The sequence below is a fragment of the Paractinoplanes durhamensis genome, assembly GCF_016862175.1.
Classification (GTDB): Bacteria; Actinomycetota; Actinomycetes; order Mycobacteriales; family Micromonosporaceae; genus Actinoplanes; species Actinoplanes durhamensis.
In genome coordinates, this window is sequence record NZ_BOML01000038.1 from 1 (window position 1) to 57671 (window position 57671).

Annotated in this window: 51 protein-coding genes and 1 tRNA gene (1 of these 52 running past the window's edge); 37 read left to right on the top strand and 15 right to left on the bottom strand. The window is 69.9% G+C overall.

Annotation, left to right across the window (positions count from 1 at the left end; all coding sequences use genetic code 11):
* The coding region (locus Adu01nite_RS23425; protein WP_203729239.1) for a CHAT domain-containing protein at positions 1-2848 on the bottom strand (2848 nt) is incomplete at its 3' end.
* Between the two features lie 625 nt (positions 2849-3473).
* Here Adu01nite_RS23425 and Adu01nite_RS23430 point away from each other — a divergent pair.
* Positions 3474-4421, top strand: coding sequence for an endonuclease/exonuclease/phosphatase family protein (locus tag Adu01nite_RS23430; RefSeq protein WP_203729241.1), 948 nt, complete (start codon positions 3474-3476; stop codon positions 4419-4421).
* A gap of 439 nt (positions 4422-4860) precedes the next feature.
* Positions 4861-6210, top strand: a complete 1350-nt coding sequence (locus Adu01nite_RS23435; RefSeq protein ID WP_203729243.1) for a DNA polymerase IV — start codon at positions 4861-4863, stop codon at positions 6208-6210.
* A 396-nt stretch (positions 6211-6606) separates the two neighbouring features.
* Here Adu01nite_RS23435 and Adu01nite_RS23440 read toward each other — a convergent pair whose 3' ends face one another.
* Positions 6607-7494, bottom strand: coding sequence for an LLM class F420-dependent oxidoreductase (locus Adu01nite_RS23440; protein ID WP_203729245.1), 888 nt, complete (start codon positions 7492-7494; stop codon positions 6607-6609).
* Entirely contained in the window at positions 7491-8963 is a 1473-nt protein-coding gene (locus Adu01nite_RS23445) for an NsdA family TPR-like regulatory protein (protein ID WP_498371277.1), read from the bottom strand. The genes Adu01nite_RS23440 and Adu01nite_RS23445 overlap by 4 nt, the downstream gene beginning before the upstream one ends.
* 354 nt (positions 8964-9317) lie before the next feature.
* Here Adu01nite_RS23445 and Adu01nite_RS23450 point away from each other — a divergent pair, with 354 nt between their 5' ends.
* From Adu01nite_RS23450 to Adu01nite_RS23490, 9 genes are all read left to right on the top strand, one after another.
* The gene (locus tag Adu01nite_RS23450; RefSeq protein ID WP_203729247.1) at positions 9318-10124 is read left to right on the top strand and encodes a GPP34 family phosphoprotein; all 807 of its coding nucleotides are present in this window, start codon (positions 9318-9320) and stop codon (positions 10122-10124) included.
* 10 nt (positions 10125-10134) lie between these two features.
* Positions 10135-10314 carry a hypothetical protein gene (locus tag Adu01nite_RS23455; protein WP_203729248.1) on the top strand — a complete coding sequence of 60 codons (180 nt, stop codon included), beginning with the start codon at positions 10135-10137 and terminating at the stop codon, positions 10312-10314.
* Positions 10315-10807: 493 nt separating this feature from the next.
* Positions 10808-11458 carry a hypothetical protein gene (locus tag Adu01nite_RS23460; RefSeq protein WP_203729249.1) on the top strand — a complete coding sequence of 217 codons (651 nt, stop codon included), beginning with the start codon at positions 10808-10810 and terminating at the stop codon, positions 11456-11458.
* Entirely contained in the window at positions 11455-12273 is an 819-nt protein-coding gene (locus Adu01nite_RS23465; protein WP_203729250.1) for an SAM-dependent methyltransferase, read from the top strand. The genes Adu01nite_RS23460 and Adu01nite_RS23465 overlap by 4 nt, the downstream gene beginning before the upstream one ends.
* A 300-nt stretch (positions 12274-12573) precedes the next feature.
* On the top strand, positions 12574-12813 hold the full coding sequence (locus Adu01nite_RS23470; protein ID WP_203729251.1) for a DUF397 domain-containing protein: 240 nt from the start codon (positions 12574-12576) through the stop codon (positions 12811-12813).
* Between the two features lie 77 nt (positions 12814-12890).
* Positions 12891-13328 (top strand): hypothetical protein, encoded by a 438-nt coding sequence (locus tag Adu01nite_RS23475; RefSeq protein WP_203729253.1) that lies wholly within the window; start codon positions 12891-12893, stop codon positions 13326-13328.
* Positions 13329-13353: 25 nt separating this feature from the next.
* The gene (locus Adu01nite_RS23480; protein WP_203729255.1) at positions 13354-14262 is read left to right on the top strand and encodes a JmjC domain-containing protein; all 909 of its coding nucleotides are present in this window, start codon (positions 13354-13356) and stop codon (positions 14260-14262) included.
* A 302-nt stretch (positions 14263-14564) separates the two neighbouring features.
* The gene (locus Adu01nite_RS23485) at positions 14565-15392 is read left to right on the top strand and encodes a hypothetical protein (protein WP_203729257.1); all 828 of its coding nucleotides are present in this window, start codon (positions 14565-14567) and stop codon (positions 15390-15392) included.
* A gap of 40 nt (positions 15393-15432) precedes the next feature.
* Positions 15433-15588 carry a hypothetical protein gene (locus Adu01nite_RS23490; RefSeq protein ID WP_203729259.1) on the top strand — a complete coding sequence of 52 codons (156 nt, stop codon included), beginning with the start codon at positions 15433-15435 and terminating at the stop codon, positions 15586-15588.
* Positions 15589-15799: 211 nt separating this feature from the next.
* Here Adu01nite_RS23490 and Adu01nite_RS48535 read toward each other — a convergent pair whose 3' ends face one another.
* The gene (locus Adu01nite_RS48535; protein ID WP_275414689.1) at positions 15800-15925 is read right to left on the bottom strand and encodes a hypothetical protein; all 126 of its coding nucleotides are present in this window, start codon (positions 15923-15925) and stop codon (positions 15800-15802) included.
* 61 nt (positions 15926-15986) lie between these two features.
* Positions 15987-16835 (bottom strand): helix-turn-helix domain-containing protein, encoded by an 849-nt coding sequence (locus Adu01nite_RS23495; RefSeq protein ID WP_275414690.1) that lies wholly within the window; start codon positions 16833-16835, stop codon positions 15987-15989.
* 284 nt (positions 16836-17119) lie between these two features.
* On the opposite strand from Adu01nite_RS23495, the gene Adu01nite_RS23500 reads away from it, so the two are divergent.
* From Adu01nite_RS23500 to Adu01nite_RS23510, 3 genes are all read left to right on the top strand, one after another.
* Positions 17120-17362 (top strand): hypothetical protein, encoded by a 243-nt coding sequence (locus tag Adu01nite_RS23500; RefSeq protein ID WP_203729263.1) that lies wholly within the window; start codon positions 17120-17122, stop codon positions 17360-17362.
* A gap of 77 nt (positions 17363-17439) precedes the next feature.
* Complete coding sequence (locus Adu01nite_RS23505; protein WP_203729265.1) at positions 17440-17655, top strand: hypothetical protein; 216 nt, start codon at positions 17440-17442, stop codon at positions 17653-17655.
* Positions 17656-17930: 275 nt separating this feature from the next.
* Positions 17931-18002, top strand: a tRNA-Lys gene (locus tag Adu01nite_RS23510).
* A 340-nt stretch (positions 18003-18342) separates the two neighbouring features.
* On the opposite strand, the gene Adu01nite_RS23515 is transcribed toward Adu01nite_RS23510, so the two are convergent.
* The 7 genes from Adu01nite_RS23515 to Adu01nite_RS23545 all read right to left on the bottom strand — a co-directional run bounded on the left by Adu01nite_RS23515 (position 18343) and on the right by Adu01nite_RS23545 (position 23911).
* A complete protein-coding gene (locus Adu01nite_RS23515) occupies positions 18343-19815 on the bottom strand; it encodes a site-specific integrase (protein ID WP_203729267.1) in 1473 nt (490 codons plus the stop codon).
* 49 nt (positions 19816-19864) lie between these two features.
* Entirely contained in the window at positions 19865-20191 is a 327-nt protein-coding gene (locus tag Adu01nite_RS23520) for a helix-turn-helix domain-containing protein (RefSeq protein WP_203729268.1), read from the bottom strand.
* Positions 20192-20550: 359 nt separating this feature from the next.
* On the bottom strand, positions 20551-21234 hold the full coding sequence (locus Adu01nite_RS23525) for a hypothetical protein (protein WP_239132641.1): 684 nt from the start codon (positions 21232-21234) through the stop codon (positions 20551-20553).
* Positions 21209-21775 carry a DNA cytosine methyltransferase gene (locus Adu01nite_RS23530; RefSeq protein ID WP_239132642.1) on the bottom strand — a complete coding sequence of 189 codons (567 nt, stop codon included), beginning with the start codon at positions 21773-21775 and terminating at the stop codon, positions 21209-21211. Before Adu01nite_RS23530 ends, Adu01nite_RS23525 begins: the two co-directional genes overlap by 26 nt.
* Positions 21768-22040 (bottom strand): hypothetical protein, encoded by a 273-nt coding sequence (locus Adu01nite_RS23535; protein WP_203729270.1) that lies wholly within the window; start codon positions 22038-22040, stop codon positions 21768-21770. The genes Adu01nite_RS23530 and Adu01nite_RS23535 overlap by 8 nt, the downstream gene beginning before the upstream one ends.
* Before the next feature lie 4 nt (positions 22041-22044).
* Positions 22045-22989 (bottom strand): TRM11 family SAM-dependent methyltransferase, encoded by a 945-nt coding sequence (locus Adu01nite_RS23540; protein ID WP_203729272.1) that lies wholly within the window; start codon positions 22987-22989, stop codon positions 22045-22047.
* A complete protein-coding gene (locus tag Adu01nite_RS23545) occupies positions 22982-23911 on the bottom strand; it encodes a hypothetical protein (protein ID WP_203729274.1) in 930 nt (309 codons plus the stop codon). The genes Adu01nite_RS23540 and Adu01nite_RS23545 overlap by 8 nt, the downstream gene beginning before the upstream one ends.
* Before the next feature lie 492 nt (positions 23912-24403).
* On the opposite strand from Adu01nite_RS23545, the gene Adu01nite_RS23550 reads away from it, so the two are divergent.
* The 22 genes from Adu01nite_RS23550 (at position 24404) to Adu01nite_RS23655 (ending at position 50046) form a co-directional block, all read left to right on the top strand.
* Positions 24404-25264, top strand: a complete 861-nt coding sequence (locus tag Adu01nite_RS23550; protein ID WP_203729277.1) for a hypothetical protein — start codon at positions 24404-24406, stop codon at positions 25262-25264.
* Between the two features lie 784 nt (positions 25265-26048).
* Positions 26049-26447, top strand: coding sequence for a pilin (locus Adu01nite_RS23555; RefSeq protein WP_203729279.1), 399 nt, complete (start codon positions 26049-26051; stop codon positions 26445-26447).
* Between the two features lie 2 nt (positions 26448-26449).
* Positions 26450-27334 (top strand): TrbL/VirB6 family protein, encoded by an 885-nt coding sequence (locus Adu01nite_RS23560; protein ID WP_203729281.1) that lies wholly within the window; start codon positions 26450-26452, stop codon positions 27332-27334.
* Positions 27335-27366: 32 nt separating this feature from the next.
* Positions 27367-28281 carry a PrgI family protein gene (locus Adu01nite_RS23565; RefSeq protein ID WP_203729678.1) on the top strand — a complete coding sequence of 305 codons (915 nt, stop codon included), beginning with the start codon at positions 27367-27369 and terminating at the stop codon, positions 28279-28281.
* The gene (locus Adu01nite_RS23570; protein ID WP_203729283.1) at positions 28278-30080 is read left to right on the top strand and encodes a VirB4 family type IV secretion system protein; all 1803 of its coding nucleotides are present in this window, start codon (positions 28278-28280) and stop codon (positions 30078-30080) included. The genes Adu01nite_RS23565 and Adu01nite_RS23570 overlap by 4 nt, the downstream gene beginning before the upstream one ends.
* Positions 30077-32593 (top strand): type IV secretory system conjugative DNA transfer family protein, encoded by a 2517-nt coding sequence (locus Adu01nite_RS23575; protein ID WP_438871091.1) that lies wholly within the window; start codon positions 30077-30079, stop codon positions 32591-32593. Before Adu01nite_RS23570 ends, Adu01nite_RS23575 begins: the two co-directional genes overlap by 4 nt.
* Before the next feature lie 350 nt (positions 32594-32943).
* On the top strand, positions 32944-33828 hold the full coding sequence (locus Adu01nite_RS23580; protein WP_379138271.1) for a replication-relaxation family protein: 885 nt from the start codon (positions 32944-32946) through the stop codon (positions 33826-33828).
* Between the two features lie 369 nt (positions 33829-34197).
* Positions 34198-34980 carry a hypothetical protein gene (locus Adu01nite_RS23585; protein WP_239132644.1) on the top strand — a complete coding sequence of 261 codons (783 nt, stop codon included), beginning with the start codon at positions 34198-34200 and terminating at the stop codon, positions 34978-34980.
* A 357-nt stretch (positions 34981-35337) separates the two neighbouring features.
* Entirely contained in the window at positions 35338-36168 is an 831-nt protein-coding gene (locus Adu01nite_RS23590) for an aldo-keto reductase family protein (RefSeq protein ID WP_203729286.1), read from the top strand.
* Entirely contained in the window at positions 36158-36433 is a 276-nt protein-coding gene (locus Adu01nite_RS23595) for a hypothetical protein (protein WP_203729288.1), read from the top strand. Before Adu01nite_RS23590 ends, Adu01nite_RS23595 begins: the two co-directional genes overlap by 11 nt.
* Before the next feature lie 2 nt (positions 36434-36435).
* Positions 36436-36690, top strand: a complete 255-nt coding sequence (locus Adu01nite_RS23600) for a hypothetical protein (RefSeq protein ID WP_203729290.1) — start codon at positions 36436-36438, stop codon at positions 36688-36690.
* Positions 36691-36892: 202 nt separating this feature from the next.
* Positions 36893-37243 carry a histone-like nucleoid-structuring protein Lsr2 gene (locus Adu01nite_RS23605; protein WP_203729292.1) on the top strand — a complete coding sequence of 117 codons (351 nt, stop codon included), beginning with the start codon at positions 36893-36895 and terminating at the stop codon, positions 37241-37243.
* Positions 37244-37445: 202 nt separating this feature from the next.
* Entirely contained in the window at positions 37446-38219 is a 774-nt protein-coding gene (locus tag Adu01nite_RS23610; protein ID WP_203729294.1) for a MarR family transcriptional regulator, read from the top strand.
* 90 nt (positions 38220-38309) lie between these two features.
* A complete protein-coding gene (locus Adu01nite_RS23615; protein ID WP_203729295.1) occupies positions 38310-38948 on the top strand; it encodes a GGDEF domain-containing protein in 639 nt (212 codons plus the stop codon).
* Between the two features lie 152 nt (positions 38949-39100).
* The gene (locus tag Adu01nite_RS23620; RefSeq protein ID WP_203729297.1) at positions 39101-39544 is read left to right on the top strand and encodes a hypothetical protein; all 444 of its coding nucleotides are present in this window, start codon (positions 39101-39103) and stop codon (positions 39542-39544) included.
* A 97-nt stretch (positions 39545-39641) separates the two neighbouring features.
* Positions 39642-40727, top strand: a complete 1086-nt coding sequence (locus Adu01nite_RS23625) for a peptidoglycan DD-metalloendopeptidase family protein (protein WP_239132645.1) — start codon at positions 39642-39644, stop codon at positions 40725-40727.
* A gap of 204 nt (positions 40728-40931) precedes the next feature.
* Complete coding sequence (locus tag Adu01nite_RS23630) at positions 40932-42983, top strand: ATP-binding protein (RefSeq protein ID WP_203729300.1); 2052 nt, start codon at positions 40932-40934, stop codon at positions 42981-42983.
* A gap of 309 nt (positions 42984-43292) precedes the next feature.
* Positions 43293-44897, top strand: a complete 1605-nt coding sequence (locus Adu01nite_RS23635; protein ID WP_203729302.1) for a hypothetical protein — start codon at positions 43293-43295, stop codon at positions 44895-44897.
* A gap of 324 nt (positions 44898-45221) precedes the next feature.
* Complete coding sequence (locus Adu01nite_RS23640; RefSeq protein WP_203729304.1) at positions 45222-46568, top strand: hypothetical protein; 1347 nt, start codon at positions 45222-45224, stop codon at positions 46566-46568.
* A 191-nt stretch (positions 46569-46759) separates the two neighbouring features.
* Complete coding sequence (locus tag Adu01nite_RS23645) at positions 46760-47035, top strand: hypothetical protein (RefSeq protein ID WP_239132646.1); 276 nt, start codon at positions 46760-46762, stop codon at positions 47033-47035.
* A 268-nt stretch (positions 47036-47303) separates the two neighbouring features.
* Positions 47304-48419 (top strand): AAA family ATPase, encoded by a 1116-nt coding sequence (locus Adu01nite_RS23650; RefSeq protein WP_203729308.1) that lies wholly within the window; start codon positions 47304-47306, stop codon positions 48417-48419.
* Positions 48420-48444: 25 nt separating this feature from the next.
* Positions 48445-50046 carry a vWA domain-containing protein gene (locus tag Adu01nite_RS23655; protein WP_203729310.1) on the top strand — a complete coding sequence of 534 codons (1602 nt, stop codon included), beginning with the start codon at positions 48445-48447 and terminating at the stop codon, positions 50044-50046.
* Between the two features lie 340 nt (positions 50047-50386).
* Here Adu01nite_RS23655 and Adu01nite_RS23660 read toward each other — a convergent pair whose 3' ends face one another.
* The 3 genes from Adu01nite_RS23660 to Adu01nite_RS23670 all read right to left on the bottom strand — a co-directional run bounded on the left by Adu01nite_RS23660 (position 50387) and on the right by Adu01nite_RS23670 (position 55485).
* On the bottom strand, positions 50387-51007 hold the full coding sequence (locus Adu01nite_RS23660) for a hypothetical protein (protein WP_203729312.1): 621 nt from the start codon (positions 51005-51007) through the stop codon (positions 50387-50389).
* On the bottom strand, positions 51004-52125 hold the full coding sequence (locus Adu01nite_RS23665; protein WP_203729314.1) for a hypothetical protein: 1122 nt from the start codon (positions 52123-52125) through the stop codon (positions 51004-51006). The genes Adu01nite_RS23660 and Adu01nite_RS23665 overlap by 4 nt, the downstream gene beginning before the upstream one ends.
* 102 nt (positions 52126-52227) lie before the next feature.
* The gene (locus Adu01nite_RS23670) at positions 52228-55485 is read right to left on the bottom strand and encodes an AfsR/SARP family transcriptional regulator (protein ID WP_239132647.1); all 3258 of its coding nucleotides are present in this window, start codon (positions 55483-55485) and stop codon (positions 52228-52230) included.
* Between the two features lie 436 nt (positions 55486-55921).
* Between Adu01nite_RS23670 and Adu01nite_RS23675 the strand changes: the two genes are divergently transcribed.
* Positions 55922-57671 carry the 5' portion of an Hsp70 family protein gene (locus Adu01nite_RS23675; protein WP_203729316.1) on the top strand. Its footprint extends 98 nt past the window's final position, so the window shows 1750 of its 1848 coding nt (coding positions 1-1750); the start codon lies at positions 55922-55924; its stop codon lies off the right edge, out of view.

Below are 57671 nucleotides of genomic sequence, written 5' to 3' on the forward strand. Positions count from 1 at the left end.
CTTCGTCGTAGTCACCACGCTGGTACAGGATGTCGGCGAGGGCTCCCTGGCAGGAAGCGGCCTCCGACTCGGAGCCGGCGGCCGTGAACAGCTGGTGGGCTTGGTGCAGGAGTTGTTCGGCTTGGGCTGGTTCGCCGCGGTCGATCAGGTGGGTGGCGTGCTCGGCGATCGCCCGGGCGTGATCGAGGGGGTCGGTGTGGTCGGTGCCGTCGGTTTGTGCGCGGCTGACGGCGCGGGTGAACAGTTGGTGGGCGGCGTCGCCGTCCCCGCTGATTTTCGCGGCGTCGGCAACCCGCCGTAGCAGGTAGGTGGGGACCGGATGGTGGTGCCGGTCGAGCAGGGCGATGGCGTCGAGGCCGAGGCGGTACGCGTCGATGGCCGGACCGGCCCGTAGGGTGTTGACCGCGTCAGCGGCGCAGGCTGCGGTGACTTGTGGTTCGTCCGCGGTGAGGGCGAGGCGGGTCAACTGCAAATCCATGCCCGCACTGCGGCGGCCGCCGTGTTCGGTGCCGCCCCATGCCTCGAACAGCGGGTTCACCACGACGGCGGCCAGGCTTGTGGCCTCGTCGTCGGTGAGTGGGGTGATCCGGCCCGCTGCCAGGGCGTTGGTGGCCATTGCGCGGCGCTGCGGGTCGAAGCCGTCGGGATACACGTCCAGCAGGCCGAGCCCGATCAGGCGGGCGGGTGATCCTGCGCAGCGTTCGGCGAGCACCGCGATGACCGACTCCGGTAGGGGCAGGTCGAAGAGGGTGAGGTCACGCAACAGCGCCCGGTGTGGCGGGCCGGCCTGCTCCAGGAGTTCGTCGAGGGCCAGCTTCTCGAGCAGGTCGCGGATCTGGGCCTCGGACGGCAGGTCACCCTGCTGAAGGTAGGTCTCCATGCCGGCGACCGCGGTCTCGGCGCGGGCGAGGTCGACGTGTTCGCCGTAGACCAGCCGGGAACCGATCAGGTCCTGCAGGCCGGGGTTGCCCCGGCTGACCGACACGGCCCGTATCGCGAGCGCGTCCCGTTCGGTGCGTCGTGGCGCCGGGACCTGTGCTCGCTGCCGGTTGAGCAGTTTGCGTTGCGCGACCGGCGACAATGGCCGCAGCGCGATCTGCTCGAGCCGCTCCGGCAAACCATCCAGCGTGAACTGGTATCGGCTGGTCACCACCAGCCGGCTGTCGCTGTCGGCCGGATCGAACGCGCGCAACACCGCGGCCAGCACCGGCGCCGTCGCGGGATCCACCCGGTGCGGGCCGTGCGGATCGGCGATCAGGACCTGCTCGAGGTCGTCGATGACCAGCAGCAGCGGACGCCGGCCGGGCTCGGTACCCGCGCACGGCCCGGCGAGCAGGTCGATCAGCAGGGTTTCCAACGTCTCCGGCCGATCACGCAGCTCGCCGCGGCGGGACTCGATCAGCTCGCGAGCGGCCTGGTTGGTCCGCACCGCGGCGGCGATCACGTCCACGATCGCCGGGGCGCTGTAGTCACCGAACACCACCGCCAACGCCAGGTCGGGACGCCGGTCCGCGATCCGCGCCGCCAAACTCGACTTCCCCAACCGGCCCTGCCCGTGCAACAGGACCCCGGCCCGCTCGCCCGAACTCAAGGCCCGCAACGCCCGCTGCAATTCCAGGCGGCGGCCGACGAACATGGCCGGTGCCGCCACCGGCACATGCTGCTTGCCGTCCAGGAACACCTTCGTCCCCGCCACCGCCGACACCCGCGAGCGTCGCTTGGTGCCGCGGACCAGCGGGCCGCCGCCGTCCGGGCCGAGCCAGAGCCGGGCCAGATGCCAGTCCGCCCGCAGCCGCTCGTCAGCGGCTTTCAGCAGACCGCGGCGGGCGTCCCCGACCGCAGCCGCCAGGTCCGTCCCGTTACTCAACTGCCCATACAACTGTTGCGCGAACAGGGTCGCGGCCCGGTCGTCGACCGAGCCGTCCCAGCCCAGCACCGCCGGAACCCCGGCGGAAACCAGGGACGTGGCCATCGAGTGCGCCACCATCGCCTCGGTGTCACCAGCCGCGGCGCGACGGTCCGGACCGGCCGGCAGATGGCCCTTGGCGTTCGCCGCGGTCGCGGTCAGACACGCCGAAACGAACAGCAGCCGCAGCGACCCCGGCAACACACGGACGAGGTCGGCCGCCGCGATCGGCAGGCCGTCACCGAACTCGTCCTCCATCAGCAACACCGGCACCCCCGGCTCACCCGCCTGCCGACGCCAGTTGTTCACGCCGTGACATGACAGATGCAACACCGGCATCCCACCCACTTCAGCCAGGCGTTTGCCCAGTTCGACCGGGTTGCCGGTGTCCTCGACGATCAGGTCGACCCGGGTGTCGTCCACCGCGGTCAGGATCGCGGCCTCCTCGGCCTCGAAGTCCAGCTCATGCTGCCCCCGCGGCGAGGACGCCATGAACGCCAGCCCCAACCGGAACTCATCCAGGCTGGTCGCCTCCGCCGCCGGCCGGCCGAGCCGGCGGATCACCGTGAACCGGGCCACCGCGTCGGCTGCCAGGAATCCGCCGTCGGGGCGGGCAAGGAGCTCGAACGGCGCCTGTAACACCGCCCACGCCCGATCCGGCGGCGTCTTCGGCCCCCGCACCTCGAATGTGACCGGCGCCTGGGAGCGGTCCAGCAGCGTGGTGAGCTGACCTTGATCACCGTCCAGCCACGACCACAACCGGCGCCCCAGTCCGAGTAGAACCTCATCAGCTGCGCGCGCCTGGACTGCCCTCACATACTGCGACCCAAGATCCGCCAGCAGGGTCTCGTCCTCCTCGGACAGCACCCGCCGCGACCCGACCCGCTCGCCGCCGGCCAGCACCTCGAGCCCCGAACCGTCGACCACGATGCCGGTGACCATTCACCCACCCCCACGACGACTCGGCCCGCTCGTCAAATCCGGTCAACCCGCTCGCAGTTCCGGCCCGAATCTAGAACACGACACCCAACACCGGCCAATTGATCAAACCCTGCGAGCCGACACCGGCCGGCCAACGCCGAAAATCCGGCCGGGGAAATGATCAGAGAATCGAGAAAGACCAGCCCAGGGGTCACATCATCAAACCCGGTCCGGGGCGACGAGCGCATCAGCCGGGTCATCACCGGCTAAAGCGCACCGCAACCTGCCAAACGCACAATTCGGCCGCCAAGACCGCTGTGAAGGAACATTCGCTTTACACTTTCGGGCCATCACGAAAAATGATCAACATCGGTGGTGAGGTCGCACCGGTGCCAACCAGAACCGAAATCGGTGCCAACCGCCGCCGGACGCCACAGCGCTGCCCAGCGTGCGGGCCACGACTGGGGTGCTGGCCATCGCCGGACGTCACACGGCGGGCGGCCGGCGGGCGAGAAAGCCATCCGATCGAGGCCGTTGTCGGTGACGTGACTGAGCAGCGGGCGGGATGCGACGACCATGCATCACGGTGCTGCCCGCTCGGGCGGTGCCGGGGATGTCATAAGGGCGGCTGCTCATGTTCACCGTGATGACCTGGAACGTCGAAAACCTGTTCCGTCCCGGCCAGCCGGGCGGCCCGACCAGCACGAACGTGTACGAGGCGAAGATCGCCGGCCTGGCGGAGATGATCGCCCGGCAGGCTCCTGATGCTGTGTCGATCCAGGAACTCGGCGATCCCGCAGCGCTCGACGACCTCGTGACGGCTTTGGGTGGCACCTGGCATCGGCAGGTCTCGGCCCACCCGGACAGCCGCGGGATCAGGGTGGCGTGGTTGAGCACCCTGCCGATCAGTGAACCTGCCGAGATCACCGCGTTTCCCGCCCCGCTGCAGCCGGTCCAGGTCGACGACCACGGCGCCACCCTCGCCACGATGGGTCGCGGCGCGGTCGCGGTCACCGTCACCACTGGCTCGGGAATACCGATCCGGCTGATCACCACACATCTGAAGTCGAAGCTGTTGACCTTCCCCGGTGGCCGGTTCAGTCCCCGCGACGAGGACGAGCGTGCCCGCTTCGCCGCTTACGCCCTGGCCCGCCGCGCCGGCGAAGCCACCACCCTGCGGGTCGCGGTGTCCGCGGTCCTGGCCGGTGAAGGCGACGAGCGTGCGGTGATCCTGACCGGGGACCTCAACGACAGTCCGCAAGCCGCCACGACCCAGCTGCTGCTCGGCCCGCCCGGCTCCGAGATCGGCACCGGCGGCTTCGACCGCCCTGACCGTGGTGACGGCATGCGGCTGTGGAACCTGGCGCCGCTGATGCCCGCCGGGCAGGACTACTCCCGGATCAACCAGGGCCGCAAGGAACTCATCGACCACATCCTCGTCTCCAAGGCACTGGTCACACCGCTGTCCGGGGTCACCGCGCACACGGTCATCGACACACCACTCGAGTCGATCGACCCCGCCGACCCGCCGGCGCGACGCAATGAACCGGCCTCCGACCACGCGCCCGTCGTCGCGACCTTCGCACACCTGTAGCGGCGCCCGGACAACGGACGGTCAGTCAATGCGGCGCGCCCTGGGCCGCCGGCCGCGTCCCCTTCTGCCGGAGTCCGATCGTATGAGCGTGGCCAGTGTGTCGCGTCGGACGCACACTCATCCGAGGATGGACGGCGCCAGAGTCTGACCGCGGCCGCGGCGGCGGCCCGCTGAACTTGAGGGGCGAGCGACGCGTGGTGGGGCGAGCTGTCGGTCAGGTGGGTGCGGATGGCTATCCAGTTACGCCGCATGGCTTCCATCTTGACGACCGACGCTCGCCCGCCACATCCAGCCTGACCTGCTCATATGCCACCCGCAAGAGTCAAGATCGAACTACAGGCCGGTAGTTCCCGACGGGCTCACCTCACGGTAAAGGGATCTTGTCGTACCCCGGGCGGACACTGGAGTCCGTGATCGGTGAGAAGCAGCGGGGTCCACGGTGAGGTCGCAGGCGAGCATCGCCCACGTCGACCTCGACGCGATGTTCGCCGCGGTCGAGCAACGCGACAAGGTGTCGCTGCGCGGCCGTCCGGTCATCGTCGGCGGCGTCGCCGGTAGGGGTGTCGTCGCGACCGCCTCGTACGAGGCCCGCGCGTACGGTGCCCGCTCGGCGATGCCGACCGCGGAGGCTAGGCGCCGGTGCCCGCCCGGCACCGCCTTCCTCGCACCCCGCTTCGCCGCCTACCGCAAGACCAGCGAGATCGTGATGGCGTTACTGGCGCAGGTGTCGCCGCTGGTGGAGCAGGTCTCGATCGACGAGGCCTACCTCGATCTGGCCGCCGCGGACCGGCACGACCTGTCCCTACCCGGCGTCACCGACCTCGCCGAGAAGATCAGGACCTCCATCGCGGCGGCTACTGGCGGGGTCACCGCGTCGGTCGGCGTGGGTACCTCGAAACTTGTCGCGAAGATCGGCTCGGATCTTCATAAACCGGTCGGGCTGACCGTCTGCGCGCCCGGGCAGGAACGGGCGCTGCTCGATCCGCTGCCGGTGACCCGGCTACCCGGGGTCGGACCCGCCACCGCGGAACGGCTACGCCGCGCGGGCGTGCACACCATCGGCGACCTCGCCGGAGTCGGGCTGCCGGATCTGATCGACTGGTTCGGCCAGGCACACGGCGCCGGCCTGTACCGGCTCGCCCGAGCCGCCGACGACCGGCGGATCGTCGGCGAACGCGAAGCAAAATCCGTATCCGCCGAGGAAACCTTCGCCGTCGACCTCACCGACCGGACCCGGCTCAACACCGAGCTCGATCTGCTCGCGACCCGGGTCGGCGGCAGACTACGGACCGGTGGCCTTTCCGCCCGCACGATCACCATCAAGGTCCGCCACCACGACTTCACCACGATCACCCGCTCGGCCACCCGCGCCCAGCCCACCGACGACCCTCGCCTGGTCGCGCAGCTCGCCCGACGCCTACTGGCCGAGGTCGACACCTCCGCCGGCATCCGGCTGCTGGGCGTAGGAGCAACCACGCTCGCCGACTTCGTCCAGGACGACCTGTTCGGCACCACGCTCGACAGCGACCCCATCAACCCGCCCGCCGCCACCACGCGGGCCATCGTGCCGACGGCGCCGACCGAGCCCACGCAGAGTGTTTGGCGGCCCGGGCAGGATGTACGCCACGACCACCACGGTGCGGGCTGGGTCTGGGGCAGCGGCCACGGGCGGGTGACGGTCCGCTTCGAGGGCCCGACCACACCACCCGGCCCCGTCCGCACTTTCGCGGTTGACGATCCTGCCCTGCACCCGGCCGATCCTCCCGACTGGACCCTGTCCGCCATGTGACCGCCAGCTGGTGGTGCACGTTGGAGGCGAGGGTGACAAGGCCGGTCCGGGTGTCGGCGCCGGCGGTGGCCCGCGCGTCGACCGCGCTATCAAGGAGCGACAGCAGGGACCGTTGCCAATCACGGCACGGCACTGCCGAGACGATTGGGTCAGACCGGCGTATCTCTCGCTGCTACCCGTGACGCGCTGAGTGCCGACATTGCCGTCAAGTCCCAGTACAGCCCGCGTGCGAGCAGCCGCTTCGGCTCACAATTGATCGCCTTGACGTTCCAGGGAGCGCGGGTCTAGAGCTCGACTTGCCGACATGACCTGCGGTCCGACCAACCCCGTAGCCCATATTCACCTGGAGCGTCTGGCGAACTGCATCGAGACGGGTGAGTGACGACGCTTTCGGTGTCATTGAGGGCCGCAGAGAGCTGCAAGACGTCGCCATTGTGGCAGCGGCAAGCCCCGAGAGTGTGGATCGAGTACCTGTAGGCAGACGTGGTCGGCGCCGGCCTGTCGGTGTAGTCGAAGACGTTCGGCGATGGCTGCCTCATCGCCCCAGGCGATCAGGGCGTCGACAAGCCGGTCGCTGCCTTGGCCGTCTAGATCGTTGTCTGTGTAGCCGAGGCGTCGGAGGTTACGCGTGTAGTTCGGCAACGAGAGATATCGGCGGAGGTGGCGCCGTCCGATCTCGCGGGCGCTGTCCGGATTGCGTTCTAGGACGACGGCTTGTTCGGGCACCAGAAGCTTGTCGGGCCCGAGGATCTGTCTAGCTTCGGCGGTGTGTTCGGGAGGGACGAGATAGGTGTGGGCGCCGTCGGCCTGAATTGCGGCGACGCGCAACATTGTGGGCTTGAGCGCGGCAAGCATACGAACAGTGGAGCCGGCGCGGACGGCCCGGTACTGGTTGGCCAGGTCGTCCATCGCCTCGAGATAGGCGCGTGCCGTTTGAATCGGCTGGTCATAGCGGCTACCCCGCCTGTCGTCGACCAAGCGCGGATGGCTGACGCCGAGGCCGAGAATGAACCGGTCCGGGTAGGCCTCGCTGAGCGTCTGCTGTGCCGCGACCATCGCCAGAGGATCGCGTGCCCATAGGTTCGCGATCGCGGTAGCGACAATCATCTGCTCGGTGGCGGCGAGCAGAAGTCCGGATTGGCTGATGGGTTCGCGGCCGACGTTCTCGCCTATCCATATGGAGCTGTAGCCCAGCTCTTCGAGCTCTTGGATTGTGTCTCGGACGACTGCGGCGGGCTGGAAGTCGAATTGTGCGGTCCATAGCCCGATGCCCGCGAGCTTCATGACCCGGCGCTGGTGCCAGCGGAGGTCAACGCCAGGGCAAAGTCTCGTAGCGGCTCATCGAGGCTCTGCGCCGCTTCCGGCCGACGTTGTTGGACGAGTCTTCGTATGCGGCGTCCCTGCTGCAAGATCGGCATGATGGGCTGATGGGTGGAGGCTGTCAGTGCCGCTCGCGCCAGGTCGACGGCCTGGTCGACGTCGTCGGACTGCACCGCTGCGTCGGAGAGGGCCAGCGTCAGTACTGAACGAGCCTTGTTGTGCGATCGTGGTAACGCGTCCAGAGAGCTGTTCAACTCTAGGCAAGCCTCTGCCGGCCGGCGTAGGAGCAGCCAGCTCATTCCGGCGTAATACCGCAGGTCGAGAGTGCCGCGGTCAAAATCCATCCCATGGCGCCTGTCTCGTTCGTTCGAATACTCGGCCGCCTCCAGCGCTTGGCCGTAGGCAGCCCTGAATCCATTGAGGTCACCCAGCCCGGCGCAAGCTCTTGCCCGGAGCGCGTACAACCAAGCTTGCGTAGTCACGTCCGACCCCTGGCCAGCGAGGTAGCTTCCCCGATCGATCAGCTCGAGCGTTCGACGGAAGTCGCGCCGGTGCCACGGGACCAAGCTCTGAGCACCCATAAGCCACGCACCGAGTCCCCACGCCCTAGCGTCCTCCGACGCGGTGGCAGCCGCTTGATACCAGTGTTCTGCCTCGCGATGGTCGTTGAGATCGAAACAGGCCCAGGCGCGCAGCCCGGCTAGCCGGGCTGCCAGAGCCACCAGTCGCTCCTGGTCGCACAGCTTCTGAGGCCTGCGAAGCTGGGCAAGCGCGAATCCCATCAAGAGTCGGCAGCGCACAAGTGCGTCATCAGGTCGAACTGCGGCAAAGCCCTGATCCAACCGTTCGCAGGCCAGTTCAACGGCTGTCAGCTCGGCCGGTCCGATTCCTGGATCTTCGAGGATGAGGGTGAATTCGACGAGGTCGCCGTCGGTCTGGTGCTGGGGTCCGCCAGACGTCGAAGTCCGCATACGACCTTCGTGCCGATCCGTCAGGTCGGTGAGATGTTCCCGAATGTTTGAACCGGGCGTGGTGAGCGCTAAACGATCAGTGCTGTCGGGTCGGTCCAGCCCTCGGACCAGATCGGCATCAGCGATCGTCCCAGTTGTGATCCGGTCGCGTGGTGGATAGAGGCCGATCTCGAAGTCATCCGCACTGCCCGTCACCGCCCGGAGCGCCGCACGCCGCTCCTCGCTCGTCCATCGGCGCTCGCCGCGTTCCAGGGCACCAACCCATCGATCATTGACGAAGTGAGCGGCGATCCCCTTTTGACGCTCGGGGTAGAGCCTGGCCAGCGTCTCATTGATCTCGTCGGCGAACTCGGATCGCGACATCGGACGCCGTGGCCGACGCTTCGACCTCAACCGGAGGCGCGCGGCCTTCAGCGCCTCGTTTGGCTCCTGGGCAGCCACCGTCTCCGGATGCCTAACCATGTCACCCCTTTGACCTCGCCGTGAACCCCATCTGGCTCCATTCGGCTTGCTGAACACATCGTGCCGATCGGACACGCCGAATGTAAGCCCCGACAGGGGGCACTCTGTTGACTATCGATGAGCCCGAAGATCTACTGCCCCGGCTCGTCCTCCAGTCGGACCGTGGGTCGTGACAACGGATCGGACCGATGGTTGGGATTCCGACGTCACCATCCGTCCGTGATTGTGGATTCCGATGGCGTTCTGAACCGACAGCGTAAGTGCATCGTTCTGATCCTTTAATCGAGGGTGATCAGCATATGTATCTCGAATATTAGGTCCTTTTTACCTCTCGACTGGAAGGAAATTCCCCCGATGTCCGCGAGGCTTGCCGATGAGTTGTGGCTTGCGGCGTACGACAGTGTCAGTGGCAAGCCGTCGATCGGTGTGTGGCCGCTTGGGGTCGGGTTGGCGGCGGGGTTGCTCGCTGAGCTGATTCGTACTGAGGCTGTCGAGCTTTGGGAAGGTGAGCTATTCCGTAAAGCGCCACTGTGCGGGGATCCGGCATTGGACCCGCTGTTGGTCAAGATGGAGGCGGAGGAGCGGGATTGGTCGCCGGTGCCTTCGATGCAGGTAGCGGCAGAGGTTGGCTGGGGCTACCCGCCGTCTCATGGTCAGAAATGGCCTTCGGTGGTCTCGGAGCGCCGAAGTCTGCGTCCGGCGGCGCGGGAGGCGTGGAACCTGCGTCCGGCCGAGGACGGCAGTCGTCGCCGGTCGCGTGGTCATCAAGTGCGTACGTGGATGTCGTATCTGGCCTATGAGCACCGTGCCGAGCGGTTGGTCGTCGATCGGCTCGCGCGGGCCGGCCTGGTGCGGCGGGAGCATCGCCGACGCTTCTTTGGTGGCGCGAAGCCGCGGTGGGTGCCTTATGACTCGGTGGTGGCCGGGACACCGGCGAGCGCGATCAGCACCGCCTTGCAACGCGGCCTTGAGCTGCCGGACGAGGGCTTGATGCTGGCGGGCCTGCTCTTGGCGACCGGTCTTCATCACCTTGCGCTGGCGACTCTGACACCGCTTGAGCGGGCCGCGTTGGCCGAGCAGATGAGCTGTGGCCTGCACGAATCGATGCGGCATCTGTTGCAGGCCGCGAATGCCGCTGTCGGTGAGGCCGCCATGCGCTAGCAGCGCCCTGATGGCTCACACCCATGCCCGCCTCGACGCCGACGGCATCCCGGCCTACCTCGAGGCCACCGGCGTCGACAACCGGCGCCTCTACCGGCGGCATCACTACACCGACATGAGCCCGCCGACCATCGGCGTGGCCGACGGCATCAGCCTCTACCGCATGTGGCGCCCCGCCCGCCGGGACTGACCCTGCGGATCTGTCCGTCTCCTCGACGATCCTGCCCGCGGCCCCCCTGCGCCGATCGGCCATGGCGCTACGCGGAAGGGATCCGGTGGTGTGCCGCCCTTGAGCGCCTGGCCATCCCCGGGCCGGCCCAGGGCGGCACACCACCACCCCCACCAACTCTCATGTGAAGGACTGCACCGATGACCCTGCGCCGGCCGTTGCCCAGAGCACCCGGAGCGTCCGTCGTCCGGGCGGCCCGCCGATCGTCGCGGCCACGCCCGGACGTCTCTCAGGACAGGCTCCCGGCAGGCGGCGAACCCGCTCAAGCAGCGTGCGGGGTTCGGCCAGCCGTACCCACCGCCGCTACGGCGCCGGTCGGTTGCCGTCTTGCCGGATGGCCTCGTCCGCTCGGGCCGGTGTCCGGCCGACGTCGTGCCGGGCGGTTGACGCGGTGGCGGCTGACCGGGGGCGCGCGATGATCGCTTCGACGCCTGCGGTCCAGAGGATCGCACCGGTGGTGATGGCCTTGCGGCTGGCCACCCGCCGCAGCCCCGCCACCACCGCAGGCCGTCTGCGTCACCTGCTCGCCGAACCCGCACAGGCCGATCCGCAGGTGACGGCAGATCTGCGCGCTTTGCACGCCGAGGTGCTCCTGCAATGCGGAGACCTGGACGGGGCGCTGGATGCGAGCGTCGCGGCTGCTCACGCCGCCGGGACGCTGCACCACCGGGACTGGCCCCGGCTGATCACCGCGTTGCTGATCAGCGCTGATCTGGCCGTGTGGGCGGGCCATCCACACGCGGTCGCCGCGTGCGACAGCACCCTGAGCGCGTTCACCGGCCTCGACCGACCCGACCCTGACCGCGAAACTGTCGCGGCGGCGCTGCATGCGGTAGCGGTCTTCCACCACACCGACGCCGGCCACGGCTACACCCTGCTGGACAACCTGAGCCGTACCGTGCCGCAGGGGCCGATCGACGCGATGCTGGCCGCCGGTCTCGCCGCCATGCGCACCGGCCCGAGGGTGGGCGGCCGGCCGCGGCACGGCGTGCCGCCGCCGGTCCCTGGCGGCGTGCTGCAGCCCCGGCTCGACACCACCACGGCCGCCTACCTGGCCTCCCGCGTCCACGCCCGACCCCGACACGACCAGGCGGTGGTGTCATGACCGACCGCGGCGAGATGAACGTGGCGGTCCCGGCGCCGGCCCGCCGGTACAACAGGTGGCTCGGCGGCAAGGACAACTTCGCCGCTGACCGGGCGTCGGCCGACGCTATCGAGCGGGTTTTCCCGACGATCACCGCAGCGGCGGTGCAGAACCGGCGGTGCCTGGGGCGGGCGGTCGGCTATCTGGCCGGTGAGTGCGGGGTCCGCCAGTTCCTCGACGTCGGCTGCGGCCTGCCGACGGGCCGGCACAACGTGCACGAGATCGCGCAGCAGATCGCCCCGCAGGCCCGGATCGTCTATGTCGACAACGATCCGCTGGTCGCGGTCCACGCCCGCGCGTTGATGACGAGCACCCTAGAAGGCAAGGTCGCGGTCCACGAGGCGGACCTGCGCCGACCAGACGAGATCACCGGCGCCGGCCTGGTGCACGACACGCTCGACTTCACCCGGCCGGTCGCCGTGCTGCTGTTCGCCGTCCTTCACTTCATACCCGACGACACCGTCCACGCGGCGGTCCGCGAGTTGATGGCCGCCGTTCCGTCCGGCAGCTACCTGGCGCTCTCACACGCCACCTTCGACCCGCTCGGCGACCAGACCCGTGCCGCGCTCGGCACGTTCACCGAACCCGGCGCCGCGGACGGGCCGTTCCTACCTCGCACCCACGAGGAGATCACTGCGCTGCTCGCCGGGCTCGACCTGGTCGAGCCGGGCCTGGTGTCCACGGTGCGCTGGCGCCCGCAGCTGCAACCGGAAGCAGACCAGACCCTCGGCGACCACGAAGTGATCACCTACGCAGCAGTGGCGAAGAAACCATGACCGATCACCGGCAGGACCGCCACCCTCGCTTCCGGGCGCCACGCCATGCGCGCCGGGACGTTCGCCCGTGCGCCGACCGGGGGTGAGGCATCCCGCCGACAAGGTGATCTTGCCGCGGTGAGTGAGCTGTCGACCGTCCCGCCGATCGTTGCCCTGAACGTGGCGGGCCGCTGGTCGGCCTCAAGGATTCCCGGCCCGGGTTCGCCTCCCGTGCAAAGCAGACGGCCCGAGCCGGGGTGCAAGTGCACGACGGCGCGGGGACCGCATCTCCGCAGGCACACCAGCAAAGGAGATCCTGCCATGGGCACCGATCTGTACTCCGTGGAGATTCCCGACAGGCAGTTCCGCACGCCGTGCGGCGGCAACCTCGGCGGCAGCCTCGAATCCTGCGTCTCCTTCGCGGAGATCCCCGGGCACCCCGGCGCCTACGCCGTGCGTGACACCAAACGCGGCACGGCCAGCCCGGAGCTGCGGTTCACCGCGGCCGAGATGACGGATTTCGTCGCTGCCATGACGGCCACGCCCGGCGGTACCGCCTGATCCCAGCCAGCACCCAGTCACCCGGCGGGCCGCCTGCGTACGGCGGCCCGCTGCCCGGCAACGGCGGAGAGAAACACATGAGCGCACGGCATTGGCACGGATATTTCTGGACAGGCGCGAGCGCCGAACTCAAGGACGACTCGACGCGTCGTCCCGGCGCTGCCGGCTCACCGGAGCGGCAGCCCTTCGTGCGGTCGACCGTGCCGCCCTTGCAGACCGGCTACTACCTGCTGCGCTCACCCGAAGCCGGGCATACCTGGACCGATCCCGACGAGACCATCGCCTGGCTCGCCGCGACCTATCAGCGGCATCCACCCCACGACCGCGACAGCCAGGCGCCGGCTTACGTAGGCCTCGACCAGCGGAAGGTCACCAGCCGCGACGGTCTGGTCAACGGCGTCGACGCCTGTTGGCAGTACTACACCGCCGGCATGGGGCAGGTCGTGCTCGTGGCCATCTGCTGCCCGCACAGCCACCTGCCGGACCTCGACTGCCCGATGCCGCCCCACCCCTGACTTTGCCCGTCTTTGGAGGACGACCATGTCCCTGGCGATGCTGTTCGACGACACCACCGTCCACACCATGCTGACCGCCTGGCCGACCAAACCCGCCATAGGCGAGCTGCCCACCGGCAGCAGCCTGCCGGGAATCGTCACCGCGGCACTGCTCCTCCGCTACCTGGAGACCGGCACCGCCCCGGCCGACGAGATCAACGTGATCAAGGACGGCGCCGCCCGTCACCCGCGCGCCTTCACCACCGGCGGACACCTCGACCCGGCCAAGGTCGCCATGTGGCGCGAACGCGGACACAGCTTCCAACTGCGCAACCTCAACCGCTGGTATCCGCCGCTGCACACCATGTGCGCGGCCATCCAACGCGAAACCGGATACGGCTGCTACGTCACCGGGTTCGTCACCCCACCCGGAGCCCAAGGCCTGGACTACCACTGGGACCAGAACATGGGCATCATCTACCAACTCGCCGGCCGCAAGACCTGGCAGATCTGGGAACCCGTCGTCGACGAGCCGCACCGCGACCACCACGCCTCCAACACCCAGCCGATCGCCGAACTCGTCGAACGGCTCACCGGGGCCGGCCCTGACCAGCAGATCGACCTCGGCCCCGGCCAGGTCCTCGTGCTGCCCCGCGGCTGGATCCACAACCCCCACGCCCGCGACCAGCAGCAGGAGAGCGTCCATCTGACCTTCGTGCTCCGCGAACGCACCGGCCACTGGATCAGCGAGAAACTGGCCGCCGCGGCGATCACCGCCACCGACCTGCGCCGCGTGATCGCACCGTCGCACATCACCGACCCGCAGAAGCTCGCCGGCGAGATCGACCAGGCACGTCAGCTGCTGACCGCCTGGCTCACCACCATCGACGACACGGCCCTCGCCGACGAACTGCTCGCCGTGGCCAGGACAGAACTCGACGCCGACTACGTCTGAACCCGCAAGCGAGCGACACCCTCAGCCGCCCCAGGAGAAAAAACGTCCCTGCGCCTCACCCACCTGACCGGCATGAGGACACGCACCCCCGGGCCAGCAGCGCCGGCCCACGCACTGGCAGGGAACAGGGCCCCGGCCGCCCGGGCACCACCGGCAGATGAGCGGCCGCCAGTACGACGATCTCCCGTTTTGGGGGAACGTCGCCCGCCAGGCTGCTGCCGGTTCGTGATCACCCAGATCCTCGGCCCCGGTCCACCGACCGCTGGGCTACACCCCTTCACACGTTCAGGAGCTTCTACTACATGACCGCCGAATTCGTCCGGGTTCGCCGTCGCAGGCTGCAAACCGCGGTGCGCCGATACCTGCACCCTGGCACCGGCCGCACGATTACCGTCATCGGTACCTACCACCTGGCCAAACCGGCCTACTGGCAGGACCTGCGCGAGGTGATCGACAAACTCGAAGCCAACGGCGCTGTCGTGCACTGCGAGGGCAGCACAAAATCCCACCCCGACGACGACGTCACTGACGAGGAACGGCAGATCGTGGACCAGCTTGTCCGCGCCGGCACGCTCGAGAGACGACGGATCAAGGCACTGGGCTGGACCGGCCAAGTCGAAGGGCTCGGATATCCCGACAGCTGGCGCGTCGTCGATCTGAGCACCGCGGAGATCGTCCGCCGGTTGGGGCCGGCCCTGGGCCGCCACGCCGCCGCTCACAAGATGCGCGGGATGGATTGGCCGGATATCGACAGGGCCGGTTTCAACAAGCTGCGCCTGAAGATCACGTTCCTGTTCCGGTTCATGGCGGCCGACAATCTGGTCATCAAAGCCAGCAACGGCAGCGGTCCCTCCGACGATGTCATCGTCAAGGCCCGAGATCAGCACGCCCTGGCCGAGGCCGCCGGCGCGGACCAGGACCTGGTGATGATCTGGGGACTGGCGCACCTTCCCGGCCTGGACGCGGGCCTGATAGCGCTGGGCTTCGAACGGTCCGGGCCTCTGCAATGGCACACCGTGACGCGCAGAGTCCCATCGATCTGCGGTGCCCTGCTGCGCTGGGCCGTCCGCTGGCCCGCCCCACGTGTTCCGCAAGACACCCATGAGCAGGTCCAGCAGAGTCGGCCATGAACCACAAACAGGCGGCGCAGCCTTCGTCAAGCCTCCTGCCATGAACTCCGATCTGTACTCCGCGGACGTTCCGGAAGAGGCGCTCCGCACGCCCGTGCGGCGCCAACCCAGGCGGCAGAATGGAAGCTGCGGCTATTTCGCCGAGATGAACGAATCCGTCGCCACGATCAGCGCGACGTCGCGTAGCGACGCCTGACCCCCGAGCAACACCCGTCAAAGCGGGCGGGCCGCTGTCCGGGCGGCCCGCCCTGCTCCCGGCAACCGGCGGAAGGACCACGCGATGAGCGCGACACAGCATCGGGACGGATACTCCTAGCACGCGCGAGTGCCACGTTGAAGGACGATCCGGTGCACCGCCCTGGCCGGCCGGCCCGCCCGCCCGAACGACAGGCGTTCATCCGCGCGGGTTACCGCCGTTGCAGGCCGGCCACCGGCTGCTGCGCCGTCCTACCGCCGATCAGCACCGCGACGACCACGGCCGCCAGCAGATCATGGCCAGCAAAGCGGCAGCGGGTCCGAAGCGAGGACCGCACGGGCACTGCGTAACCCCTGTGGCCGTTCATCTGCGATGGGCCAGGCAACAACGATGCACGTTCAGATGAGGCGGGTGATCCAGTTGCGGATCAGCTGCAGGGATTGCGTCTCGTCGAGTGCCAGCCGTGACAGGTCAGCGAAGAGCTGTTCGCATCGTTGGACGTCGTCTTTCTTGGCCTGGAAGATGGCACCGAGTGGACCGTCGATGTGGACGACGTCATCCATGGTCGCCTCACCGAACCTCAGCACGGAGAATGCCCCGCCGAGAGCGATGCCGGGGGCCGCGGTAAACGGCAGGATCTGGACGGTCACGTTGAATAGGGCCGCCAGCCGCGCCGTCTGCTCGAGTTGGGCGCGCATGATGTCGGGACCACCGACGTGACGATGCAATGCGCTTTCGTCCACGATCGCGTGTAGCCGCAGCGGATCCTGATGATGCAGGACTCCTTGGCGGGCCAGCCGGAAGGCCACCTGGCGCCGGATCTCATCAGGGCCGTATCCAGAACCCGACCGGAAGAGGGCTTCCGCGTACGCGGCGGTCTGCAGCAGGGCGGGGAAGACTGTCGGTTCGAAAGTCGTCGCGGTGACCGCGGCGGCTTCCAAGCCGGCGTAGGTCGACATGGCCGGCCCGAAGCCGTACTGCTGCCACCAGCCGTCCTCTCGACTTTGCCGGGCCATGACAAGTAGCTGTTCGGTGAGGTCATCGTCGAGTTCGTACAGGTGGCACAACGCCTTGACGTACATGACTGTCGGCTGGCGTTTCGCCGTTTCGATGCGGCTGACCTGAGACGGGTTGATCTCCAACGCTTCGGCGGCCTGCGTCACCGTCAGCCCCTTCGCCTCCCGATGTATACGGAGGAGCGCCCCCAGCTGCAGACGGAGCACCGTAGGACTTTTCGGGCGGGTCATCGGCAACTCCGTACGTAGGCGTGCTTTCGCGTCGAAGGGGTGGTGCGCAACCGACGTATGGCAAGGCTATGTTGGCAACTCGGTTTTGGCAATTGCCAAACGGACATGGCTCGGCAACGGGAGTGCCCCCGGGCTCGGTCTGCTCGGGCGAAGGTGAGCAGCCAAGGCGATCAGTCAGCAGCCGCTGTTCCGAGATGGCTATTTGCAGCTGTCGGCCGATCCCCACCACGCCATCGCGCTCGCCGACAGCTGCACTATTAGAACGTATGTTCTAACATGCTGGCATGGCTGAGCGTGTCGAACACTGGTTCAACCGCCGCTACGGCAGGGCTCGCCGTGACGTTTATCTGCTCCGGACACCGACCGACTGGCAAGTCCTAGGCCGCGAAGGCGGTTCTGAGGGCCGTGAAGTCGCCCACTACTTCGACGACGAAGCCGACGCCCGCACCATGGTCCAAGCCATGCTCGACAGCGTCGAACCGCAGCTGTCGAACTGGGCGCTGATATCGCAGCCCTCACCCCGGTGACATTCGTCGTCGAACCACACGGGTGTAAGTCACGCGACCACTGATCAAGCCTCTGAGCTGCTATTACAGTCGCCTCTGTGAGGATTCTCGGGGCGATGGGCACACCTGACGGCAAGTGGCGGGTCGAGGTGGTCAGGGTCGGCCGCGAGCAGCAGTACCGGGTGTTCCGCGACGGTGAACTGCTGCCGTATCGCGGCGCGATGGGCACCGTCGAACGGCTCCTCCACGAAGACGGGTACACCATGGCCGACCTGATCGAAGTCGCAGACCCGGCCACGGCCGGCGCCTCCTGACCCTGCTGTGCGCACCCACGATGTCTTGTCCGGCCAGTTCGGTCAGCTCGCTCGCTGGCGGATCTGCAAACCAGCAAGACCGTGAGTTCTGGCGAGCCATTCGCAACCCGACGATCACGAACCTTCGAAGGCCTCCGCTGCGTCACGCCGATCACCGGCACAGCCCGCTACCTGCGCGAACCCTGCCCGGGCAACACGAGATCAGCACCACGAGGCGATGCTTGAGAAAGCCGCGCGCTTGTTCGGCGGAGCCTCAGGTAGCCTAGTGGCGCGGCGGGCCGCTAGCTCAATGGCAGAGCTGTGGACTTTTAATCCATAGGTTCGGGGTTCGAGTCCCCGGCGGCCCACAAGAAATGCGGTCCTACCTGCGGTTATTGGCCGATGTCTATTTTATTGGTGCCGATGTCGCCTGTGCTGCTGTGCCGTTCTTCGGCGCCGCTCATGTCTCGTTCGCAGTCTGTGGTGTCGGCGGCTGGTGTGCTCGGGGCTGGCGGGCGGTTGCGGGTACAACGCCCGCCAGCGCGACCAAGATTACGAGTGCCGCTTCCGGTGCACCGCGTACACCCCTGGCAGGCTCCCGATTGCTCCCAACCTCAGGGAGTTCGGCCAGGGGCGAGCGGCTAGAGCGGTGATCAGCTGATGTTGCCGGTGTTGCCCGCTTCATCAGCTTGAGAGGCACTTTGCGGGTCAGGCCGCCTGGTGCCGGCGGCGGGGGATAAGGGCTGCTGCGGCCTCAGCTTTTTCACGTTCGCTCTTGAGCTCGACGATGACGCTTGTGTACGTGTTGCTGGTGACGGTGATCGTGGAGTGCCCGAGCAGTTCCTTGACGTCGGTGAGGTCAGCGCCGGAGGCCTTCAGGAATGTGGCGGCGCAGTGTCGAAGGTCGTGCAGGCGGATCGGGGCGAGACCCGCGTCGCGTACGAGCCGGTCGAACGCCTTGGTGACGGCGTCCGGGTGCCACTTGTCGCCGTTGGGTTGAACGAAGAAGAACCCGGTGTCTGGCCAGTTGGGGCCGCAGGCCAGCCTCCAGCGAGCGCGGCGGGCGAGGTGGGCGCGCCAGGCCGCAACGGTGAAGCTGTCCAGGGCGATGGTTCGCTTGCCGGATTCGGATTTGACCTTCTTGTCGACCGGTTCGTATCCGACAGTGGTGCGCTGCAGATCGATTGTTGCGAGGGCATCGTCGAGATCGACGGTGTGGTCGCGCAGGCCGAGCGCTTCGCCGCGGCGCATCCCGCGGTGCATGATGCCGGCGAACACCGGATAGAGGGCGATGTCGTGCGCTTCGGCGTAGTCGAGGAACTCCCCGGCTTGATCGGGGGTCCACACCATCACGGGGCTGGGTTTTTCCCCGGTCTCGCGCCACCGGTCTACGGCCTTTTTCGTCCATATTCGGGGTTTGTGCTGGGTGGCGGGCGGTAGTTCGACGTGGGCGGCCGGGTTGAAGTCGATGAGGCGGTTGTTGTTGCGGCTGATCGCGTCGTTGAGTGCTTTGCGCAGGGTGGCGCGGATGCGTTGCATGGTGGTGGGGCCGGTGGCACGCATCCCGCGGACAGCGGTGCGGGTCGGCGGGTCGGGGCTTTGCCGGGCGATCTCGATGGCGGTGTTGCGGTCGGTGATCGCGGTGAACATCGCCGCGATGTGTTCGACCCGCAGCTTTACCAGCGGAACGGTGCCTAGGTGCGGGACGAGGTGCACGCGGATGTGGCAGTCGTAGGCGCGCTTGGTGCCTGGTGCGATGCTGCGTCGGGATTCGAGCCACTGCAGTAGGTATTCGCCGACGGTCATGTCGACGGTGGCCGGCAATCCGGCATTGACTCGTTTCGCGATGGTGTCCCGATCTGGCAGGGGGCCTCCGGGGCGCACCTGCTGGAGCAGGTCGGCGATCTCGGTCGCGAGGGCGGTGTCGTCGCCGGCGAGTGCCAGCAGGGCGATGGCCTTGTTGCAGTCCTCGGCCGCCTGTTCGCGGGTGTCGAAGGTGGTACGGCGCAGCTGTCGTCGCCCGCCGCCGGCTCGGCGCGGTAGTTCGAGTTGGTATCCCCACTTCCCGTGGTGGGAGTTCCAGGCCCCGCCGATGCGGCGCAGCTGTGGACAGCTCTTGCCAAGTTTCTTGCCGCTGGCGTCGCGGCAGGTGCAGATCTTGTGGAGAGATCCTTCCATCATGGTGGTGTGGCTCCTCGGGGTCATGGGGCAGCCGGTGGCTGCGGATTTCCTACGGGTGATCGACGCGTGGTTCGCGGAACGGGTCAAGTCGCCGCAAGGGCGGGTCGGGCGGTTGCTCGTCGTCGGCGGGCAGGTGCAGTGCCTGCAGAATCGCCGCGACCGGTACGCGGTAGCGGCTGCCGAAGCGCAGCACGGGGACCGGGAACCGGTTCTGTTTGGCGAGGTCGTAGGCGACGGCGCGGGATAGTCCGAAGATCCGTGCCGCGGTGGCGATGTCGGTGACCAGGCCGAGGGCACGGACCCGGTCCGCGGTCCACGCCGTGTCGTCGGTGGGTTGCTCGTGGCGGTGAGGTTGTGGGTGGTTGTCGGGTGTCATGGGTCGGTGGTCCCCTTTCAAGGACGTGAGGTGATGCGAGCAATCCGGCCGTAGGTGTGGCGAGGGCGAAGGCCGGTTTTGTGGACGCGAGGCAACGTCGCGGTCAGAGCCGCGCGGTGTGGCGCGGGCGGCGCGGCCGTGACGAAACGTTCAGCAGGAGAAACGGATCTTCCTCCGGGCGGCCCAGCAGTGGTTTGGCCGCACCGCCCGGAGATGACGTGACCGGTCCACGGCCGCTGGTGTTCGTGGCCGTCCATACGAGTCCGGAGCGCGGCCGGCCCGGAGCGGCGAGCCCCCGATGGCCCGTGCTCTTTCGCCCGTGGAATGGGCGCGAGCACGGGCTGCCGGTTCTTGATCGGTCAGGCAGGCTGCCACCGGCGTGGGCAGAGCAGGATCCGCAGCGCGGCGGCTGCCTGTTGCGGGACCACGCCGTTGCCGAGGACCCGCAGCGCCGCGGTGCGGGGCAGCTCGAGACCGGTGACCCAGGACTCGTCGAGGCCCATGAGCCATTCGACGAAGGCCGGGGCCAGCACCGGTCTGCCGTGTTTGCCTGGCTGCGTCGGGTCCGGCACCGGTCGGCCCAGCAGTCTTTCCCACCGGGCGATCGCCTGAGCGTAGGCGCCCCACCGCTGCTCGTCGGGTTCGCCGAGGGCGGCGACCGCGGTGATCAGATCGGCGCCGCCGTCGCCGTGTACGCAGATGCCGTGCCCGTCGCTGGCCCTGGGTGTGGGGAGCATCCGTACCTGTGCGGCGGCGGACGGGAGGGTCAGATCGCCGTGGCTGCCGCGCTGCCCCGGACATCCCTTCTCCCCGTCGGTGGCACGCGGGGTCGGCAGTAGTCGGGCGGTGTCGGTCAGGGTGTGACCGGCGTGCCCGGTCGCTGAGGTGCTGCGGCCGGCGGTGGCGTTGGCAGAGCTGCGGCTGTCGGCTGCGGTCGGTGTCGGCAGCAGCCTGTTGCGTGTACCGCCCGGCTCGATCAGATCCGGTAATCCGTATGGGTAGCCGGGTCCTTTGCCGTCACGGGCGCAGGGTGTCGGCAGCACTCGCGCCGAGGGTGGTGTCGAAGTCGGGGCGGGCGGCCAGCAGGAACAGCCGGTCGCGGCGGTGGGCGGCGCCGACGTCGCCGGCGCGTAGGCATATCCACCTTGTGTCGTACCCGATCGCGGCCAGGTCACGGTGGACGACGTCGAAGCCGCGCCGGAGGAGCGCGGAAACGTTCTCCACGAAGACCAGCGGGGGTAGTAGCGCGCGAACGGCGTCGGCGACAGCGGCCCAGAGGCCCGAGTGCGGGCCGGTGATACCGGCCCGCCGGCCCGCGTCGCTGATGTCCTGACACGGGAATCCGGCGGTGACGATGTCGACCGGCTCGACCTGGTCCCATGTGACGGTGCGGATGTCGCCGAGGTTGGCGACATCCGGCCACCGCGCGGCGAGGACTGTCCGGGCGTGTGGGTCGGTTTCGGCGTACCAGGCGAGCTGGGCGCCGAGGACGGTTTCGACGGCGAGGTCGAGGCCGCCGAATCCGGAGCAGAGGGATCCGATCCGGAGCTGGTGGACGGGCCGGGCTGCGGGAGGCTCAATCACGCACCTCCCGTAGCGCGGCGTGTTCGCAGACACCGGTTGCCTTCTGCGCGAACGTGCCGGCCGGCACACGCACGGTCGGGATCGCAGTCGGTGCGACCTGCTGTTTCAGGTGCCGCGTACGGCAGTACACGGCGCCTGGCCGGCCGCCGGCATCGGAGAGGACCGCGGCGCCGAGTCTGCGGATCCGGCTGACGACGGCCGGCCGCAGCGCCGAGCTCTGGATGCCGGCGCCACGGTTGTGGTCGGTGGCGATGGGTTCGATCATGCCGTCACCCCACGTCCGACTTTTGGAACACGAGGACGTCCTCGTGTGCGATCAGGTGCATCGGCGTTCCCGCGGTCCGTGCCTTACGGACCGCCTGCAGCTGGAAGAAGCTGGGCCGCGCGACGAGACCGCCGTCGCGGACGGCCGCGAGCAGGGCCACGCATCGGTCCACCGGGGTGAGCCCCGCGCGTACCCCGGCGCCGATCACCGCGGACGGCAGATCGACCAGCTGGCCGTTCTTGCGCCACGGCCGGGCGGTCACGGCCACGAACCCGCCCGGGCACAGCAGCACCTTGCAGCCGGCGAGGATCTGCGCGAACCCGTCGGCCAGGCCGGTCAGGTCGCGGTAGGCGAGGTTCCCGCGGTCGGTGCCGTCGTTGTAGGTGTTGTCGGACTTGCGGACCCCGTTCTCGCCCGGATCGACCAGGCCGTGCACGGTCGGCCCGTACGGCGGCGAGGTCACGACGAGGGCGACCTGCCCGGTCAGTGCGGCCGGGACCAGCGACAGGATGTTCGTCGAGTCGCCCCGGATGACTCCGGCGCGGCCGGTCGCGCCCTGGGCGTGGGCGTGCTTGATGTTGGCGTCGGCGATGTCGGACCAGCGGGACTCGTATTCCACGCCGAACGCGTCGCGGCCGGCGTGGACGGCCTCGACCAGGGTGGTGCCGATCCCGCACATCGGGTCCAGGACCAGGTCGCCGGGCTGGGTGTAGTGCGCGATGGCGTGCGCGGCGATCGCCGGCAGCATCCTCGCGGGGTGTTTGACCGACTCGGCCACGTACCGGCCTTTGCGCTGTACCGGCCCGGTCGATTGCGCGGTCGCCCACACGCTGAGCCCGTCCGGCTCATCGGCGCGATGGCGGCCACCGCCGTCGGCCCGGTGGCGCCCGCGTCGCTGCGGCTCGGTGCTGGTGTCGGTGCGGGAGGTGGTCTTGCGCGGCTCAGCCACGGAGCCCTCCGCCCTGCCGCTGCGTGTCGCCACGCTTGCCGCGTGCGGATGCGGGCTGTTGGATCTGGCTGAACACGAGCAGGTCGGCGTGCACGCGCATGTGTTGGGCCTGCCAGCCGTCGGTGGCGCCGGTAAGCGCGAGCAGTTCCTCGTCGGTGCTCAGGTGGTAGATGAAGGCGTCGCCGTCGGTGTCGGCGGCGACCGCGACGATGTGCTGCAGGTAGCCGAGCCGGACCCCGGCAGCGGCCTGCACCACGTGGGTGAAGTCCTCCGGGACCGGCGGGATGCCGGCCGGGACGGCGACGACGAGGATGAGGCAGCCGCCGGGGCGCAGCAGGTGCGCGCAGGCGGTCAGCAGCCAGGCGAGGCGGACCCGGTTGCCGGCTTCGCCGTTCTCGTCGAGGGGCCAGCGGGCGACCACCAGGCTGGTGACGCCGTGCAGCGACCCGTCGGCGGGCATGTCGACCGGCGTGCCGATCGACTGGAGGTCGGGGTCAGTGAGGTCGTCACCGAACCAGACGGACACCTCCGGCGGATCGACGTCGTCGGGCTCGCCGTCGGCGAGCCCGAGCGGGACGTTGTCGTCGGGCAGCGGGCTGGCCGGGCCGATGATCATGCTGGCGGCGTCGGTGAACCAGGCCGGGTGGTGCTCGCGGCCGCCGACCGTGCAGGCGTGCGCGAGGGTGTGCCCGTCGGTGAGGTCGACGACGATCTCACCGGGGCGCGAGTAGGCGGCGATCAGCCGGGCCGCGAGGCGGGTGCCGATGCAACGGCCGGCGTCGGCCTCGGTCCGGGCGGTGCGCCAGACGGTGATCGGGGTCGGCGGGTCGCCGGCGACCAGGTCGGTCTGGGCCCCGTCGCGCGGGGCGGGGTCGGTGGAGTCGGATTTCTCGGAGTGGTGCTGCGGCGTGTGCTCGCTCATGAAGTGTCGGCTCCGCGCCGCGCCGTGATGCGCTGACTCCCTCACAACGGGGTTTGTGCGCCGTGGCGAACACTTCTCGATCTGTCAGCGGTCCAACAGGGTTTCCGGCACGGGGCCTTGTCGGAAACCTGTGAGACCCACCCGCTGCGCACGTAGGGGCATCTGTCGTGCTGTCAGACGGTGAAGAGAAGTCCGCCGCCGGTTCGTGACGTCCCCGGCGACCGCTGTCAGATTCGGGTCGGACGGTTCGGTGGGTCGCCCGCTACCTGCGTGAGAGTCCTGGTCACCGCAGGTTTGCCGGAACGATGTCAGACCCTCCCGGCGTACGGCGTCGGTGCTGTCGGAAACGCCGTGGTCGCCGGCGCAAGGGCTCTGACCTGCACTGTCGGTGCCTTGTCGGACGCCCGTGGCCCAATCGACGGCACACCACAGCGCGGCGCTCTCGATGGGTGCCGCCGCCGGTTCGCCGCCATTGATCATGGGAGTTCGTGGATGACCGCCACCGCTTGGCCCGACTCGCCGCTGGATGCCGTGAAGGCCGCTTTCGCCGCTCTGACCAGCGGGCCCCAGCCGCTGATGCTGGACCTGGATGCGCTACGGGAGGGCACCGACCTGCCAGAGGGCCGGATCACCGTCCTCGCGCTGGACCGCTGGCTGCTCAGGCACCCGCGCTCGTACTCGGCTCGGGATGCGGTATGGCGGGAACTGATCCGCCGCGCCCGCCTCGACGGCCCGGCGTGGGTGATCGCCGCGACAGCCCTCGCGCTGCCCGCCTTGCGCCGCTACGCCGGCCAGCTCGCGCGCGGCTGGGCGCACGACAGCTACGACCTCGACGCGGAGATCCTCACCGGGTTCCTGTCCGCGTTGCGTGACCGGGTCGACCTCGTCCGGCCGGCCCCGTACGCCGCGCTGTGCAAAGCAGCGTGGCGTGCCGGGCACGAGCTGCGCGAGCGCGACGGCGCCGAAGCCATTCCGCTGCCCGAGGAGATCCTCGAGCACGTGACCGGCCCGCGCACCCCCCGGCGGCCCTGGGGCCACCCCGACCTGCTGGTCGCTCGTGCGGTGCAGCTCGGCATCGTGGACGCCGACGATGAGCAGCCCTACATCGACCTTCGGCTGGGCCGCCGGGCGATCGAGCCGATCGCTGCCAGCCTCGGCATCGAGGTGGACACGTTGCGTCGCCGCGTCGAGCGCATCGATGCCCGCATCGCCGAGGCGGTCAGCGACGGCACCCTCACCGAGGCGACCTCGCCGCAACTGCGTGAGGAATGGACGCGGCGGGCGCAGCAACGCCAGCGCATCCGCGCCGGCCGCCGGACTCCTGCCGCGGCGACGCAGCTGCTCGTCGCCTGAGCCGAACACCTGCTCCTCTTGCGGGCCCGACACCACGGTGTCGGGCCCGCTGCCGCACGTGCCGAACCACGGGTGCGCGGCTGACGGAATCGGTGACCCCGTTCGCCGGCCTGGCCCCTTCTCCCGCCGACACGCCGCGCCGGCCGGTCGCGTCCCGGCTCGTTCGCCCGCGCCGAAGACGTCCGGCCGTCCGCCGTTCTCGCACCGAGCAGGGCAGACGGCGACCGTCCACTCGCGATGGCGGTGGTGCTCGCGCCGCGCACTCGGACGTCAAGCCCTGCGGTCTTGCAGGGATCTGACACGACTCTGACAGCGAGCCGCGCCATCGGGGTCTGGCCGCCTCTTTCAGCCGTGCCAAGCCCGCAACGATCGCTTCGCGAGGGCGGCGAACCTGGCTTTGACCTGCACTGTCAGATCCGATCTCGCGCTGTCGGACCGGTGTCAGACCGGGGAGTGTTCGCCACAGCCGACAAACGCCGGTGTGGGGGTGCGGAACCGCTGAGACGCCGAATAGACGGCGCCGAATCCAGCGGTATCCGCTCGCTGCCGGGCTCATGAATAGGGCCGACGCGAGCCGAGGTGCCTCGGGTGCCGCGCGCTTTGATGCGCTGACACCACATCGAACGCCGAACCCGAATGGGAGGACGAGCTCCTCCCGAGGCCCGCACGCGTCGACATCACCTCCTACCTCTGCTGCCCGGTGGCGGTTCCCGCATCCGCTGTTTCGAGCATCGCCGCGCACCACGCCGACAGGCGCGGTGCGCGGCGGGAGGTGAACCCCGCCATGTCCCGCATCGAGCGGGCACGTCAGCGTGCCCACAACACTCGCCGTCTCCTGCTCCCGCTTTACCGCTGCCTGCGGCACGTCGTCGCGCCTGTCGCCGCGGTCGTGCTGGTCGTTCTCACCCCCGCCGCTGCGTATGCCGACCCTGGCACCATCGTTCTGGCGGCGAAAACCCTGCCGCAGGTCATCGCCGGTCTGCAGGCGTGGATCATGGGGATCCTCTTCTCGGTCGCCACGCTCTTCCTCGTCCTGGCCGGGGTGTACCGGGCGACCGCCGGAGGTGATACGGCCCAGGTCGACAAAGCCAAGTTTGCTCTGAATAACGCTCTGTTCGGTTACGGCCTGGCGGTGCTCGCGCCGATCTTGTTGCAGGTCGTCAAGGGCATCGTCGGGGGCTGATCATGGGTTGGATGCTCGACGGTGTCCTGGACTGGTTCGCCGACAAGCTGGTCGACGCCCTCGATGGACTGTTCGACCTGATGACCAAGGTCTTCTTGATCACCCCGAACGTCACCGCACTGCCGCAGGTCCAGGCCTTGACGGGCCGTGCCGTCGGGATCGTCGACACGGTCTTCGTGCTGGTGTTCCTGGCCATCGGTGTGTTGACGATGGTCTCCGGCGCAGACGAGCGGTCGCGCTACACCGTCAAGGACCTGATTCCCCGTAGCGTGGTCGGCTTCATCGCCGCGCACTTCTCGCAACTGATCGCCGGTCAGATGATCGAGCTTGCCAACGCGCTGACCAGGGCGCTGACCGAGCCGGACCTCGACCACGCCCGCGCGGTCCGGGCGATGCAGGAGCACATCGAGAGCTCCGGCGAGACCGGCGGTGTCCTGTTCCTGGTCTGCGTGGCGATCATCCTGTTCCTACTCGCGGCTACCTGCTGCTCCACGCTGGTCCGATTCGCGGTCGCGCTGGTGCTCGCCGCGGGAGCGCCGATCGCTCTGGCCTGCCACGCACTGCCGCAGACCGACCCGGTCGCCCGGCTGTGGTGGCGTTCGCTCGCCGGCGTTCTCGCGATCCCGATCCTGCAAGGGTTCGTCCTGTTCGCCGCACAGTGGATGCTGCTCGACCCGGATGCCATGCTTCCGGCGCTCGGCCTGCCGGCCGAGCCGGGCAGCATCCTGAACCTTCTCGTGGTGATGGTCCTGTTGTGGACCTGTGTGAAGATCCCCGGCTTGGTAGGGCGCTTCGCCACCGAGAGCCGTAACAACAACGTCATGGGCGCGGTGGTCCGGGTCGTGACCGTGACCCGGCTGCTGCCCGGTGTCGGCGGCGGCCGATGACCGAGCGCCGCGACACCGACGGGCGGGCTCGGATGCCCGCCGACGTGGACGCCCCGGACAAGGTCGCCTACGGTCTCACCTTCCGGCAGTTGGCGATCCTCGCCGTCGCCGCCGTCCTCTTCTACGGGGCCTGGCAGGGACTGCAGGACCTGGTGCCGATGCCGCTGCTGCTCGGCGCCGCCGTCGTCGGCGGCGGCCTTGTCTTCGGCCTGGCCGTCGGCCGCCGCGACGGCCTGAGCCTGGACGTGTGGCTGATCGCCGCCGTCCGGCATTCCCGGATGCCCCGGGCGCTTTCGACGACCGACACCACCGCGAAGGTCCCGGACTGGGTCGAGGCCCCGACGGCGCGGGTGATGCTGCCCGCGCCTTTGAAACTGCCGGCGGACGCGATCAGCGACGACGGCGAGATCAACCTCGGCACCGGCCGGGCGGCGATGGTCGCGGCCACCACAGTCAACCTCGCTCTGCGCACCGGCGACGAGCAGGCCGCGCTGGTCGACACGTTCGGCCGGTGGCTGAACAGCCTGTCGACGGCGACACAGATCGTCGTGTCCGCGCAGCCGGTCGACCTGCGCTCGCACGCCCGCACGCTCGCGGCTGCCGCCGACCAGCTGCCACACCCGGCCCTGGCCGAGGCTGCCGCCGACCACGCGACGTTCCTCGACGACCTCGCGACGCGCCGCGATCCGCTGCGCCGGCAGGTCCTCATCGTCGCCCGCACCAGCCGCGGGGAGCGCGGCGAGCACGCCGCGCGTCGCCGCGCGGACGGCACCGTCCGCGCGCTGTCCGGCCTCGGTGTCACGACCCGGGCGCTGGACGGGCACGCCGCGACCGCGGCCCTCGCGGCGGCAGCGGACCCGTACCGGCCGCCGCGCCCCGGCGGTCTCGCCGCGCCGGACACCGTCATCACCGGCCCCGGCCCGGCCCTCTCCAGGAGACGATCGTGAAGACACGCACCCGTAAACCTCACCAGGACGCGCCCCGCAGCGGCGCGTCGTCCGCATTGGCCGCCACGACCGCGCCGGCCTCCGTCGAGGTCACCCCACGGCACCTGCGCGTCGGGGATGGTTACGCCGCGACCCTGGTGGTCACGGGCTACCCGGCCGAGGTCGGCCCGGCCTGGCTCGAACCTCTGCTGTCCTGGCCGGGCCGGCTCGATCTGGCCCTGCACATCGACCCGATCCCCGTCCCGACCGCCGCGGCCCGGCTGCGGACCCAGCGGGCCCGGTTCGAGTCGTCGCGGCGCTCCGACGCGGTCAAAGGCAAACTGTCCGACCCGTACGTGGAGGCCGCCGCCGACGACGCCGCCGATCTGGCCGACCGACTCGCCCGAGGCGCGGCGAAACTGTTCCGCGTCGGCCTGTATCTGACCGTGCATGCGCGCACCGAGCCGGAACTGCTGGATGCGTGCGCGCAGGTGAAAGCCGCCGCGGCGTCCACGCTGATCGAGGTCCAGCCGGCGACGTGGCGGCACCTGCCCGGCTGGACCACCACCCTGCCGCTGGCCACGGACAGCCTGCAGATGCGCCGGACCATGGACACCCAGGCCCTGGCCGCCGCGTTCCCGCTCGCCAGTGCCGATCTACCGGCGCCGCTACCCGGCGACCCGGCCGAGACCGGCGGCGTGCTGTACGGCATCAACCCCGACTCCCAGGGCATCGTCTGGTGGGACCGCTGGAGCCAGGAGAACTACAACTCGATCGTCCTGGCCCGCTCCGGCGCCGGGAAGTCGTACTTCGTCAAACTCGACATCCTGCGCCAGCTCTACCAGCGGGTCCAGGTCGCCGTCATCGACCCCGAAGACGAGTACCTGCGCCTGGCCGACGCGGTCGGCGGCACCATCGTGCGTCTCGGCGGCACCGGCGTGAAGATCAACCCGTTCGACCTGCCGGTCGGGGACACCCGCCCGGACGTGCTCACCCGCCGCGGGTTGTTCCTGCACACCCTGATCGCGGTGTTGCTGGCCGAGGTACCGCCGCCGGCCGAACGTGCTGCTCTGGACCGGGCCATCCTCGCGGTGTACCGGCAGGCGGGGATCACCGCCGACCCGGCCACCCACCACCGGCCCGCCCCGCTGCTGCGCGACCTCGCCACGGTGCTGGACAACGACGCCGATCCGGCCGCCGCGCAGCTCGCGGCCCGGCTCGCGCCGTGGGTGCACGGCTCGTTCGCCGGGCTGTTCGACGCACCGACCACCACCCGCCCGGACGGGCACCTGGTCGTCTGGAGCTTGCGGCAGCTGCCCGACGAGTTACGCACCGTCGGCACCCTGCTCGCCCTCGACGCGATCTGGCGCAGCGTCGACGCCCCCGGCCCGGCCGGGATCGGTGTCCGCCGGCTCGTGGTGGTCGACGAGGCGTGGCTGCTCATGCGCGACGGCGAGGGCGCGAAGTTCTTGTTCAAGATGAGCAAGGCCGGCCGCAAACGCAACGCCGGCCTGAGCGTGGTGACCCAGGACGTCGCGGATGTGCTGAGCACCGACCTCGGGCAGGCAGTGGTGGCCAACGCCGTCACACAGATCCTGCTCAAGCAGGCGCCGCAGGCCATCGATCAGGTCGCGGACGCGTTCGGGTTGACCGCCGGCGAGCGTCGGATGCTGTTGTCCGCCCGGGTCGGGCACGGGCTGTTGATCTGCGGTGCGAACCGGACCGGGTTCGAGGCGATCTCCTCGCGCGCCGAGCACGCCCTGGCCACGACCAAGCCGTCGGATCTGGCCGGCCTCGGCGACGAGGAGGTCGAACTGTGACAGCCCCGGCGCCCCGCTTGCTTCTGTCGCCTTCTCCGGCGCCCGGTCCTGACACACCGGGCGCCGGTTTAGTTTCCGCCCCCGACGCGCCGGCGCAGTGGATCCTGCACGCGCTCGGCTGGGTCGCCGGGCGGCCGTGGCTGCTGGCCGTCGCCGCCGGCCTGCTGGTGGCCTATGTCGCCGCCGGCAACCTGCTCGCCGGGTGGCGGCACCGGCGCCACGCCGAGGGCGCGCGCCTGGTGACGGTGGCGCCGCCGCCGGAGGTCGACGCGCACCACGCGGCCGCGGTGTGGGCGAACCTGCACGGCGCCCTCACCCCGTCGCGGCGACGACGGCTGATCTACGGCAGCCCGCACCTGGTGTGGCAGTACACCTGGACCGGCCGCCGACTGCTGATCAGCGTGTGGGTGCCCGGCACCGTCGCGCAGGGGGCGGTCGAGGCCGCGATCCGGGCGGCCTGGCCGGGCGCGGCCTGCACGACAGGCGTGGCCGGGCCGCCGATCCCGCTGCGGGCGCAGATGGGTACCGGCGGGCATCTGCTGCCGCAGGCCGCGGAATGGTTGCCGTTGCAGACCGACCACGACAACGATCCGCTGCGCGCTTTGATATCGGCCGGGTCGCAGCTCAAGAACGACGAGTACGCCTGTGTGCAGATCCTGGCCCGGCCGGCCTCACCCCGGCGGGCGGCGCGGGCCCGGCGGGCCGCCGGTCGGCTGCGCGACGGCAAGTCCGCGCTGCCGACGGTCAATCCGGCGGCGCCGCTGCTGTGGGTTCTCGACGTGTTCCTGCCCGGCAGCGCCCCGACCGGCCGGTCCACGACGAGCAGCACGCGGCGCGATCCGGGTGTCGAGCGCGACGTCCGGGCGATCCTCGACAAGACCGTCCACACCCTGTGGACGATCGGGGTCCGCTACGTCGTCGCCAAAGACAGCACCCGCGGCGGCGCCCACGCCCAGGACCGGCTGCGCGGCATCGCCGACACGATCGCCTCCGCGTACGCCGTCTACGCCGCCCGTAACCGGCTGGCCCACCGCACCCGGATGCGGCAGCCGGTCGCGGTCGCCGCGGCCCGGCGGCTCGGCGCCGGCTTCCTGGCCTCCACCCCGGAGCTCGCGGTCCTGGCGGCATTGCCGCAGGATCTGGCCGTTGCGGGCCTGGACCGGGCCCGCGCCAAATCGATGCCGGCCCCGGTCGCGATCCCCACCGGCGGACGCGGCACGAAGATCCTCGGCGACGCCGAGGTCGGCGGTCACCCGGTCGCCCTGGCCGTCTCCGACGCCCGCTACCAGACGCACGTGGTCGGCTCGACCGGCTCCGGCAAGACGACGTTGCTGGTGAACATGGCGGTCGACGACATCCTCGCCGGCCGGGGCACCGTGGTCATCGACCCGCACGGCGACCTGGTCCTGGACATCCTCGACCGGCTCCCGGCGAGAGTCGCCGACCGGGTAGTGATCTTCGACCCGGACCAGCCCAACCCGCCCACGATCAACCCCCTCGAAGGCGACGACCCGGACCTGGTCGTCGACAACCTGGTGTCGATCTTCGGCAACATCTTCGCCAAGGCGTGGGGGCCGCGGATGGACGACGTCATGCGCGTCTCGTGCCTGACGCTGCTGCGGCACGCGAACGTGACCTTGCAGCACATCCCGACCCTGCTCAACTCGGCGCAGTTCCGATCGGCGATGACCGTCGGCCTCGACGATCCCGCCGGCTTGAGCGGCTTCTGGCAGTGGTACGACACGCTGAACCCGGCCCTGCGTTCGCAGGTCATCGGACCGGTCCTGGCCCGGCTGCGCGCGTTTCTGCTCCGGGACTTCGTGAAAAGGACGATGCGCTACCCGAAGTCCAGTTTCGACATGGGCAAGGTCCTCGACGGCGGCGCGCTGCTGGTCCGGATCCCGAAAGGCCAGCTGGGGGAGGACACCAGCAAACTGCTCGGCTCGCTGATCCTGGCCCAGGTCTGGCAGGCCGCCACCGCCCGCGCCGCCATCGAACCCGACCGGCGCCGCGACTGCAGCGTGATCATCGACGAAGCGCAGAACTTCCTCACCCTCGCCTCGTCGCTGGACACGATGCTGGCCGAGGCCCGCAAATACCGGATGGCCCTGACCTTGGCGCACCAGGACCTGGCCCAGTTCCCGAAGGACCTGCTCGCAGCGGCCAGCGCCAACGCGAGAAACAAGATCTATTTCTCGGTGGCGCCGGAGGACGCCCGGGTCCTGGCCCGGCACACCCTGCCGGAGCTCGACGAGCACGATCTCGCGCACCTGGACGCATACACCGCCGTCGCGCGACTCGTGGTGGCCGGCCGGCAGACCGCGGCGTTCACCTTCAGAACGAGACCACCGAAACCGGTCATCGGGGAGACGACCGCGATCCGTCAGGCCGCCGCCGCGCGGGTCCCGGCGCAGGACACCAGCGCGATCGACGAACTTGTCGAGCAGCTCTCCGCACCTGCGGACCGCAACAGCCGGAGCGGGCGCAACAACGGAGACAAGCCGAACCGCTGACACCTCGAAGGCCGGCGACACACATCGACCTCGATGGTCCGGCAGAGTCCGAAAGTCTGTCAGCGCAGGTGGCAGGGCTTCGTCAGCTCTTCCCCATGGGCTTCACCCGCCCTTCACCACTGATCGTCCGCCGCGCTGACAGATCCGCCGGACGGTCGCCGTTTCCCCTGCACACCGCCGATCCCCGGCTCCGGCGGCCGGTTCGGCGACTGCGACACCCCTCCAACGGAGGGACAACCTCTTCGCCCTGAAGGAGCACTCGCGTGTCCGCGAACCACAAACCCGTTTCCGAACCTCAGCCCCGTCAGTCCTTTTCGTCTTCCTCTCTTCGTCAGTCCTCGTCCGCCCGTCTGCAGCGTCTGGATCTGCTCCGCCGCCTGACCGTCCGTGATCACCTGCTGCTGGCCTGGCTCGCCGAGCACTACGTCCTGACCACCGACCAGATCACGGCAGCGTTCTTCCCCGCCCGCCGTGCCGCGCTGCTGCGCCTGGCCAAGCTGCACCAGATGCAGGCCGTCAGCCGGTTCGTCGACGTCACCACCGGCAGCCGGCAGTACCTGTACACGCTCGGCCCGCTGGGCGCGATGGTCCGCAGAACCCAGTACAACGACCCGGCCGACGCCGGCGCGCGGGCGCCGCGGACCAGCATCGAACGCACCGAGAACATCATCGGCAGCCGCCGCCTCGATCACCTGCTCGGCACCAACCACCTGTTCGTCGACCTGCACGCCTACGCCCGCACCGACGGCACCGCCCGGCTGGCGCGCTGGTGGTCGGAGCAGCACGCCACCGCCGTCTTCGCCCGCGCCGGGATCCGCCCCGACGGGCACGGCGTCTGGATGGCCGGCGGGCATGAGGTCGGGTTCTTCCTCGAACACGACCGGGGCACCGAGAAGCTCGGCACGGTACTGCGGAAACTACGCAACTACGAGCAGCTCGCCGCCTACGGCCCCCGCTACCCCGTGCTGCTGCGGGTGCCCGGCCGCCGCCGCGAACAGCACCTGCTCCAGGCCCTCGGCGGGGTTCGCCTGGCCATGCCGGTCGCCACCGGCATCCACAACGAGCACCCCGCCGGCCCGGCCTGGACCCTGACCGACCAGCCCGGCCCGCGCCGCTGGCTACACGAGCTGCCCAGCGATCATGGCCCGGACAACCCGGCCACCAACCCGCACCGCTTCCCGGACGACCTCGACGAACAGTGCCCAGCAGCCGATCCGTCAGAAAGCGGAGTCTGACAGCACCAACACCCCACAACCGCCGCAGGTCTCGTCGATCTGACAGAGCAGGTCAACGCCACTTCTGGCGATCATGACAGCGGCTGGGCCTGACAGACCCGCACGCTACCTTTCCCGGCAACACCTTCCTTATATAGCTCCACCCTGGTCCGGTCCCGCCTTCGGGAACCACCGCCGCACCACCTCGGTGCCCAGCACCCACCGCCCTCTTGGAGGCCGGTCGGCGCCCGCGCCGCGCGGCGACCCCCAAGTCGCACCGCACCACACCTGCACCACCCACCCCCGTTTCTGTGAACCGACCCATGCACCCCGTGGGCCGGTCACTTCCGCGCGCCCATTTCCCGCGCGCTCCCTTGAGGAGGCTCTTTCATGAACGCTTCCACCGCCGCCCGTAACGGACAGCGCGTCCCGAACCCGCCGCCCCAGCAGGGCACCAAGCCCAGCAACAACGGGCACCAGCCGCCGGCCAAGCCGACCGCGACCATCACGACGATGATCGTGTGCCTGCCCGACGGGCTCTCGCGCGAGCCGCTCACGGCTCACCAGCTCGACCGGCACTTCGGTGTCTCCGGGACGCTGCAGCCGCGGTTCTGGTCGAAGTCTGACCTGTACCTCTGGCAATGGCGTCGCCTGATCGGCCGCAGCAAAGCCGCGAAGAACCAGCCTGTCTGGTGCGCGGGCGGACCCGCCCGGCTGCTGGACCTGACCGGCATGCGGCAAGGCGCCGGCATGGGTGCAGGCATCCGCCACCAGCTGTGGCAGCAGGCCGTACAAGGCACGAAGCCCGCCCAGCCGTGGGTGCACTTCCACACCCGGCACGTCACCGAGCCGGACAAGTACAGCTACGAGCAGGCCGCCGCCGACTTCTGGCAGCAGCCGCGGGTCACCGCGATGCGGGTGCACAACGCCGCCAACATCGGCACCCCGCTCGCAGTCGACGAGCTGGAAATGCTGCAGGCCGGACCCCTGGCCTACCAGCACCACAGCGCGATGACCGCAATCTGCGGCGACGCATTGCTCACCGCCGAAGGACGCCAGCTGGCCCCGGCCAGCGACGCCTTCAACGACCGGGTGACCTACCTCGAGCAAGCAATCCGGTGCCTCGACACCATCGCGGACACCGACCAGCGGCTCATCGCGGTCTCCCTCTGACACCACCTACGGAACCGGTCCGGACACCTGCCGCGCAGCACCCTGAACCCAAGGGACCAGCGAGCAGCCCGGACCGGCTCCACCCCCCACTCCCCGCTGACGCCATCCGGCCCGCAGCCACGCCGACGCCGCAACGGCGCACAGGCTCCACAACCCCACCCGCCGTCACCGAACCCCGCGCCGCCATCTGACTCCCGCGCACCCGCCCACCTTGGCGGACGAGTCACCCATCGCCGCCCCGTGCGCTCCACTCGGCGCTTGCGCCGAGCGCTCCGGGCCGGGGCGTCACACAGTGCCCGGCCGGCGACACGGCCGCTGTTTGCCTCTTCCACCACCTTCACCAAGAAAGGCATCGCCATGCCCCGTATCTGGTTCCGCCTCGAAGACGTCCTTCCGCTGGCCGAGCACGCTCTGCACTGCTTCGACCACATGCCCGCCCACGACATCCCCGGCACCGGCCCGGCCAGTCCCGGCCTGATCTGGACCAGCAGCGGCTCGCTGGACCTGCTGACCTCGACCGGCCTGCCCGCCTGGCACACCGGCAACGGCACCCCGCACGCCGCCGTGGCGCACTCGTGGTGTGACGCCGCCGGCCGGTACTACACCGCCGCAAGCAACGGCTACACCACCGCCTACCTGCCCCTGACCAGCGAATTCGGTTCTCCCGGCCCGATCATGCACCTGCTCAGGACCTGCCGGTCCGCCGGGCGGGGCTGGGTCGCCGTCGACATCGATCCGGCGGATCAGCATCACGTCGGCCCCTACCAGGTGCATGTGGTGTCCGACCGCGACGACCTCGTCCCGGCCGGTACGAGCTGGTCCCAGGCTCAGGTGACCTGCTCGCAGGTCGCCGGGCGCGGCTACTGGGCGCTGGTCGCCGACGGCTACACCAGCAACAGCGGCGCTCTGATTCCCCGCTTCACCGCCGACACACTCCGCCGGATCACCACCGATCTGGACACCCCCGACGCCGCCACGAACGCCGCACCGCCCGCGCCCGGGCTGGCTGCGCTGGGCTGGGAAGGCGACATCCTGACCGTCTACCGACACGACCCCGGCCACACCACCCGCTACCGGGTGACCGATCACTTGAGCCCCGACGGCGACGGCCGCTACCCGCTCGGCGCCTACCTGTGGCCCTGGCGCCAGACCACCGGCCGGACGGGAAGTGCCGGTCGTGGGTGCTGACACCTTCACCCACTACCAGGCCGGAGCCGATGCCGAGACGGCGTTTGTGCAGGCCCGGAAGGAAGCCCTGCACCAGCACGGCCACGGCGGATACTCCGGCACCCTCGCCGAGAAGGACACCTTCCTGGTCATCACCGATCAGCCGATGAGCGCACAGGCTGCCAAGGCGCTGGCCGGCGAGCTCATCGAGCGGAATGACCCGCGTATCGAGGACAAGCGGGGACCGGCCGGCGCGATCGCCTCAAGATCGCAACCCGCGTCCTGATCGTGCGGGACCTACCACGGCCGAACAACGATCCCGACCTCGACGGCGCGACCCTCGACACCGTCATCGACGTGTGCCGCCAGCGGCAGCTGCTCGCCGACGACGAGACAGTCGCCGAAGCCGCGTGGCAGGCCCCGACCGGTCGCGGCAACCCTGCCGTCGGCACCGCCCGGCTGACAGTGCAACTCGATCCCGCCACGCTCGCCACCCGGACTGCACCGGACGGCTGGCTGTTCTTCGGATGGGCCAGCAGCTAGAACGCTGCCGCCGCCCGCACCCGCACACCCGAGGCCAGCCGACCGCTGACAACCCGACGCGTCGGCGCGCCCTGCCTCACCGCTCCCTAGACCTGCACGACCCGGCCGCTGCCCGGCCTCCCCGCGCACCCCTCCGCACTTCCGGGCACGGCCGATTGGCCGTGCCCGGGCTCCCCCTGTTCACGACGAAAGGGAACCCATCATGGCTATCCGAATCCAGCGCACCGTCGTCGACGACATCGACGGCACCGACAGCAAGGTCGCCACGTACCGGTTCGCGCTGGAAGGCATCGAGTACGAGATCGACCTGTCCGACCCGAACATCGACGAGCTCCGGGCGGTACTGCGCCCGTACACCACCGCCGGACGCCGGCTGCCGAAGACCAGGACCAAGACCGGCAGTGCCGCCCGCACCGCGCCCGGCACGAAGAGCAGCCCCGTCCGGCAATGGTGGTACGCCCACCAGGGCGAGCGTGATCTGCCACCGTTCAACCCGCGCGGCAGCATCCCGCACCAGGTGATCGCCGCCAAGCGTGACGCCGACCAGCCGTAGCCCCCGCAGGTCACGGGCGCCGCAAACCGACACCGCCGGGCCATGCCCATATCTGATCTTGCCCTTCGATGCCCGACCTCGACGTGTGCAGGACTTTCCCCTGTTGCGGGCGCGGCCCGGCATCGAATCCCGAATCCGACTTGAACACCCGCGCCGACGAAGCGTGGATCAGTGCACCTCACTGAGCAGAGAGGAACAAAAGATGACCGACGAACCCTGCGCCCCGCCACCGGCGAACAGCGCCTTCGCCGTCCTGGCCGCGATCGCCGACCTCGGCGCCGCCACCCCCGCCGCGATCGCCAAGAAGGTAGGGATCGGCTACTCCACCGTCAACCCGAAGCTGCGCGCCTGGGAGGACGCGGGACTCGCCGAACGGTTCCAGCACAACAGCCAGACCCTGTGGAGACTGACCGACGCAGGGAACGCCAGCACCGCTACCAGACGCCCGCACGACGCAACCCTTTCACCCGACCCGGGCACCGTTGTGCCACCGGCAGTCGCGACACCGTCCGGCACTCCCGCCGCGGACGACAGCGATCTGCAAACCCCCATGTCCCCTGCGCTCGCCCCTGACACTGCCGCGCCGCCGGAATCCGCCGAAGCGACAGAACCGGAACCGGTGGCTGTACCTGCCAACCCCTCGTCTGCGCGCGACACCACCGACGCCCCTGTGCAGAGCCCAACTGCCGCAGCCCAGCGGCCCGGAGCCGGCGATCCGGACGCCGAGCCCGCCAGTTCTGGCCGGCGACTACGAGGCTCCCTGCGCGAAGCCGTTCTCACCGTCCTCAAAGCCAACCCCAGCCGCGGCTACACCGTCACCGAGCTGCGCAAACTGATCGACCGCGGCAAGGAGGACGGCGCGAAAGCGGCCAGCGCCGGAGCGGTCGCCAACGCCGCCCACAAGCTCGTCGAACTGGGTCAGGCCGTCCTGCTGACCGAACGGCCCGCCACCTTCGGCCTGGCCCCGGCCGCCTGACATGCCCCTCCGGTAGCCCGGAGGCAGGCGTCGAACTTCCCGGAACCACGCCCGCCCCCGGTGCTCCTTACACGACAAGGAGCCCTAGAAGTGTCTCCCATCCTGACCTGGATCGTCACCGCCGTCGGCGGTGTGCTGGCCGGCTTCGCCTGTGCCGGAACCGTCCTGTGGCGCCAGCAGCAGACCGTGGCCCGCTGGCGGTACCTGGCCCACCACGACGACACCACCGGCCTGCCCAACCGGCGTGCCCTGCTCGCCGCCCTGCGCCGCGCGCTGTACAACGGCGATCCCGTCGGCCTGGTCCTGCTGGACCTGGACAAATTCAAGGCGATCAACGACACGTACGGCCACGAGGACGGCAACGAGATTCTCACCGCGGTCGGCAACCGACTGTCCGCCCTGATCGAGCCGGTCCGGCTGGCCGCCCGGCTCTCCGGCGACGAGTACGCCCTGCTCGTGACCGGCGGCGCCGAGCAGACCGCGTCCGCCGCCAGCGCGGCGTGGCGGGCGGTCATGCGTGACCCGTTCTCGGTCCGCGACGTCTACCTGCGTGTCTCGGCCAGCGTCGGACACGTCACCGCCGGACAGGGCGCCACTCCGGCGGACCTGCTGCGTGCCGCCGACATGGCCATGTACGAGGCGAAACAGGCCGCCACCGGTATCCGCGCCGCCGCCACCCAGAACCCCGGCCCGGTAGGGCTGCGCTACCGCGACCTGCCCCGCAACTAGCAGCGCCTCGCCGCGATCGGCCACACCCTCGCGCCCGCCCGCCCGGCCGTACCGGCTGAGGCGGGCCCGGTGGCGCACCCCGCTTTCGCCCAGCACCAACCTGCCCTTGCGAGATCCGGCCCTCATCGGCCGAGACACGGAGACAGACCAGCATGAGCACCCACGCCTACATCGGCATCCGCCACCCTGAACAGTCCGACCTGGTCCAGCTGCGCTACATCCACACCGACGGCTACCCGGCCTGGACGATCCACGCGGTCCGCCAGATCTGGGCCACGACCGCAGCGCGAGACACCCGCCGCCTGATCACCCTGCTGCTGACTAATGACTGGGACTGCCTCAACGCGGACACCACCGCAGCCGACAAGCCCTCGTTCATCGGCGGACAGCCGATCCCCGGTGTCGGCACGACCATCGCCGTCACCGACTTCGCCACCGGCCGGCTGCTGCCACCGCATCCGGTCACCGTCGCGGCCCTGACGCAGACCGGCGACCTGGACGCCCAGTGGATCTACCTACTCGATGCCACCGCGGACACGATCGCCACGCACACCGGCGGCGGCGCGCTCGTGGGCACCGAGCCTCTCGCGTCATGAACGGTCACCTCACCGCCGGCCCGCACAAGGCGCAGCAACGAGGTCAGCACGACCGGCCGACGGCAGCACTACGCCGACCCTCGGGCGGTGATCGGCAGTGACCACACGAGGGCTCGGCCTGCTCGCCGCTGCGGTAGCGGTGATCCTGCTGGCCTGCTCCGGGCTGGCTCAGATGTTCGACGGCGGTGCCGCCGCAGCCGGCACCTGCGGTATCAGCACCGGGGCGTCCCCGACGTCCGCCGGTGCCACCACCGCGCGGCCCCGTCCCGCGGCGCTGGAGCGGATCGGAAGGTGGAACAGCGAGCAGGTCGGCAACGCCGCCGTCATCGTTGACGTCGGAGCCCGCCTCGACGTCGCGGTCCGCGGGCAGGTGATCGCTGTGGCGACCGCCATGCAGGAGTCCTCGTTGCTCAACCTGCCCGGCGGCGACCGTGACTCGGTCGGGCTGTTCCAGCAACGGCCCAGCCAGGGCTGGGGGACACCCGCCCAGCTGCACGACCCCGAGTACGCGGCGGCGAGGTTCTACACCACGCTGACGTCCATCACCGGCTGGCAGACGATGCCCCTGACCCGAGCAGCGCAGACAGTGCAGGCCAGCGCCTACCCGGACGCGTACGCGAAGTGGGAAACGGACGCCACCGACCTCGTTGCCGCGCTCACCGGCATCCCGGCCGCGGGCTGCGCGGTGACCGTCTCCACGCTCGGCTGGACCGGCCCTGTACCTGGGGCGATGGTCGGCTCCGGATTCCGCACCCAGGGCAGGCCCGCCCACGACGGCGTCGACCTGATCGTCGCCAAGGGCACCCCGATCCACGCCACCGCCGCCGGCACTGTCAGCCGGGTGCGGTGCAACGCCATCGACGTGCGCACCGGCGGCAACTGGGGCTGCGACCGCGACGGTGACCCCGGGCTCACCCGCGGCTGCGGCTGGTACGTCGACATCGACCATGCCGGCGGGATCGTCACCCGCTACTGCCACCAGCTCACCCGACCCTACGTGCAGGTCGGACAGCACGTCACCGCCGGCGATGTCATCGGTGTCACCGGTAGCAGCGGCCACTCCTCCGGCCCGCATCTGCACTTCGAGGTCCACCTCGGCGATCACACCTCAGCGACCGCGACCGATCCGGTGCCGTTCATGGCCTCCGTCGGCGCCTCACTGGGCGCAAAGTGGCGGCTCTGAGGCGACCGCTGTGACGGATACGGCACATCTCGAATAGCGCCGTCTCCCAGCAAGAAGCCTCGGCGAATCGCTGCTGGCTGCGATCTCGCCCGCTGCGAGGCCCGGGCCGCCTGGCAGATGCCCGGCTGGCTGTGACGGCCCTCGTGCCCACTCCCGGTCGGTACGTCGTGCCGACCTATCGCTCACCTTGTTCAAGGAGTCACTGTGGACAACCACGATCGCGTCACCTTGCCTTCCGGAGCCCTCGCGGACGACTCCGACACCCTCGCTTACCCCATCTCGCCGGACTACGTGAAGTCGTGGACGCCGGTTCGGGCGCTGTGCGAACTGATCGCCAACGCCCTCGACGAGGACCCGAACGCCCGCGTCAGCTGGGCCGACGGTGCCCTGACCATCGCCGACGACGGCCCGGGTATCCCTGAGGAAGGCCTTGTGCTCGGTCATTCGGCCAAGACCAGCCAACAGATCGGCCAGTTCGGTGAGGGTAAGAAGCTGGCGGCCCTGGTGCTGGCCCGCAGCCCCGAGATCGGAGCAGTGCGCTGCGAAACCGTCGAATACGGCTTCACCCCGAGCGTGGAGCGGCACCACCTGCTCGGCGGCCTCGTCCCGTCGCGTACCGCCCAAGGGTCCGAGCTTCTGGTCTACCACCTGTTCCGCACCGGCCGGGCCAAAGGCACCGTCTTCACCGTCGAATGCTCCCGTGAGCTCGCCGACGAAGCCATCAGGCGGTTCCGGGCGTTGGCCGAACCTGGCTACCAGGCGCCGTCCAGCCCCGGTGAGTGCGTGCTTGACGGCCCTGCGGGCCGGGTCTGGATCGGTGGGGTCCTGGTCACCGTCATGCCCGACCTGGTGGCCTCCTATGACCTGCCGCTGGACGCCAAGGGCCTGCAGAACCGCGACCGGACCGTCATCGAAGCCGGCGCCCTGCGCGACGCGGTGCGCACCATGCTCGCCGACAGCGAGGACCCGCGGATCCTCGACCGGTTCGCCCGCCACGTCCTGGCCGGCGGGAAACTGCGCGATCCGGAGCAGTTCTTCAGCCACGTCTACAAGCCCCGGGCTCGCGCAGCCTGGCGGACCTGGGCCCGCACCCATCTGCCGCCACAGACCTACTACACCGCCTCCGGGCAGGAGGAAGCCGCTCTCGACCTGGCCGACAAGGGATACATCGAGGTCGCCGCCACAGGCCTGGCCTCCTACAAACAACCGGCGTTCATGCACCTGCTCGGCGTCGACGTCGCCACGATCAGCCGAAGCAGTCACTACCAGCGCAGCCAGGACAAGACGGCCTGGGTAGACGACCGGGCCCTGACCACGCCGGAACGCGATGCCCTCGCGTACGGACGCGACCTGGTCTGCCGGGCCATCGGCCCGTTCGCCCTGGACCGGCTCCGCGTCTACGCCCACAGCGAGGAAACACCGTGCGCGGACGGTTTCTACAACCCGCGTACCAGCGACGTGGCGATCCAACGCGATGTCCTCGGCGACCGGCACCGGACCCTGCTCGTGCTGCTGCACGAGGCCGCCCACCGGGTCGGGCACCGCGGTGGTGGGCGGTGGCTGCCGATACCCGACTACCAGGACCGTGGCCGGGGCTTCGAACACATGCTCAGCGATTTCGCCGCCGTACTGCTGAGTCTGCTCGCCGACGCCGGCGCGGTGCCCGAACCGAGCGAAACCCCGGCCTCGCCCGGCCGACGAGGTCGCCTGGCCGCCGCCGACGATCCTGCAGTTCCGGCTGTGCGCCGTGAACTGGCGCACCTAATCGCCGACCGGCTCCCGCAGGCCCTGACCGACGGCGGCTTCCGCGACGAGAAAGACCTCGTCGCCTCCACCGCGGTCCACCCGGACTACTGGCGCACGCTGAGGAACCCGAAGATCACCGGGCACCGCCAGCAGCGCGGCGGCCGAGCCGCGGCCTACGACAAGGTCGCTCTGCTCGCCGAGGCCGCCGGCCTGCACCCGCCGGTCGTCTGGCTCGGCTACCACCTCTGCGAAGGATCCCTGCAGGGCCGCAGCCGTGAGAAATGGGGCAAACCCGGCCGCTGGGCGAAGACGATGCGTGACGCCATCGACCGCGTCTGCACCGACCTGGAGAAACTCGGCGGCCCGTACGCCGAGCAGATCCCCGCGCTGCGGGCGCTGGCCGAGGGCCACACTCCGGCCCCGCTCGGCGACGAATCCTGGCACGCCCCAGCCCGGCACCTGCTGACCGTCGAACGCCAGCGCCTCGGCCTGAGCACGGCAACCGCCTGAATCGCGCGGCGCCTCATCACGGCGCCGCCAGCTCCGGGCCGCCGCAGGCCGGATAAGACGCAGCCCCTGCGCCACGGCCGCGGATGGGCCTAGCTGTGCGAGAGCTGCCTCGGCGCCTACAGCGGCGGCTTGGGCGTGGATCGCGGGCGGCGGCTGATCGTCGGCCGGCGTCCCTGAGAAGCACCCTCGGCCGCCGACGCCTGACCTGCACCCGGGTGCGGCGATCGGAGCCCAATTCCCTTCCCTCCTGCAGCCACTGCATGGCCGAGCCAGGTGCTGCAAATACCGAATTGCAGATAGGAGAACCAGGTGAAATCCTTCACTGTCGGACAACGCATCACCTTGCTCTACAGCGTCGAAACGGTGCGTGCGGGCGCCCTCGGTACCGTCCGCGAGGTCCACCCCGACCAGGACAGCGTCGTCGCCGACTGGGACAACGGCCCCACCGCAACGGCCCACCCGGCCACGGACCTCGGTGCCGTCACCTCCAGCTGGGTACCGGCCGCCGGTACCGGCCTGACCTGGCCGCAAACCCTGCAAGCGGTCCGGGCCGCCGGGAATCAGGCCGGGCGGGAGGCCGCCGACCAGTGGTGCCGCGCCACCATCGGCGAGAACGCCACCAGCGACCCCAAACCGGCCGCCCGCAACGCGTTGCTGGACATCGCCGGCGAATCCCCGGAACTGATCGTTGGACTTCCGCTGTACCACCGGGCCGGTCGCGACGCGGTGGAACCGCCGACCGACTCCGACCTGGTCACCCTGATGGACGGCCCGCACCTTCCGACGCACTGGAACATCTCCGACGACTGCTGCAACGAGGCGACCGACGCCTACCAGGACGCCTTCGACACCGGCCTGGTCGAGCACGTCGCCGAGCAGTGCCGACTGGTCGCCAGCCCCACCGGCGACGGCCGCGACCTGTCCCACCTGGGTGCCAAGGACATCCGCCTCGGCCGGGCCGGAGTGTTCTCCGGCCACTGGCACGCCACGACCGACGACGGACCCGACCGCTACCGGATCGGGTTCGCCGGTGTCCTGGTCGACTGGTGGAACGGATGGGCGGTGTTCGACTGCACCCGCGAGGTCGCCGACCGGATCGTCGCCGACCTCGACGCCACCCGCGAGCAGGAACGCCAGGACTGGTGGCGCCGAGGGCTGCGGCGCCGCGCGGACCTGAACCGGGCGGTCGACGAGACCCTGGCCCGAGTGTGGTTCGACCGTGACGTGCTGGTCATGGACCAGCGAGGCATGTCCCGCGACCCGCAGGCGATCGAACGCGGCACCGCCGCCGCCGACGGCCGGTGGATCGTGATGGGCCGTAACTGGACCTGGCAGGCCGTCGACCCGCACGACTGCGACCACATCGCCGGTGACCTGCCCGCCACCGGCGACGAACAGGTGTGGACGTTGCTGTGGCACACGCCCGGCCTGCGGGTCCCGCACGACCGGCTCCGCATCACTCCTGCCGGAACCATCACGCTCGCTCTCGACGGAGAGCCGGTCGCCGTCACCGACCACCACGGCGACGGCAGCCGGCTCCGGTTCCTGCGCGACGACCTGTTCGGCCCCCAGGACTGGGCTACCTACCTCACCGAAAGTCGCTACCAGGACGGCCCGGTCAGCGAAGCCCGGCTGCTGACCGCGCTGCTCATCGAAGCCGAACTCGGCCAGCGGATCACCGCCCGCGAGCCGGGCACCACACTCGTTCGCCTGCTCGACGACGCCGGCCACACGATCGAGACCCGGCCGGTCCCGGTCGCGCCCCGTGACTGGGACGCGGTACGAGCGCTCGCGGTGACCCTGCCCGACGAGCGGGCCGGCACCCGGTGGCAGGTGTGGGTCAGCCACGGCTGGCTCGCCCTGACTCCGACCGGCCCGAACCCGAGTCCGGACACCGCGCCGACGCAGCAATAGGACCGCAAACCCGACCCGCTGCGCCGTTCCCCATACCCGTTCACCCAGAAGCCGGAAGGTCTCCGGACCGGTCGATCCGGCGCGATCCGGCGCGGCTCGATACCGCGCGACCTCGCGTTCTTCGCCGTCGCCACGGTGACGGGCTCTCCTCTGATCTGCGGCACCAGCGGTGTCACGCACCTGCTGGCAGCTGTGGTCCGGCCGACGCTGGCTGACCCTTCCCACCACCACAAGCACGCCCACCAGCCCGCATCAGCTGTAACGCACTCGACCGGCGGGTTCCAGCGGCCCGCCGACCGGCAACACCGGAAGGGAGACAGCACCATGACCAACGCCAGCCCCGATCTGCCCGCCGTGGACGAGAACGGCGACGGCTGGATCACCGCATGGCTCAGTCCCGGGGACCTCTACCGAGGCGAGCCCCTCACCCACGAGCAGGGCGGTATCGAGCTGTACGACGGCTCCATCTTCGTCGACAACCGCCGCGGTCTCGCCCGGCTGGGGCACGCCCTCGTGCAGCACTTCGACCCGCCCGAAGCAGTCGTCTATATCGCCACCACCGACACACGGCACTACTCATGGACGGGCATCGGCGCCACCGCCGACGAGGCCCGCGACGCACTGATGGCCGCCTGGCACGCCCACGCCGAGGACACCGGCGCCGACCCGCAGCTGCTGCGACGCGACGAACTCAACCTCCTACGCGGCCCGTACGGCCAAGGCTTCCGCGACCACACCGCGCTACCCCACCAGCGAGCCACCACCCGCCCGCGTCATCCCCGCACTCCACCCGCGAACACAAGGAGAAACCCTTCGATGACCACGACCATCCTGGTGGCGGTACTCGTCCCAGCAGACACCACCGTCCACACGATCGACGTGCATCTGGCCACATCGATGCACCTGCTGACCCCGAATCGGTACCGACTCGGCGGTGCGTTCACCGGAGCCTGGGACCCCGACTACGACCCCCGCACCGATCCGGCCAACTGGCGACCCTGCACCACCTGCACCGCCACCGGCCACCTCGCCGACACGCGCTGCCCAGACTGCGCCGATACCGACAGCACCGGCCGCCGCCCGGGCACCGTCCTCGCCTACGACGACCGGTGGATACGGCACCCCGGCGACCTGATCCCGCTGCACCGGCTACTGGACCCGCAATGGCGATTCCCGACCGGCGAACACCTCGTCCCGGCCCGCGCCACCACCGCCCCGGACCTGTACGTCGACGGCTTCCACGGCCTGCGCTGGCTGCAGGCGACCACCTCCGGCGAAATCTCTGCCGGCCTGCGGGCGGTCCTGCACGCCGTGGTCACCGACCGGACCCGACCCGGCACGGACGCCGCGTCCGACCTTTCCGGCTGGCAGCTGGCGGTCGTCGCCGCCGACATCACGGACGCCGAGAAATACGCAGCGATGCCGGGCATCGGCTCGATCGTGCTCATCACCGACCCCGCGCACCGCGAACCCGACGCCCACCCCGACCAGCTGTATGTCGTCCGCGACGACTTCGGCGCACCCGACCACTACGACCTGATCCGCCATGGCGGCGTCGGACCCTACGTCCCCGGCCACGCGATCGCAGAGATCGACCCCGCCCGGGTCCGCCTCGACCCGGCACCGGAGCACGCACCCCCGTACACACCACGACCCCCTGCAACCCACTGACCGACGACACGCCAACGACCAACACATCTCCAGGGCCATCCGCGGACCGTGCGCGACTTACGAGAAAGGAATCCCGTGCCCATCATCGACAACAGGCCCGGCAACCCTCGCCTGGCCGGCCCCGGCTCCAGGCATAGGGCGGCAGCGACGTGACAGATCCCGATGAACTGTCCGTCGGGGACCCCACGACGATGCGGACCCGGCGGCTGTCACGCATGTGCGACACCTGCGTGTTCCGCTCCGGCAACCCCATGCATCTCGCACCCGGACGCCTACGCGACCTGATCGAGCAGGCACAGCAGGAACAGAGCTACATCATCTGCCACAGCACCCTGCCCGGCATGGCCGCCGCCGACGTCAAACCCGCCGTGTGTCGCGGCTTCGCCGACCGATACCCCACGCAGGCGCTGCAGCTGATCGAACTGCTCTTCGGGTTCGACGACGTCGAGCCACCGCCGAAAGCCTGAGCGAACGGTCCGCCCAGGGGCGAATAGTCCAGCCAGCAAACCGCCGCGCTTGCTGATTCGTGCGCCTCGGCCGTCCTGCGACGGCGGATGGCCATCCGTTACCAGAAAGCATCCCCTTTCACGGCACCACCGGGTGCGGCGTCCTGACCAGCGATCCAGTGTGATCGCGGCAAAAAGGACAAGCCCGCCCGTCTCCGTTGTGCGGCTGTACAGGCCTGCGCACCCCGGAGACGGGGGCGCAGGCCTGTTCTTTTGCGAAAGGTCACCCATGACAGCACCAGCACCCACCCCCGGCCCCGCCACCTCCGGCGGCCCCGGCTACCTGTACCGCAAGGTCGCCCTCTACCTGTGCGATCACCCCGACCAGCTGTTCAAGGTCGGTGAGATCACCCGCGCCATAGGCGCGCCGTCGACCGGCGCGGTGTTCGAGGTCTGCAAGAAGATGGCCGCCGCCGGACACGCCACCCACCACACCGGCCCGCACCGCTTCCAGATCACCACGGCCGGCATCGCCGCCGCCGGAACCCTGCCGAACCCCGGCCCCGGCAGCCGCCGAACCAGCAGAGCCAACCACACCGGCAGGCCAGCACCGGTCATCCGTCCCAGCGGAGAGGAGTACTACCCCCGCAGGCTCGGCCCCGGTTGGGACATCGAAGTCCTGCGCAAACTGCGTACGCAGGGCTTGCCGGTACTGCTGTACGGGCCACCCGGCACCGGCAAGACCGCAATGCTCGAAGCCGCCTTCCCGGACCTGCTCACCGTGCCGGGCACCGGCGACACCACCACCGACGACTTCCTCGGCACCTACGCCCCGAAGCTCGGCGGCAAACGCGGCTACGACTTCGTGTACGGCCCACTGGTCGTCGCCATGCGCAAAGCCCGGGCCTTGCTCGTCGACGACGCCACCCTCATCCCGCCCAAGGTGCTGTCCGTGCTCTATCCGGTGATGGACGGCCGCGGCACCATCACCGTCTCCACCCCGGAAGGACGCGAACCCGTCAAAGCGGTAGACGGATTCTACGTGTGCGGTGGCCACAACCCCGGCGTCCACGGGGCGATCCTCACCGAAGCCCTCAGCAGCCGATTCACCGTGCAGATCCAGGTCAACACCGACTGGGACCTGGCCCGCCACCTCGGCGTCCCCAAAAACGTCGTCGCCGCGGCGATCGACCTCAACGCCGACCTGGCCGCCGGCCGGATCGGCTGGGCGCCACAGCTCCGCGAACTGCTCGGCTTCATCAGGGTCCGCGACAACCTCGGCACGACCGCCGCCCTGTCCAACCTGGTCGGCATCGCCCCTGAAGACGCCCGAACCGAGGTGGCCACCGCCCTGTCACGACACACCGGCCAGACGATCACCGCCTTCATCCTCGGCAAACGCTGACCCCGCACCGGAAGGAGACCAACTGATGTCACAACCGAGCACCCACCGCCGCACCGGCACCCCTACGGCGGCCGCGCCGGCCCCGCAATGGCAGCTGTGGTCCGCGGCCTGGACCCGGCACGTAATCCTGCTGACCGGCCGCACCGACCTGCACGTCCACGTCGCCACCGGCGCCGGCGGCGGCGCCCCCGAATGCTTCTACCCGGACCTGCGCCGCATCGAGATCGACGCCCGCTACATCGCCGACGACCCCACGATCACCGACCCCCGCAAAGCCGGCCACAAGAAGATCGTCCCCACCGGCTACGGCCTGCTCGTACACGGCGCCGCCCACGCCGCCCACAGCCAATGGGAAAATCCGCCCGGCACCGCGCCGATCCTCGCCGAGGTCGCCGCGATGCTCGAGGAATCCCGCGCCGAAGGCCGCCAACGCGGCCGCCGCCGCACCGACCGCCGCTGGCTACGCCACATGATCAACGCCGTCGTGCACCCCGGCACCGCATCAGCCGACGACCCATGGCACGCCGGCGTCCTCGCCGCCCTGCTCCTCGCCCGCGTCGACGCCCGCATCCTGACCAGCCAGGACGTCCGCACCGTCCGCGCCGCCGTCACCGCCGTCCTCGGCCGGCCCCGGCTGCGCCGCCTGCGCGAAGTGTGGAAGCAGGCACACACCGTCGACGACACCGACGCCGCCACCATGATCGACCTGGCCGACCGGTGGTGCCGCATCCTTGGCATCGACCCGAACCAGCAGCAGCACCCGCCGGACGCCGACCCCGGCCAGTTCCCGGGCCGCCTCGACCAGGCACTGACCGACTTCCTCGCCGCCAGTCACGGCCTCACCCACGCCGACTACCAGGCACAACTGACCCGGCACCGGCACAGCCCACCCGGCAACTGGCCGCACACCGACCCCACCACCGACCAGCAGGCCGCCGCCCGACTGCTCGCCGAACGCATCCACCGCGCACGGACCCACAACCCCGAACCCGGCACCCGGCCCTCACCGCTGCCGCCCGGCCGCTTGCGGACCCGGCATGCCATTGCCGCCGAAGCCCAGATCGCCGCCGGGCAGGTCCCCACCGCGCAACCATGGCAGCACCGCACCCAGACACCACCACCGAAACCGACCCTGCACCTGGCCGTACTGGTCGACCTGTCCGGCTCGATGTACCCCTACGCCGAAGAACTGTCCTCCGCAGCCTGGATCTTCGCCCACGCCGCCCGCCGCCGCCACGCCGTCACCACCACCATCGGCTTCGGCGACCACACCACCCTGCTCGTACCGCCGAACACTCGCCCCGGCCAGGTGCTGCACATGCAAGCCGGCGGCGGCACCAGCACCTTCGGCGAAGCCGTCAAACTCGCCGACAAACTCCTCGACTTGCGCCACGGCCGCGCCCTGCGCCTGCTCGCCGTCGTCTCCGACGGGCTGCTCGACGACATCCCGTCAGGCCAAAACCTCATCACTACCCTGCACTGGGCAGGCTGCGCCGTGCTGTGGTTGCACCCCGCTGGACTACAGAGCCACACCTTCCGGCACACCACCACGATCACCGTCGCCGACCCTGTCGACGCCGTGGCGCGGATCGCCGACGCCGCGGTCGCGGCGCTCGAACACGCTTGACTCGCGGCCAACGGGACAAGCCGCAGGATGCGCCAAACACTCCGGCGTGTCCTGCGGCGCCGTCCCCCGACTGTGTCAAGGCGTCTCGGGAGCAGAGAGGCGCCGTTCGTTTACCAGCCGACCCCATGACCCCAGCCCGCCCCGACGCCCTCCGGGACCTTAATCAGGGAGGAGGCCGCGATTCAGATGACCGTTGGGAGCAGGCGGTTCAGTGTCCTGCCCGGCGGACTGCTGCGCGAGCAGGTCCCGACGGCAGCGCGGCAAAATCACCGGGCGGACACGTTTACGACGGCCAGGCACGACAGCGGGAGGGCCCGAAGAGGGCATGCACCTGTTGCGATCACGAGGTTTTGCAGCGGCTCCCGTCTGACGGCGGACAGATGATGATGCTGATGTCGTAGGTTCGCTGGTAAGCCAGGCCGCGGGTGTGATAGCGGACTGTCATGCCGTGCACTTCGGTTACGCGGGTGGGGACAGGCAACTCGTAGAGCACCTCGACGCTCTCCTCCTCAGCGTGTGGTCGGATACGGAAGCCTTTCACGGAATGCCGAGGGGGAATCTTCCAGTCGCTCGGCAGCGGAATCGAGTAGCCGCTGACCGATCCGGTGTTGAGAAGCGCGACCCGGTCGGTGTCCCAAATGTAGGGCCCGGCGGACGGTTGCGTGTTTTGCGGGTTGTCGGCCAGCGTGACCTTGTCCAGCACGACGTCGAAGCCGGTGCCGTTGTGCAGCTGCAGCGAACCCCACAGAATGCCGGTCTCCGCCGTGTTCGTTCGAACCTTCAGCTCTTCGTAGTTGGTGCCTTCCAGCGGCCCCGGCCGCAGCGGCGCGCCAGGCAAACGCCCGATCAGCCACAGAATGAAGGCGGCCAGGACGACCACCGCCAGGGTGCCGGCGACGATCCAGCGGGACCGGCCGTGCCCCGGGAAACCCCGGGGCACGGTGTCGGCGTGGTCGGTCACGCAACCTCCTCGGTCTTGGTTACACCCGTGAACCAACGACCTTTGTAGCCGCAGATATTGAAGCCGGACGCGTCACCGACGTAGGTGGTCGTGACACCCGAACTCCAGGTCTGGGTCAGTTTCAAGTTTCCGCTGGTGCTGTTACCGATTCCGAACGATCCGTTGAAGGTGGAGGTCTTCTCCTTCGCGACGCTGATTTCGGTGTTCGCTCCGAAGGAGTTAAAGTTATTGTGGGAGCAGGAGAATGGTGTCCACAGGCGACGGTTGAAGTTTCCGGTGAAACCCTTCGGCCGGTACTCGGTGTAGCCCGACCACCATTTCACGCCCGTGCGCTGGTTCTGGCACCAGACGTCGTACAGGTTGAAGCCGTAGCTGATCCACCACTCCGCCCTACCGTGCTTGGCCATCGTGGCCCTGATAGTGGCGGTGGTGGTGGCACCCTTGGCCATGCCGAGTGTCGTGACCAGGCTCCCGGACCGGTTAGTGACACCGATTTCGAGGCTGGTGTTCTTGGATGTCTTGTACTCGAAGGCCGCGGCGGTGTGGGCGCCGGTATTCTGATCCGCCAGGGCGACGTTACGTCCGATGACGTCCCTGCTTTTCTTCAGCATCCAATGGTTTCCGCCGCACCACACATCCGGGTCGAAGGTCTTGCCGGATGCCGAAACCTGCGCATTGTTCGCGGCCACTTCGGCGCTGTATGCGGGCCGGTCGGTCCGGGCCGGCTCCGGTGCGTCGACCGGTCCTCCCATGGCGCAGATCTGCCCGGGCGGGCAGTCACTGCCGTTCTCGACCGTGACGGTCGGCAGCACGACCTCCGGGTCCACCTGGGCGGCGACGAGGTCGAAGAAGGCAAGACCGTCCGAGCCCACCGCGAAAGCTGACAGTGATGGTGTCCGATAGGCGACGGTCTTGGCAGATGGCTGCGGCGAACGTGTCGGGCGTTGAGCCATTCCGGGGCAGCGGACCGGTTGCCGGTTGTAGCGGGGCGGGTGTCCGGAAGGTCCCAGACGCGCCGGAGGTGCGACATCGCGGGGATCCACCGGGCGTAAGGGGACCTCGATCGGGCGATCGCGGAACTCGAAATCGTCGTCGACCTCGACCGCCAGGTCGGCCATCCGGACCTGGTATCCGACACCGCCACGCTCGAGCAGGTACGCCAAGAGCGAGCCGCCCCACGCCAGTCTGGCTAGAAAGGGATCAGATCAGCGAAGGATCCGTCAACGGATGCCTTTGCCGGATTGATTCAGAGCGGAAGGTCGGCGTGGGTGCTGCTGGTCGGCGATGAGCTGGTCGGCGAGAGCGATGGTGTCGTCGCCTGGTTCTGCATCGATCTCGGCGAGAGCCTGTTCGAGCGTGCGGCGCAGGGTGCGGATGGTGTCGAGGTGGCCGAGGGCGGCGCGGGCGCGCATGGCTTGCTGATAGAGGTGTTCGCTGTACGGGCTGTGCGCGATGGCAGCATCCAGGACGTGCACCTGCGCGGCGGGGTCGCCGGTGAGGGCGTCGACCAGGGCTAGGTAGGCGTCCAGGGCCTGTTGCCGGATGGCCTCGCGATACGGCTCGACCCATTCGTAGTCAGCGCCGTCGGCGAGCGTGCCTCGATAGAACTCGACCGCCCGGCGCAACGCGTCGATGCGCTGACGCGGGCCGTCGGCCTGGTCGGCTTCGCGGATCGCGGCGCGCATTCTCCACAGGTCGATACCGACGGCGTCGGGGTTGAGCGCGTATCGCCGGTGGGGGTGGGTGAGGTAGGTAGCGGGACCGCCGATGCGACGCATGACGCCTCGCAGGTCGGAGACGTAGGTGTAGAGCCGCTCGGGGGCTTTGCTGGCCGGGGCGTCAGGTAGCAGGTCGTCGAGGATGGCCTCGGCGGTGGCGCTGCCGTCGTGGACGGCGAGATAGACGAGCAGTTCGAGGGCTTTCTTGCGGGGCAGCCGGTCGGGGTTGGTGGCGACGATCCTGGCTTCGCCGAGAACGGTCACCTCCACATGTCCTGCGGCCCGAGCGCCGCCAGGGTCGGCTGGTACCGGCGGATTTTCGCTGGTGAAGGTGGTCTCAGGGTCTGAGCAGTGCAGGGCCTCATCGATCTCTGCATGGCAAAGACCGACGGTGCCCTCGCTTATTGCCGCGACCGGCGCGGACTGGCCGGTCTCGGATTCCGCTGCACCGGGCGCATCCGTCTCGGGCGCGGCCGCGGGGGAGCCGAGGGCGGCCATGCCGGGGGCGGTGAGCTGCCACAGGGTCTGGCCGGTGTCCGCACGAAGGGTCTCGGCGTGGCCATCGTGCTCACAGCCGACGAGTTTCGCGGTGGCGGTCGGGTAGGGCATGTCGAGGTGGGCGGCGATGGTGGCGGCGGTGACGGCACCGAGCTCGGCCAGCGCGGCCAGGACCCGGCCTGCGTCGTCCGGCGGAAGGACCGGCTCGGGGGCGTCCGGCGCCGCGGTCGCCGGGTCGGGTCCGGTCTGATGCGGCGGCGGTTCGACCGGCGGTGGGGGTTGCGGCATTCCGGTGTGGGCTTCGGCCAGCGTGGTGATCACGGCGACGGTTTCGGTCGGGGTGATCACGGCGAGCCGGCCGACGTCGACGAGCTGCTGGCCGTGGCGTCCGTTGTCCGCGGATGTGGTGTGGCCGTCGCTGTCCACGACGATGGTGTCGCCGGCCGGCCACACGCCGAGCAGAACGCCGTGGATGTCGAGGCGTTGGCCCTGGGCGAGCAGCGCGGCGATCCGGGCACGTTCGTGGCTGCCAGCGGCGTCGGCGAGCAGCAGGATCGGTGGGGTGGGCTCTTCGTGGGGGTCGGCGACGCGCATCGCGGCGACGGTGTCGACCTCATGGTCGTAGACCAGGCGGCTGCGCTGCAGGACGTGACGTTCCAGGAGGGCGAGAGCTGCGGCGAGGTCGTCGGTGACGATCAAGCGACTGGTCTTGGGCAGCGTGACCGCCGCGGCGCCGAGCAGCGTCGCCGCTGTGCTGCTGGGCAGCACAACGTGGCCGGGCGGTGCTTGCGGGTCGTTGTCGGCGAGCGCAGCGGCCAGGAAGCCACGGGCGGCGGCCTCGGCGCCGGGGCCGGTCAGGCCGAGCCCGGATGACGGCCAGGCGGCCGCTGCCGGGTTCGTCAACGCCGGTACCACGGGCCGGGCCTCGAGTTCGGCCTCGCACTGCGGGTCGCCTTCAAGGGACGGCTCTGTGGTTGCTTCGTTCTCCCCGGCCTGGGTTGCGGTGGTAGCCGTGGGTTCGGGGCGGTCATGCAGGCGGCGCCGGATCTCGGTGACCACCGCGGGCATGGGCGTCAGGCCCGGGTCGCTCAAGCGCAGGTCGGGGGAGAGCGGGCGGGGGGTGTAGCGGCGGCGCCGGTGTGCCCAGACCAGCGCGACGGCGGCGGTGACGGCGGCAGCGAGCCCGAGGTCCAGCCAGCTGCCGCCGGTCAGCGACACTCCGGTCGGCGCGGCGCGGCTGTGTTCGGCTTGCGGCTGTGGCCCGGCCACCTCACCGGGCGACACCGATGTCGGACCGGGTGGGCTGTCGGGTGCCGATGTTTCGAGGACGCCGTCGTGGCCGTCTGCCGTCGGCTGGTCGGGGCCCGGTGTCGCCGACGTCGGGGTGTGGGCCGTGGTGCTGGTCTCCGTTGCTCCGCTGGTCGTGGTTGTGGGCGGCTCGGCGGGTGTCGAGGTTGCGGGCGCCCCTGCCGAACTGGGGGTGACTGGGGGATGCGTCGGGTCGGCTGTTGCCGGCGCGGTGGGCGGCTGGTGCGGGTCCGCGGTAGTGGGTGGATTCCGGGGTGCGGGGTCTTCCGGAGGGTGCTGTCCGGGGCTGGGCGCGGTGACGGCGTCGGCGGGCAGGGTCAGCACCCAGCCGCATTCGATGTGGTCGCCGCCGTGCATCCGATCGGCCGGGAAGCGGCCGTAGTTGATCCGGTAGATCTGTGTCCAGCGGCGCGGGTCGCCGAGCCGGTCGGCGGCGATGTCCCACAGCGTGTCGCCGGCGCGAACCGTGACAGTCGGCGCGACACGACGGACCCGGTGCACACCGTCCCCGGCGGGGGACGGCCGGCCCGCCGGGTCGGCGTTGGCGGTGTGCTGATGCTGCGGGTCGGCCGTGTCGATCCCGACTGCGGCGGCTGCGTGGGCGGGGAGTACACCGGCGGCGGTGGTGGCCGCGGCGGCGCCGAGCACGGTGGCCGCGAGGCCCTGGACCGGGCCGGGCAGGTAGGCGACCAGCCGCGCCCATCTCCAGCGCCGGATCCGCACCCACACGACAAGCAGGACCAGCAAGGCGGTGAGCGCCCAGACCAGCCACGCGAAAGACCGGGCGGTCGCCGGCATGTACTGCGGGCGTATCGGGTCCTGCAGCCAGGTCTGCACCTGCGCGGCCGACGGCAGCCGGTGCGGCAGCGGACTACCGCCGACCGCCACCAGCAGCAGCGGTGTTGCGGCCAGCAACGCCACCGCCGTCACCGTCGCCCGGACTGCCGCGATCATGCGGATCATCCCCGCACCCCCTTGTCCCGCACCACTGGTCGCGTCCTGATCCGCCACGGCCGGCAGAGCCGGACCACGAGAGAAAGGCGGTGTGGCGAGGCTAGGCACGGCGGAACCCGGATGGCGGTCTGCGGCGACTCACAGTCGTTCACAACGACTCACACAGACTCACAACCGCAGGTCAGCGCCCGGCACCGATCCGGCTGCCGGACACGGAGGCGCCGATGCCGCACCCCACCGGTCCCTTCCTCGGGTGCCCGCCGCGGCCGGCGCACCGCGGCGGGGCACCGTGACGCGCCGCGTCGAAGGGGCTGCAGCGGACCGTGATCGGGCCGCTGCAGCCGCAGTGACCGACGCGTTGGCGAGGCTCCAAATTAGATTTACTGTGGGCGTATGTGGAGTGACTGATCGTCGATCTTCTGCTTCACTTGCTGGCGTGCATTCACGGCTGGCGATCGACTGCGGCGCCGCCACGGTCCGGGCGGTCCTGGTCACGCCGACCGATGTGGCGGTGCTGACGCTCGACGGCTGCGACCGAATGTCGACCGCCGTCCACGTCGGTGACGCCGGGATGGTGGCTGGCGCAGCGGCATGGCAGCGGGCCACGACCGAACCGGACGGGTTCGTGCTCTCGCCGCTGAGGGCAGGCACCGGAAAGGTGACCGTAGGCGGTAGTGAGGTCGAGGTGGTGGACCTGGTCGCTGTGACCTTGCGGCACGTCGCGGCCGTGGCGCAGCAGGTCGCCGGCCTGCCGGTGGACGAGGTGTGCCTGGTCGTCCCGGCCGGGTGGGGCCCACGCCGCCGGACCTGGCTGCGCCACGCCGCGCGCACCGCGGGTCTGCCCGTGTCCCGCCTGATCGCGGCACCGATCGCCGCCCTGGACCGGCTCGACCCGGACAGCGGCGCCAAAGGCCTGCAGGCCGGCCCGGTGATGCTGGTCGTGGACGTGGGCGCCGGCTGCGAGACGACGCTCGTGCAGCGTGGCCCGGCCGGTGGTGAGGTGCTGGCTACCCTCGCCGACCCGGACGCCGGCGGAGATCGCTTGGACGCGGTCCTGCTCGAGACCTGGACCGGTACAAGCCTGGACGACCTGCCCGCCGACAGCCGGTGGCCGACCCTGGCGAACGTACGCGCCGCCCGCCTTGCTCTGTCCGAGCAGCCTGCCGTGTCGATGCCGATGCCCGATGGCCCGCCGCTGGTGGTCAACTACGCCGCGGTCGCCGACGCCTCCCGGCCGGTCCTTGAACATGCCGGCGAGCTGGCCGCGCAGGTCCTCGAGGCCGCCGACCTCACCCTGGATCAGGTCGGCGGCGTGTTCCTGATCGGCGGCACGGCCGCCGTGCCCGCCGCCGCGGACATGATCGGCGTGAAGCTCGGTGCCACCCCGCAGCTGATGGCCACACCACACCTGAGCGCGGTACTCGGCGCCGCCGGCGCCGACCCGACCCGCACCGCCGCGACCGGCGACAACACGCAGTGGGAACTGCCGCCGCTGCGGCGCCTGTTCACCCTTGCCCTGCCCGGCCTCGTCTCGCTGGCGCTGTACGCCCACTTCGTCCTGGCCGCCACCTTCAACAACGGCACCCCGACCCGGCCCGGACCCGGCTACTACGTGCAGGCCAGCTGGGGCGAACTCACCCTCGCCGCCCTGCTCGCCGCGATCTGTTTCCTGCAGGCCGCGTCCCTGATCGCCACCCTGCTCGACCGGCACACCCCCGACCGCCCGGGACAGCCGCGGGGGCGGATCACCGCCGGGATCGGGCTCGCGATCGCCGCCGGCCTCGCCACCGACGCCCTGTACGCGGTCACCGCCGCCCTGTTCTTCAACCATCCGATGACCGACCTGCTGGGCTGGGCGATCCTGCCGGTCCTGCCCGTCGCCGCGACCGCAGCCGTGGTCGCCGTCCTCGCCTGGCGCCGCCGCAGCCCACCGGCCGGCGGCTGGGACGGCTTGCTCACCTTCCCCGCCAGCTCCATCATCACTGCCGCAGTCGGGATCCTCGCCGTCAGCCTGTGGTGGCACGGCGGCCTGCCCTGGTGGCTCAACGACTGGACCACCAGCCTCGGCCTCGCCGGTGGCCTGCTCATCGCCGTAGCCGTCGCCTGCACCCTGACCCGGCACCCCGCCGCCCGCCTCGCCCTGACCCTGGGCCTCGGCTTCTTCACCACGATCATCTCCCGGGCCG

Bases quoted from the DNA above. Each gene is read 5' to 3' on its own strand.
- Adu01nite_RS23480 (WP_203729255.1), top strand. From the start codon at position 13,354: ATGTCCCTGGCGATGCTGTTCGACGACACCACCGTCCACACCATGCTG.
- Adu01nite_RS23655 (WP_203729310.1), top strand. From the start codon at position 48,445: ATGTCACAACCGAGCACCCACCGCCGCACCGGCACCCCTACGGCGGCC.
- Adu01nite_RS23585 (WP_239132644.1), top strand. From the start codon at position 34,198: ATGAACGCTTCCACCGCCGCCCGTAACGGACAGCGCGTCCCGAACCCG.
- Adu01nite_RS23555 (WP_203729279.1), top strand. From the start codon at position 26,049: ATGTCCCGCATCGAGCGGGCACGTCAGCGTGCCCACAACACTCGCCGT.
- Adu01nite_RS23620 (WP_203729297.1), top strand. From the start codon at position 39,101: ATGAGCACCCACGCCTACATCGGCATCCGCCACCCTGAACAGTCCGAC.
- Adu01nite_RS23610 (WP_203729294.1), top strand. From the start codon at position 37,446: ATGACCGACGAACCCTGCGCCCCGCCACCGGCGAACAGCGCCTTCGCC.
- Adu01nite_RS23565 (WP_203729678.1), top strand. From the start codon at position 27,367: ATGCCCGCCGACGTGGACGCCCCGGACAAGGTCGCCTACGGTCTCACC.
- Adu01nite_RS23520 (WP_203729268.1), bottom strand. From the start codon at position 20,191: ATGACACCCGACAACCACCCACAACCTCACCGCCACGAGCAACCCACC.
- Adu01nite_RS23550 (WP_203729277.1), top strand. From the start codon at position 24,404: ATGACCGCCACCGCTTGGCCCGACTCGCCGCTGGATGCCGTGAAGGCC.
- Adu01nite_RS23440 (WP_203729245.1), bottom strand. From the start codon at position 7,494: ATGAAGCTCGCGGGCATCGGGCTATGGACCGCACAATTCGACTTCCAG.
- Adu01nite_RS23455 (WP_203729248.1), top strand. From the start codon at position 10,135: ATGGCTCACACCCATGCCCGCCTCGACGCCGACGGCATCCCGGCCTAC.
- Adu01nite_RS23665 (WP_203729314.1), bottom strand. From the start codon at position 52,125: ATGGCCGACCTGGCGGTCGAGGTCGACGACGATTTCGAGTTCCGCGAT.
- Adu01nite_RS23640 (WP_203729304.1), top strand. From the start codon at position 45,222: ATGACCAACGCCAGCCCCGATCTGCCCGCCGTGGACGAGAACGGCGAC.
- Adu01nite_RS23605 (WP_203729292.1), top strand. From the start codon at position 36,893: ATGGCTATCCGAATCCAGCGCACCGTCGTCGACGACATCGACGGCACC.
- Adu01nite_RS23670 (WP_239132647.1), bottom strand. From the start codon at position 55,485: ATGATCGCGGCAGTCCGGGCGACGGTGACGGCGGTGGCGTTGCTGGCC.
- Adu01nite_RS23465 (WP_203729250.1), top strand. From the start codon at position 11,455: ATGACCGACCGCGGCGAGATGAACGTGGCGGTCCCGGCGCCGGCCCGC.
- Adu01nite_RS23430 (WP_203729241.1), top strand. From the start codon at position 3,474: ATGACCTGGAACGTCGAAAACCTGTTCCGTCCCGGCCAGCCGGGCGGC.
- Adu01nite_RS23560 (WP_203729281.1), top strand. From the start codon at position 26,450: ATGGGTTGGATGCTCGACGGTGTCCTGGACTGGTTCGCCGACAAGCTG.
- Adu01nite_RS23645 (WP_239132646.1), top strand. From the start codon at position 46,760: ATGCGGACCCGGCGGCTGTCACGCATGTGCGACACCTGCGTGTTCCGC.
- Adu01nite_RS23515 (WP_203729267.1), bottom strand. From the start codon at position 19,815: ATGATGGAAGGATCTCTCCACAAGATCTGCACCTGCCGCGACGCCAGC.
- Adu01nite_RS23450 (WP_203729247.1), top strand. From the start codon at position 9,318: ATGTCCGCGAGGCTTGCCGATGAGTTGTGGCTTGCGGCGTACGACAGT.
- Adu01nite_RS23650 (WP_203729308.1), top strand. From the start codon at position 47,304: ATGACAGCACCAGCACCCACCCCCGGCCCCGCCACCTCCGGCGGCCCC.
- Adu01nite_RS23495 (WP_275414690.1), bottom strand. From the start codon at position 16,835: ATGACCCGCCCGAAAAGTCCTACGGTGCTCCGTCTGCAGCTGGGGGCG.
- Adu01nite_RS23475 (WP_203729253.1), top strand. From the start codon at position 12,891: ATGAGCGCACGGCATTGGCACGGATATTTCTGGACAGGCGCGAGCGCC.
- Adu01nite_RS23485 (WP_203729257.1), top strand. From the start codon at position 14,565: ATGACCGCCGAATTCGTCCGGGTTCGCCGTCGCAGGCTGCAAACCGCG.
- Adu01nite_RS23535 (WP_203729270.1), bottom strand. From the start codon at position 22,040: ATGATCGAACCCATCGCCACCGACCACAACCGTGGCGCCGGCATCCAG.
- Adu01nite_RS23445 (WP_498371277.1), bottom strand. From the start codon at position 8,963: ATGGTTAGGCATCCGGAGACGGTGGCTGCCCAGGAGCCAAACGAGGCG.
- Adu01nite_RS23590 (WP_203729286.1), top strand. From the start codon at position 35,338: ATGCCCCGTATCTGGTTCCGCCTCGAAGACGTCCTTCCGCTGGCCGAG.
- Adu01nite_RS23490 (WP_203729259.1), top strand. From the start codon at position 15,433: ATGAACTCCGATCTGTACTCCGCGGACGTTCCGGAAGAGGCGCTCCGC.
- Adu01nite_RS23545 (WP_203729274.1), bottom strand. From the start codon at position 23,911: ATGAGCGAGCACACGCCGCAGCACCACTCCGAGAAATCCGACTCCACC.
- Adu01nite_RS23470 (WP_203729251.1), top strand. From the start codon at position 12,574: ATGGGCACCGATCTGTACTCCGTGGAGATTCCCGACAGGCAGTTCCGC.
- Adu01nite_RS23500 (WP_203729263.1), top strand. From the start codon at position 17,120: ATGGCTGAGCGTGTCGAACACTGGTTCAACCGCCGCTACGGCAGGGCT.